Genomic DNA, 57,380 nt, shown 5'->3' on the forward strand with positions numbered 1-57,380 from the left:
AAATATCTCTAACTTGCTGGGGAGCGTATGTCTCTAAAGCGTCATGAAAAGTGCCTCTGAGCCTATCATGAGCGGCTTCCCAAGTGAGGTTTTCTTGCGGCCATACCCGCAACGCCATTGCATAGGTGGCTGATTCAGTTTCAAAAGCAGCGTCCCAGCATAAGTTACCTTCTGTGTAAGCGTGAAAGGGTACTTTATAGTAGTCGGGATAAATCACATGAGGGTTCGTCACCGCCGCCAGCAGTTTTTTTGCAGGTGATGCTTGGAGTGCTTCGTAGTTCTTACGCCAGGGAATACCGTTTTTCTCAGCCGTTTTGATGAGGACTTGTCTAGCCTGCTGTTTCATTACCCCGTAAATGGGTTTAGTTTGAATCAACAAATTCACGAAATTGGAGAGTAAACTTTCACCAGCCCAGTCTGGCTTGCTCTTGTTGTCCATCAGTTTGAATATAATGAGGCGATAATTGCAACTACATCTATTTTAAAGTTGAGGCGGCTGGCAGGAGAATTTCGTGCAGGAAAATTTATTGATCGAGCGTAAAATTCCATCCCCTTTTAGTTGACAATTGCTCAAGTTTTTACTTTTAAAGGGAAAGTTACCGTGAATGTAGAACCTACTCCTTCTTTTGAGACTAAGTAAATTTCGCCTTGCAATAGTTTCACTAATCTCACGACGATTGCTAACCCTAAGCCTGTACTCTCAGGAAGGTAGGGACGGTCTTTAGAACTAACGCGAAAATAAGGTTCAAATATCTTAGTTTGGTCTTTTTCGGCAATGCCAATTCCTGTATCAGAGACAGCGATCGCCCACTTTTGATCATCTACTGTTTCACAGACTATACTAATATTTCCTGACTCTGTATAGCGAACTGCATTACTCACAAGATTGGTAATAATCTGTTGTAATTGAAAACCATCTGTAATTATTTCACTAGGTGCTTGTACCCAATTAACTAAAATTGCTAAATTCTTCTCCGCCGCTAAAGGTTCCAGCATCTCACAAACATTGTTAATTAAGTCCCGAATATTAACTGGTGCTGATTGTAACTGAATTTTACCGGCTTCATACCGCGACAGTTCTAGAACATTATTAATTAGCCGCAATAAATGTCTACCATTACGCAATACGCGCTCAATATGTTCTATATTGACGGTGTTATCTCTTCTGGCAACTTCTCGCCTTTGCTGTCGTAAAAATAAATCTGAATAACCAATAATCGCCGTGAGTGGGTGTTTAAGTTCGTGGGCTAGCTGTGATAGTTTATCTTCATTGCTAGTGACTAAACGTGTTAATTCTTCATTATGAAGCGCCAATGAGGCTTGCAAATGTTCTAATTCCCGTAAGCGTTCCCCAACATAACTATGAAAACATCTGGCGATCGCTTCATCAATCACTGCATCAATTAAACGCATATAACGAATAATTTCAGCAGGTGTTCCCTGTAATAAATCGGCTTCTATAGTATCAAATATAACTTTTCTTAAAAGTCGATATTCACGGGCAATTTCTGACGGATCAAAACCCTGTTCAGCCCGTAGTAATCCGTGCTGCCAACTGGCCGTCACAATGGATTTGATATCACTCTCTTGGGATTGTGAAAGTACTGTGACCATTGCCTTAAAAACATCAGGAATATGGTTTTTAATGGCTGTGTATGATAAATCATCAGCGCTTTCTATCTGTCTATCCTCACGCACTGCCACAACCCATTGGGCGATGATGATGTTAGTATTGTCAGCCAGTACTTGACTAAATTCCATTATTTTAAATTCAGCTATGAGATAGAGGAATTAATTCTATATGAAATTAGTTTAACGAGGAGAGCGGACATTATCGCAATCAGAGAGAAAATTCACCTACCAAGTGATAGATATTATTGATAACTCAGTAAAAATTCTGATTAACTCCCAAGCATGATTGATTATTACCAGTTGCTAAAAATAAATAGGTATCCTCGTGCTTAACTGTGCTTGGTTATGATACTCATCAACTACGGTTATTGATTACGGAAAATTTTCATATTCAGTTACCTGTTTGTAATGATGTAAACAACATTCACAAATTGGGGATTGTTTTTCTGTAAAAAAGATGTTACCTTTACCTTTACTATTATCTATTCGAGTAAGTCAGCCTAATCCAACCCATCATAGTATTTAAAGTTGGAGCGGAGGAACCAATTTGTGGGGCGTATCTCACAGAGAGTGTCAACTAAAGAGTCAAGAGTTAAACATTAAATCTAGCTAAAATACTGAACTCAGCACTCATTACTCAGCACTCGCAAGAGAGGGGCATCTCTCAGCCCTAGCCCGTCAGCTAACTTCGTAGGCATTGAGAGGAGACTGAAGAGGCAGCATTTGATAAATGTTTTGCTCTCATCAGTGTCCGAGGCTGGTACTGCTCATTTTTTCGTACCTGCACTTAACTCTGTTGGGGTGGCGCAATGATATTTCAATTAAATTTAGCAGCGATCGCAGCTGTTGCAACTCAAGCTGCATGGAAAACAGCAAAACCAATTTTGCTTAGGGATGTAGTAATACTTCCCGCCTTAGGATTCTTAGGAATTATCTTGTTGTGGTGGGTTATTGCCCTGACAAATCATGAACTAATGCCCACTCCACCAGAAGCGTTAGTTGCCAACCTGGACTACATACTAAACCCCTTTTATCAGAGAGGCCCTGGTAACTTGGGGATTGGTTGGTTATTGATAGCCAGTTTACGACGAGTCTTGATTGGTTTTCTGTTAGGTGCAGTAGTCGCCATTCCCTTGGGATTTTTGATTGGGATGTCTAGACCTGCGATGTTAGCACTCAATCCGATTATTCAGATATTCAAACCCGTATCGCCCTTAGCTTGGCTACCCATTGCCTTAGCCATCTTCAACTTGGCAGATCCTTCAGCCATCTTCGTCATCTTTATCACCTCCCTCTGGCCGACTATTATCAATACCGCCTTAGGAGTAGCCAGCGTTCCCAAAGATTATTTAGACGTAGCACGAGTACTAGAAATGCCCCGTTGGCGGCGAATTACCAAAATTATTTGGCCAGCCAGCTTACCCTATATCTTTACAGGCTTACGCATCAGCTTAGGCATTGCTTGGCTAGTCATAGTTGCAGTAGAAATGCTGACAGGTGGTATTGGTATCGGCTTCTTTGTTTGGGACGAATGGAGTCGTTTAAACCTCAGTTCAGTATTTCTCGCCGTCTTCATCATTGGCTTAACGGGACTAATTCTAGACTTCGCCGTCGGTAAACTGCAAGAATTTGTCACCCATCGTCCCACAACAGCTAAATAACAAAAACTGATATTGCTGAATTAATCCCAGCCACAACATGAGCAATCATAACTGGACTAGAAGAGATTTTATCAAAGGCGTAGGAGCCACCACCGCCGGCATTACCCTATCTGCCTGTAACCCTTCAGGAGATAGATCCGCCACAGGCCTAACCCAAGAAGCCCTAGCCATCAAACCAGTAATCAAATCCAGCGATTTAGAAAAACCCGATTTGATTGTCGGATACGTTCCTGTAAATGATTGTGCGCCATTTGCGATCGCCTGGAAAAAAGGCTTTTTTCGCAAGTATGGCTTAAACGTCCAACTCAACCGCGAAGCCAGTTGGGCTACCTCCCGCGACGGCTTAATTTTTGGTCGTCTTGATGCTGCGCCTGTAGTATCTGGTGCAGTCACCAACGCCCGTATAGGTGCAGAAGGCGCACGCCACGCCCCCCTATGTGCAGCCATGACAATCCATCGCCACGGTAACGCCATGACCATGAACAAAGCCATGTGGGACTTTGGCTTGCGTCCTTGGTACGAATATCAAGAAAAATATGGCGATGGTGCATTAGAAGCCTTTGGACGGGATTTTCGCGGGTATTTTGCGAAACAACCACCAGAGAACAAAGTCTGGGCTGTAGTTTTAAGTTCGGCGATTTACGAATACTTCGTCCGTTATGTATCGGCTGCGGCTGGTGTTGACCCCCTCAAAGAATTTCGTGTGATTATTGTCCCACCGCCCCAGATGGTGACCAATGTGCGAATAGGGGCAATGCAAGCATACATGGTAGCAGAACCGTGGAATACCAGAGCAATCACAGGTAACGAAGGCATTGGTTTTACTTTTGCCCAAGGAAAAGAAGTCTGGCTAGGACATCCAGATAGATTATTGGGGGTGATGGAGTCTTTTATTAATCAATACCCCAAAACCTACCGTTCCTTGGTCAAAGCCATGATTGAAGCTTGCCAATATTGCAGTAAACCGGAAAATCGCCAAGAAGTCGCTGAACTAATTACAGACCGTTCCTTCACAGGTGCAAGACCGAAAAATAAAAATTTACCAATCACTAAATTGACCGCACCAGGAATTATCGGTTCGTACAACTATGGCGGATTTGATGGCAAAGACCGCACCATTCCCGCCGCAGACACAACAATTTTCTACGATATTCCCGACAACCTGCCCAAACAACCAGGGGAACATTCTACATTTTTATGGAGATCCAGAAGCCTTTGGTTAATGACTCAAGCCGCCCGTTGGGGACAAATCAAGGAATTTCCCAAAAATGCGGAACAACTAGCCGAAAAAGGCTGGAGAACAGATTTATATCGCCAGATAGCCACAGAAATGGGGATTCAATGTCCCCAGGATGATTACAAGGTTGAACCACCGGAAGTATTTATAGATAAGAAAGGTTTTGACCCCAGTGACCCTGTTGGCTATTTAAACAGTTTTGCAATTAGGGCGAACGCGCCTACTCGTTTTTTCCTATCTTGAACAGGGGATTGTGATTTTTATTAATACATAGTTAAAAAAATTTAGGAGCATTTGCTATGAAATATACACCACCAGTAGTAGATAATCATCAAAAAACTAAGTCCTGCTCTAATTTTTTAGAAATTGAGAATTTAGTTAAGTCTTATCCAACACCAGATAAAGGTAACTTTGTTGTTTTAGATGGGGTAAATTTAACCATTGGTGAAAACGAATTTATTTCTGTAATTGGGCATTCTGGATGCGGTAAATCCACTTTACTAAAAATTGTAGCGGGCTTAGAAAAAGGCACTTCTGGTTCAGTTAGGCTTGACGGTAAAGAAATTCACAAACCAGGTGCGGAAAGAATGATGGTATTTCAAAATTATTCCCTCCTACCTTGGTTAACAGTGAGAGAAAATATCCGTCTGGCAGTTGATGAAGTGTTAAAAAATGCTAATAGAGCCGAAAAAATTAGCATTGTGAACGAACACTTGGCAATGGTAAACTTAACCCCGGCAGCAGATAAATATCCTGATGAAATCTCTGGAGGTATGAAACAAAGAGTAGGGATTGCCAGAGCCTTAGCCATTCGTCCAAAAATGCTGTTAATGGATGAACCTTTTGGCGCATTAGATGCTTTAACCAGAGGTAAATTACAAAGACAAGTATTAGATATCTGGGAAAATAATCGCCAAGCAGTCATGATGATTACCCATGATGTCGATGAGGCAATTTATATGAGCGATCGCATCGTATTAATGACAAATGGCCCAGCCGCAAACATTGGAGAAATATTAGAAGTACCGTTTTCCCATCCACGGGACAGGTCTGCTATGCGTAACTCAAAAGAATACTTTGAACTTCGTAATCATGCCTTAAATTTTCTCGACAAATATTTTGCTCAAGAAGATTAAAGTAGTTTATTATCTCTTTAGTGGGTAGCCTAATTCAAATTAAGTTTGCAATCATTTGGAACGGAGGAACCATGTTATGGGGCGCATCTTGCAGAGAGTAGCTAACTAGAGTAAAAAGCGAAGAGTAACCAAGTATTCAACTCATTACTCATTACTCATTACTCAGCACTCTTAAAGAGAGACACCTTCCAGTCTTAGCCCGTCAGCTAACTCCGTCGGCAATGGAAGGAACCCCCAAGACTTTGGCTTTTATACCAGTTGTTATTGGGGTTTCCTTACGGATATAAATGTCCGTTTTACCCTGCTTCTCATTGATGTGTTCATTAAGTTTGGGAGAAGTTAAAGCTGTGAAAATTAAGCCAATGTTAGCACGCCTGCAAAGTGCTATGGGTCGTGATGATTTAATTGACCAAATGGTGTTATTACCAGAACCCCAAAAAAGTCAAACAACACAATCAATCAACTTAATCGTTGGTTATGATGCTTCTCCTAACAGCCATACAGCACTAGATATAGCTTGTTGGATTGCCCATCAAACAAGGTTAGCGACTAATCAACAAGTCACCGTGCAAGCTGTTTATGTAGTGGAAGATAGCAACACCACAAATTGTTCTAATATTTTAAGCTTTGCTAAACCCTTGCCGACAATAGAATTGCCGCTAGGTGAAACAAAAAAATCCAGCACCTCTGTAATTACTCAACCAAAACTGACAGGAATTAAATCATATCTTCAAACAGAAACATTAACACCTCTGCAAGAAGCAGATAGAATTATTTGGCAGGCAAGAAGTTTGGCTGAAGAATGGCAAGGTTCATTCAAATCTCATCTACGCTTCGGTTGTGTAAGTACAGAATTGAGAAAAGTTGCAGAATTTGAAGCTGCTGATATCTTATTTGTAGGTTGTAAATCTGTTTATCATCCTCTCATTGAAACCTTAGGTTATAATTTCCCCTGTGCTGTCTTAGGAATTCCTGAATGTATAGATGAATAATTCTGACTTTCAGAAGTTATTTATCTAAATGAAAATGCAGAGAAAAGTCACCTATTATAGGGTGACTTTTTTCGCTATTACAAAATAACATCAACTGCAAGAGGTCGGCGTGGAAAACTGGCAATCACTCCTAAGTGTCATCGTATTTATCAGCGTCATTTTTCTCATTATGACGGAATGGGTGCATTTGACTATTGCAGCCTTATTAGGAGCATTATTATTAGTATTTACTAATGTGATGACTTTACAAGAAGCTGTTGCTTACATCGGTAATAGTCATGGCACACTGGGATTATTTTTTGGGGTAATGGTTTTAGTTAGAGCATTTGAGCCTACTAAAATATTTGATTATTTAGCAACCCAAATAGTGATATTAGCTAAAGGCGATGGTAAGCGTCTCTTACTCGGCATTGTTGGCATTGTCACTCCCATTTGTGCAGTGTTACCAAATGCAACAACAGTTATGTTGTTAGCCCCACTAATTCCACCAATGGCACAGGAAATAGGGATAAATTTTGTACCTTTATTGATATTAATGGTCTTGATTGCCAATAGCGCTGGATTGCTGACATTAGTAGGCGACCCAGCGACATTTATTGTGGGTGATGCGGTCAATATCAGTTTTATAGATTATCTATGGAAACTTAGTTTAGGTGGTGTGATTGCAGTCGCTATGGTGACTCTTACTTTGCCAATTTTATTTCGTAAAATTTGGCAGACAAAATTAGAGAATCTAGAAGAATTACCACACCCAGAAATTAATCATCCACGAGTTTTGAGTGTGGGTGCAGTAATTGTCGCTTTTGTCCTGCTATTTTTTGTGATTGGAGAATCTTTGCCAATACCGATTTCTCCGGCGGCTGTGGCTTTGTTAGGCGCAGCTTTGGCTTTACTACTATCTCACCATAGCAAAATTGATACAGTCAACAATATTTTACGTGATGTAGACTGGAGTACATTAATATTCTTTATGAGTATTTTTGTACTGATTGGCGGGTTAGAAAAAACAGGTGTAATTGGTAGTTTATCAGGGATATTGGCGACTATTTTAGGAAAAAATATTCTCTTGGGTTCTCTGGTATTGTTGTTTCTTGTAGGAATACTATCGAGTGTCGTACCTAATATTCCCTTGGTAGTGGCGATGGTTCCCCTACTTAAGCAATACATTGTCACTGTAGGATTAGCACCCGCAGAAGTTTTAGCAAGAGACTTTCAAGGACAATTTCCTCCAGAAGTTTTACCACTGTTTTACGCCATGATGTTTGGTGCAACCTTAGGCGGAAATGGTACGTTAGTCGGTGCATCGTCTAACATCGTGGCAGCGGGAATTTCCGAACAGCACGGACGACGTATTTCTTTTAAAACTTTTCTTCACTATGGTATTCCAGTCACAATCTTACAACTAATGGCCTCAGCATTGTATGTGTTAATCCGCTTTCTGATTTAGCAGGATTTATTTATATTCAGTGAAAATTAGATGTGTTTATACTTGTCGAGAGTGTAATTACACACTCTTGCCTAGAATGCTATTATTTAGAATGATATGCAGGAATAAATCTTGTATATCTTTTTAGTATTAATCAGGATTTTTATCTATGAATCCAACCGAAGCCTCTACCGAGAATAATGCAAGATCATTAGAAAATGGTAGCACCAATTCAGCAATAAACAAACAGCAATTCCGTACTGGTGTTAGTGAAAGTAATAATTTAGACAAAATCAGAGAGATTCTCATTGGCAGCCAAATGCAGGAACTTGACAAGAGGTTTACTGGTTTGGAAGAACGGATAGTTAAAGAATTATCTCATGTACGAGATGAAACTAAAGAGCGCTTGGATGCTTTGGAGGTATATGTAAAAGCGGAAGTTGAAATTTTAAGCGAAAGTATAAAAAATGAGCAGATGGAAAGAGAATCTCATTTAAAAGCAATTACGGAAGAATATAAATTCCTCCATACATCATTAGAGAAGAAACTGGTTCAGTTTGCTGAACAAACTATTAGTAATCAACGTAATCTACGCGAACAAATTCTGATTCAATCGAAAAATTTACAGGATGAAATTAGACAAAAATATGAAGAAATAAATAGTTTGATAGAAAAAGAAACTCAGCAACTAAGTCATGATAAAGCTGACCGTACTCATCTGGCAGATTTATTCACAGAAATTGCTTTTCGGCTAAATAAATAACAGCATTATCCAAAATTTCATTATCTCAGCAGAACAGCATAAATATTTGCAGGTCGGATAAGGCAGCGATTGTAAGGGTAGTAAAGAGTTGTTTAGCCCAGTTTATTCATCTGTTCCCTGTTCCCTATTTCAAGCTTCAATCTAGCATACTTAGGTACTGAAGAATCAAAATTATTTAATTATAGAGTGTAGTTTGGGGGATTATATTAGTGGATAATGATGCAATAGATCCTAGCAGTCAAATATCCCCTGATAATGACTTATCCTTAATTAAGGAAATTACTAAAGTTGATGATGAACTCAGTAAACTTCGTAGTTTGTTGTTGGGAGTTGAGCCAGCTAAACTTAACCACTTTTATGAACTATTAGATAACCCACAAATCAGACCAGAAGATATTAGCCGCTTACTTCCAGAAGCTGTGATCTTAAGATCGCAGCAAGATAAACAACTAATTACAGCGATGATTTCCATTGTTGAAGAAGCGATTCAAGTTTCTGTTCAACAAGATGAAAATATACTTTCAGAAGCTTTTTTTCCAGTCATTATTCCTGCATCTCGGAAAGCGATCGCCTCATTGCTTGATGAAATGATGCAATCCCTCAACCAAACTCTAGAGCATAGTTTTTCCTGGGAAAGTTTGCAATGGCGACTAGAAGCGAAACGTACAGGGAAATCATTTGCAGAAATAGTTCTACTGCGGACATTAGTCTATCGAGTAGAACAGATATTTTTAATACATAAAAACACAGGATTATTGTTGCGACATCTTGTAGCCAATCAAGTCACCAGCCAAGACCCGGATTTAGTGGTTGCGATGTTGACTGCTATTCAAGATTTTATCAAAGACTCTTTTAGTGTTCAAAAAACAGATCAATTGCAAAGTTTGCATTTTGGAGAACTGCGAATCTGGATTACAGAAGGGCCACAAGCATTATTAGCAGCGACAATCCGGGGTAATCCTCCCCAAGAATTGAGATTAGGTCTGCAAACAGCAATTGAAAAAATTCATCTCAAGCTGAGTAGAGAGATGAAAGACTTTGCTGGGGATGCAGAACCATTTCAAGTATGTCAGCCTTATTTAGAATCTTGCCTAATTAGTCAGTATAAATCTGCGTCCAAAAAAAGTTACAAATATGCTTGGACTTTTTTAGGTATCGTGGCGATCGCCTGTGGGGTTTGGAGTTTTTTTGCTGTCAGAGAGCAACTACGTTGGCGTGCTTACTTGCAAGAACTCAATTCTCAACCAGGTATTGTGGTAACTGACACCAAACAGCAGTTCGGTAAATATTTTATCTCTGGATTACGTGATCCCCTAGCACCAGATCCCCATACCTTACTACAACAAACAAAACTCAATCCGCAAACAATTGTCAGTCATTGGCAAAGTTATTTATCTTTAGAACCCCAGTTGATGATAAAAAGGGTAAATAAATTACTCCAACCTCCACCTACTGCATCACTAAAAATTGACCAGAATGGTGTTCTCTATGCTGTTGGCTCTGCACCCCGTCAATGGATTTTAGCCACGCGTAAATCATGGTCTGTCATACCCGGATTAACCCAATTTCAAGATCAGGATCTTGTAGAAAGCGAATTAAAGGAATTGGCATTATACCAAAGTCAAATTGAGCGAGCTATTATCTTTTTTCCAGAAGGATCTCAAGAAATTATTCCTAGTGAATTATCTAAATTAAATAACTTAGCATTAGCAGTTAAAAAACTTTTAGCCGTTGCTAAATATCTAGAGAAAGATGTATTTATTCAAATAATAGGACATACTAATACAACTGGTACGGAATCAAGGAATGCTCAACTGAGCGAAGGACGCAGTCAAAGAGTTTTATCTTATCTATCTTCTCAAGGTATTAGCACCAGCCAGTTACAAGTATTAGGAGTAAGTTCTAGCCAACCTTTGCAGCCAGAATTGACAGATGAAGGTAAAAAATTTAATCGCCGAGTGTCCTTCAAGGTCATAATTATGAGGGTTGACCGCTCGAAATAAATCAAACTCAAGGGTATGATTCAAAGAAAGATTTGTATGGTGGGTGCATTTGCTACTGGTAAAACTAGTTTAGTAGCTAGATTTGTTTATAGTATTTTTTCGGAAAAATATCAAACTACTGTTGGAGTCAAAATTGATAAAAAAATTGTTAATCTCCCGGAAAATCCCGTTAATTTAATCATTTGGGATATTTACGGGGAAGATGAATTACAGAAATTACAAATGTCATATATGCGGGGTTGTTCTGGCTATTTATTAGTAGTAGATGGAACTCGCAAAAATACATTAGAAACAGCTTATCGTTTGCAGAATAGTTTAGAAGCTAACTTTGGTCGAATTCCTTTTGTTTTAGTGATGAATAAATGGGATATAACTGACGAATGGGAGGTAGATCCGGCTGAAATTAATTCTCTAATAAACAAAGGGTGGAATGTAGTAGAAACCAGTGCTAAAACTGGAATAGGAGTAGAGGAGGTTTTCCAAATTTTGGCTCAAAAAATTATGGAGACATAAATGCTAAATATACCTAATCCAGTAATTAACTATCTGCTGGATATGATTTTTATGGAGCGATCGCCTGCCTATTTTTTAGTAAAAAAAGATGGTAGCTTATCAACATGGGGTGGTGATATAGCTAAATATGGATTTACAAATCTCTGTCAGGGAGAAAAAATTAATGAGCAGGCCTTTTTTTTAGAAGGTTTATTACCACTTGATGATATTCCTTTGTTTTTACCCCATATCAAAACTAATAATGGAATTGCTCTAGACATTCATCTCTTTCCCTCAGATGAAGGGGATTGGGTACTATTATTAGGTAGTACTTGGGATGAGAAATATATATCGTCAATTCAGCAAAGATTTCATGATTTTAGTTTGTTTTACCAATTCTGTATGAAGACACGCCAAGCTAAGTCAAACTGATAGAGAATACTAATTCAAAATATTCTATGGGAAGCTTAAGCTACTAAGCATTTAACTATACTTAAAAATTATTCATAATGACGCACCCTAAATTTTGCTGAAGATTTAGTACGCTAGAGACGTTGTATGCAAAGTCTCTACATCATTTATTGGGCGCAACTTCATATAGAGTTGGTATCACTTATTCTTTCATGCTACAAAGTTTTGCGTTTTTAGGTACATCCGTCGAGTTCCAAGTTGGTATATTTTTTGCTTAATTGAATTTAAGAATAAGCAAAAAATGGCAAAAAACTGATAAAGTTCTGTATCAGCCTGGATTTGCGTCATTTCCCTAACTAACACCAAACTATGAAACGCCGAGAAGTTTTGAATACTGCTGCGATCGCCACAGCAACTACAGCTTTAGTTTCCTGTACCAAAACTAGTACATCTTCCGTGCAAGCAGGATTACCAAATGTGCGCTGGCGGATGACGACTAGCTGGCCTAAGTCTTTAGGGACTTTTATTGGTGCAGAAACCGTTGCCAAAAGAGTAGCAGAAATGACCAATGGGCGTTTCAAAATTACACCATTTGCGGCGGGGGAATTAGTACCAGGCTTGCAAGTTCTCGATGCTGTCCAAGCTGGAACTGTAGAATGTGGTCACACATCTAGTTACTATTACATCGGCAAAAGTCCAGCTTTAGCCTTCGCCACCTCTGTACCCTTCGGTTTAAATGCCCAACAACAGTATGCTTGGCTTTACCAAGGTGGTGGACTAGCAGCTATCCAAAAAATTTATGCTAATTTCAACGTTATTAATTTTCCGGCTGGTAGTACCGGCGCACAGATGGGGGGATGGTTCAAAAAAGAAATTAAATCTGTGTCTGATCTCAAAGGTTTGAAAATGCGGATTCCTGGTTTAGGCGGACAAGTCATGTCCCGTTTAGGTGTGAATGTGCAAGTATTACCAGGAGGCGAAATTTATTTAGCTTTAGACAGAGGTGCAATTGATGCAGCCGAGTGGGTAGGCCCCTATGATGACGAAAAACTGGGTCTGAATAAAGCTGCTCAATTTTACTATTATCCTGGTTGGTGGGAACCCGGCCCAACTTTGGATGTATTAGTTAACCTGAATGCTTGGAATCGTCTACCAAAGGAATATCAGGAAGTATTCAAAACGGCGACTGTAGAAGCTAACTTAACGATGCTCAATCAATATGATGCTTTAAACGGAGAAGCCCTTTCCAGGTTACTAGCAAGTGGGACAAAGCTCGTTCCCTACAGTCCAGAAATTATGCAGGCAGCTCAGAAAATTTCGTTTGATATTTTTGAAGAAAATGCTAGTAAGGATGCAGCTTTCAAACAAGTTTACGAGCAGTGGAAAGCCTTCCGTAAGCAGATTTTCGCCTGGAATCGGGTTAATGAATTGAGCTATGAAAATTTTGCTACATCTACATCTTGAATCTACTGTTTGATTTGTACCTGTTTATCTAGCTAATTGTAATTTGGCTACCATTTCAGCCCGTGCTGATACACTCAGTTTCTGAAAAATTCTCTTTAATGTCTGCTTGACGGTATTTTGACTAATCCAAAGTTCGGCAGCAATTTCTGCATTGGTTAAACCATTAGCGACTAAGCTTGCTATCTGTAATTCTCTCGGAGTTAAGCAAGTCGTCTTTTCCGAAAGAATCAAATCAGACTGCGATCGCAAAAATGCTAACTTTGTGGAAATATGAGCGCAAATGGCACTTAACTGCATTAAATTCCCCATATCAAAGGCGGGGGTTCCACTGGTTCGGGCAAAATGAACAGTACCAATTAGTTTTCCTTGCCCAACAATCGGCCCTGTCATGATATGTTCATGGTCATAAATTTTGCCACACCCGATCTGATATAGTTGGCTCTGCTTCCAATCTGATGGGCTAAAAATGATTTCTTCGTGGGCTGGTGCATGATTTTGGCTGACGTAATCCATGATTGGATCAATCGCTGCACCAATGGTTTGGTAGTAATCGATAAAACTATCGGGTAGTCCTTGAAGATCAATTGTGGGACTTTGTCCTTGGCTATCGGACAAATAAATCCCCCAGTGTTGACTATCAAATAAATCCCCCGCCATATCCATATAGTTTAAGCGTAGTTGGAGTTCATCTTTGGCGATCGCTATTTTGTGAATCAAAGTGTGAAAGCTATGGGACATAGCAAAATGTACTCAACTGGGTAATTGGCAGTTCAATTATTCAACTTTAGGATAACTGTATTCATGACAACCTTTTAACTTTCTCATATGAATGATGAGCCTAAATATACTATTGGTCTAGTTATCTATCCAGATATGACTCAACTGGATATCACTGGCCCACACCAAGTTTTTTCTTCCATACCTAACACTCGCGTCCTTCTATTGTGGAAATCCCTAGAACCTGTTATCAGTAACGGTGGGTTAACTATTTTACCTAATACCACTTTTGCCGAGTGTCCTCAACTTGACGTGTTATGTGTCCCTGGTGGAGGATTTGGCGCAGTGGAAATGATGGAAGACGCTGAATTACTCAACTTTCTCAAGGAACAGGAAAAAACTACTCGATACATAACTGCCGTTTGCACTGGTTCTCTGATCCTTGCAGCAGCAGGTTTACTACAGGGATATGAAGCTGCGACTCATTGGGCATTTCGAGAACAACTAGAATTGATGGGTGTAAAAGTCAGCACAGCCAGAGTAGTTGTAGACCGCAACCGAATTACTGGCGGTGGTGTGACAGCAGGAATTGATTTTGCTTTAAATATAGCTGCCATTCTCTGCGATGAAAATACGGCTAAGTTAATTGAGTTGATACTGGAGTATAATCCTTTACCTCTATTTGGATGTGGTTCCCCAGAAAACGCAGGCGCAGAATTAGTAAAAGCTGTCATGAATATCGGTCAACCATTGATAACTGCATCGTTGACAGCTAGCCAAAAAGCTGCATCTAAGTTGTTCTTGGTTTCCTAAACATTAACTTCCCAAAGAAGGTAAAAAACTAACAATTCCGGGGAAAATAATGATTAACAGCAACACTAAAAGTTGTAGCAAAATAAAGGGGATGACACCGCGATAAATGTCTGATGTGGTGACTTCTGGTGGTGCTACACCTCGTAAATAAAATAGGGCAAAGCCAAAGGGGGGTGTGAGAAAGGATGTTTGCAAATTTGCGCCTAAAACCACACCGTACCAAACTAAGTCAATGCCTAACTTTTGGGCGACTGGAACAAATAAGGGTATGACAATAAAGGCTATTTCAAAAAAGTCGATGAAAAAGCCCAAGATAAATACTACAGTCATACTGACCAGCAAAAAGCCAACCTTACCACCAGGGAGATTGGCTAGGACATCGAACATGAATTGATCGCCGTTCAATCCCCGGAAAACTAAACTAAATGCTGTAGAACCAATGAGGATAAAAACTACCATACTGGTGATGCGTAAGGTAGTATCGCAGACTTGGCGTAATGATTCTAAGGTGAATTGACCATTAGCAGCTGCAAGAGCGATCGCCCCAGCACAACCTACTGCACCCGCTTCTGTTGGTGTAGCAAAGCCAAAAAAGATACTCCCCAATACTAATAAAATCAGTATCAAAGGCGGTATCATCACCTGTATTACCCTTTTTCCCAAGGCTTTACCACCGATTTCTCTCACTTGGGCAGGTAAGGCTGGAGCTACATCCGGTCTGATGAAAGCCACAATTAATACATGAAGGGCAAAAGCACTTGCCATCATCAAACCGGGAATCACGGAACCAATGAACAAATCCCCTACCGATACGCCCAATTGATCGCCTAATACTACCAACACCACACTCGGCGGGATAATTTGTCCCAAGGTTCCCGATGCAGCAATCACACCAGTGGCTAATTCTTTGTTATACCCATAGCGCAGCATAATCGGTAGAGAAATCAAACCCATTGCTACCACCGTGGCTGCTACTACACCAGTGGTTGCGGCTAATAATGCGCCTACTAAGACAACAGCTAAAGCTAGTCCACCCCGTAAGCGTCCTAACAAAATACCCATCGTTTCTAGGAGTCTTTCCGCAATGCCCGATTTTTCTAACATTGCCCCCATGAAAATAAAATAGGGGATTGCTAACAGGGTATAGTTAGCCATAATGCCAAAAATGCGCTGTGGCATGGCTGTCAGAAATATAGGGTCGAAGACACCTAAACCAATTCCCAACAATCCAAATAAAATCGCCACCCCACCTAAAGAAAAAGCTACTGGGTAGCCTGAAGATAAGAGAACTAAAGCACCAGCAAACATGACTGGCCCCAACCATTCATAAGCCAGTGTCATGATTTTCCTCCTGGGGTTCTAGTCTGCCTTGGATAATTGCCAAGTTTTTAATTGCTTGGGAAATTCCTTGAATAATTAACAACACAAAGCCAACGATAATCATGGCTTTAATGGGGTAGCGGGGCAACCCACCAGGATCGGGCGATAATTCACCAATCTGCCATGATGCGACGATGGTGTCCCAAGAAACAAAAATCACTATGATGCTGAAGGGAATGAGAAAAAATATGGTTCCGAGAAAGTCTGCGATCGCTTTACGCCGACGTTGCCAATTACTATAAAAAATATCAACGCGGACGTGTTCGTTATGCTTCAGGGTATAAGCTGCCCCTAAGAAAAAAATTACATCGAAAATATACCACTGAGCTTCTATATAAGCGTTGGATGTGAGGTTGTTACCGCTAATGCGCCCTAAATATCGCCCGACAACATTCCACACGCCTACTATGACCATGACTAATACCAACCAACTGGTATATCGACCTACGCGTTCTGTAAAGGCATCAATTATTCTCGATATTTTTAACAGTTTTTCCAAGGCTGCTTTTACCTATATAAACTCCTGTAAAAGTAGTTTACAGCGCAATCACGGAGGTAAATCTGCTAATTTTGTGAGAATTTGCCATGTAGACAGATGAGCAGAGATGAGAAAAAATTATCATTGCTTCCTACTCCGTGGAAGTAGTAAAAGAACGGGTAGCCATCGACTGTAATCGCATTACAGGCAAAGATTTAGAGAGGCGATCGCTCAAGACATTCAACTACAAATCAAATACAATCCCCAACCTCCCGTTAATAGTAGGTATTTCTCCTCCAAGCACTCCTGCGGATGTTTTGGTGTGTGTCCAAGCCGCTAGTCAAAATTTACCGGAAACCAGACGACAAATTGTCCAAGTAATTAACCAAAAGTGAAACATGGCTCAAGAAACTTGATATCCTGACATTAGAACATGAGATCACACAACTCCTTGTCCCAGCAGTAATCTCTCAACTATAAAATTTCTGTATGAATGCCAATGAAATATTTTTGAGACCTGCTGAAAAACAAGATGCGTGGGTACTGAGTGCAGTTCATATTGCTGCTATCAAGGCTCTACCTGCAACTTTTTACACCCGCCAAGAATTGTTAGCTTGGCGTAATCATCTGTCTAAACCAGACGGTTCTCATATTCTCAAAAGGATGAAATCAGAAACATTCTGGGTTGCAGTTGAGGGCAATAATATTGTCGGATTTACTAGTTATATTGTTGATGAATTAATTGCCTTATATGTACATCCTCATTATCAAGGTAGAGGAAATGGCAGAGCCTTAGTAGAGCATTTTTTCCATCAAGCTACTCAGCAAAAAGTTGATAAAGTTATCACAACTGCTAGTCTTTATGCTGAAGGATTTTATTTACGTTTAGGATTCCGTGCTATAGAAAAATCTCCTCACCAATTGAGTAAAGGAGTAATAGTTCCTGTTATCAAAATGAGTAAAGAATTAATTAAAATTACATAAATTGGTAGTCCAATCTACCTTACCATGATTGTAGTAGGCAATGCTTATCTTAATTCTTTCTGCATCAGTGCAGGCTACACCAACAACATTAAATTATATTACCAATTACCACGAATATTATATGAATACATCACAAAACATCCAACAATTAACAGCAGAGTGGATAACATCAGAAAATTTTCAACGTTATGGACAAGTAATTTTTCCTAGTTCAGATGGTAAAGCTTTTGATACCGAAGATGCACAATTAAATTTGCAGAATGGTACACCCCGCTTTTATATTATGCAACTGCAAAAACGGGGTCGGAAGTTTCATAAAATTACTCGCCATCTCCAATGCACTCAATGTTTAGGTTCTCTAGAAGGTAAGGACTGGTTAATTGCGGTTTGTCCTCCTGACAATGATGTAGATATACCGAGGTTAGAAGAGATTGCGGCTTTCCGCATACCAGGAAATTGTTTTATTAAATTAAATCAGGGTACTTGGCACGCCGGGCCATATTTTGACCATGAGGTTGTAGATTTTTATAATTTAGAACTTGCTGATACTAATGTGGTTGATCATTTCACCCATGATTTTCTTAAAAGTCATCAATTAGAGTTTGAGATGACTTAGGTAAATTCTGGATATTTGCTGAGGTTAGATAGCACTCCACTAGGCTACTATTCTGCATAAGTATTGATTCGCTGAGTGCCGAAAATTTCTTAAATTTACTCGGCGATCGCAACCCAAAATTATTTATGCTGGATAGTATGTTTAAGAAACTGCCTTTTGCCTTAGTTGCAGCTACTATTTTTGTGGTATCGATAGACCATCCCAGCACCACATTAGCCGGAACTTGTGCTTCTAAATGTGGCTCACGACCACTACAGTTTACACCAGGGCAACGAATTCGCTTAGAAATTATCAATAAGACATCAAATTTAGTCGAGCTAGAAAGAGTCCAAGGTGCGCCTCCCATTCGCCTACAACCTCAACAAAAACTGCAATTTCCACAACAGGACGATTCCCAACCGAATCTTTCGCTGGTTTTTTGGGATGAAACGGGTGCGCCATTACAAGCTGTCGTTTCTCGACCAAACTTTGGCACTCTACGTGTAGAATTTCACCCTACTTGGCGTTACCCAGGTAATGGCCTCCGACCGACCGAAGGTCATCGCTCTCTCTATATACTGAATGATGGACGGATAAACGTATTTTGAAACCGACATGATGATTTTGGAAGTAGCGATGCTCAATATCAAAAGTGGCGCAGAGCAGCAACACTCACCATTGAAGCAACCGCAACTTCCAACAGGAACGTCTGATGACACGCCGCTTTGCGTCTACGCGCTCCGTCAAATCCATCAGTGTAAACCCACCAATAATCAATTTCTACCTTGTCTGTACTGATATAAGTAAAAACTAGAGTAGAGTTAATCCCACAGTTTGCTAATCTTGACGTTTTTTATGGTTGGGTTAAGAATCTACTTTGCCGTTGCTATCTTGTGAGGCGTGCGCTTGAGCAAGTAACCTGAGCGAATCACTGACACCGCGAGGCTTTGGTACTTCGCTTTTCCCAGATGGCCAACCTTCACGCTGACGGGAGCGGTTTCCATCTGTCTCTTCGGTTTGGTCGTGAAATAAAATTTGTTGTGTTGGGAAGGGTAAATCAATGCCGTTAGCAACAAGCGTTTTCTTAATTGCAGAGATTACCTTATCCCGTGAAGATAAATCATCTGCCCTCCGTGGTGGTTTGATCCACCAACGCACACGAATGTTGACCGTACTTTCGGCAAGTTCCATCGCCAGTACATCAGGAGCAGGATCTTTTAAAACTTCATCTATACTGTGCAGCGCATCTAACATCAACTGCTTGGCTAGGTCAATATCATCGCCGTAGCCAATACCAACATCGTACTCTAGTCGGCGGTGATCAAAAGCAGTGTTGACAGTTACCGAATTAGTAAATAACTCAGAGTTAGGAATAACAATTCGCCGACCGTCATAAGTTCTAATTGTCGTTGCCCGTGTTTCGATATTCTCTACAGTCCCCTCAAAGCCTTTAAATACAATTTGGTCATCAATTTGAAAAGGTTCAGTTAGCAGAATTAAAATCCCAGAGAGGAAGTTTTGCAGAATATCGCGGAAGGCAAAACCAATGGCAACACCACTAATTCCCAAAAGTTGCACTAAATCACCTGCTCTAAATGTGGGAATCACAATGGAAAGAGCAATAAACAACCCAATCAAAATTGTTACACCTTGCGCTAACCTTCCTAATACTAATCCCAGATTTCGTGCAGAATGACGATTGCGAGTTAATCGCTTGACTAGTGCCTTAATTCTACTAGCAACAAACAAAAATATCAGAAAGACAATCAACGCTAAGACAATATTGGGTAGCAAAGCCATAAAACCGTTGATCATGCTTTGAACCGTATCCCACGCTGCGGAGATTTCTGCATTCATGAACTTTCCTCATTCAATTTTGGTTTTTAGATCAGTACTTATACAAAGAGACTTTTTGCTGTGAGAGGGTGTAAACGAATAGTGCTAGCTACACAAAACCAAACATCAGCAGTAGCGTTTCAATAGGGCTACGTTCTTCGACATCTACAACTTGCTGTGGTGGTTCTGATGCTGGCGGTTGCAGAGCCATCAGAGCAGTTGGGATGAGCGTGATATATACTTTGGGTAAGTTTTGCAATTCCTCTATAACTTTCCCTACTTCTCGATTAGAAACGTGAACCATCACTATATCGATCGGTTCGTCTGCATTCCCTTCAAATCGTGCCAAATTTGAGCCGTTATGGGATTTGGCAATGTCAATCGCTGCTTTTCCGTTGCCTCTTGGGACTTGGATCATAAGTTGACGCATTTTCACCTCCTGCCGCTAACGATCTTGCTTTTTCAGGTGATAACTCTACTACCCAAAGAAGTATTTTCTGAAAAAGAACATTTGATTATCGCCAGAAGATGAAATGAAAAAGTACAGTTTATTAGATGAAAAGTAGCAATTTGAAACAATATTTGTAATTACTTTATTGTTTTATTTACTAATAAAATATAAAGAGTTTTTAAATGGAATTAGGAGTTATCCTTGCCTGAAAAAATAAATTATTTTCACACCATCTATAGTAACTCTGGTGTGAAAGCTGACCGGAACAGCGAATTATGTGAACAAGGGCGATCGCTCAAATAGTATATGTAGGGATTGGTAATAAATAATAGTAAAAAACAATTACCCATTACCAAGCAAAGTAACCATATCGTTAATAATTAGCTGAACACGAAGAAAGCTTTTTAATTCAATTGCCTTCCCGTATTTCATCGTACTTAGCGCGTACTGCTCGTATATCTTGCCACATTAACCATTTAGGGCTACCTTGCTCCTTAGAAGGGTTACGCAATAAATAAGAAGGGTGGAAAATGGGCATACATAAATGCCCTTCCCACTCTATCCACTGGCCGCGAATCTTGGTAATGCCGCGTTTATCACCAGTAAGACCTTTGACGGCGGTTGCACCTGTGAGCAAAATGATTTTGGGGTTAACAAGGCGTATTTGTTCTAATAAATATGGTAGACAAGCAGCCATTTCATTAGGGGTAGGAACTCGATTATCAGGTGGTCGGCACTTATTAATGTTAGCAATATAAACATCATGCTCAGTAGTCAATTCCACTGAGGCTAAAATTTTATCTAGCAACTGCCCTGATCTACCCACAAAAGGCAGGCCTGTTTCGTCTTCATTTTGACCAGGTGCTTCTCCAACGACCATAATAGGTGCTTTGAGGTTGCCTCTGCCGACCACAGCATGGGTACGGGTGCTACCCAATTCACAACGCTGGCACTGATTACAATGCTGTGCCAACTCGGTCATATTGGTATACGTTCCGGGTGGAATGGGAATTTTGGCATCCGTGGGAATCAAATCTTGTTGGTTAAAGTTTGATTCTTCGTTAAAGAGGCTGAGTTGGATTTCGCTACTCATGAAAATCTGGATAATTGGCCTAGTGACAGCTAATTTGTGTAAATTTAATGGGCTATAACTTTCGTCAGATATCTCTCAGACAGGTACTGTTACTGAACACTGAATATTGACTAGATTCTTATTGTATCAGTGAATTCTAGGGATGATGCAGCTAAATGAATCGTATGTAGTTTAGGTACTGGTAGATGTTCCTCGTTCATATTGCATGGCTTTGGCATAATCCCCTAAGGCATAACAAGCTATTTTCAGACTGGCAAGAGCTTGTTCTTCAATGCGTTGATCTTTGATGCTTCTGGCTAACAATAGGCGTGCTTCATAGTATGTAATGGCTCTGCTATGGTCACCTAAAGCTTCACAGGCAACACCTAAACTACCAAGAGACTGTTCTTCACTACGCTTATCTTTGAGTTCTCTAGCTAATTGCCAGCGTTTTTCATAGTATTTAATGGCTTTAGCATAATCACCGATCGCATAGCAAGCATTACCCAAGTTTTTCAATACCTGAGCAGCACTACGAGGATTATTTAAGGAGAGTGCTATTTTGACGCATTTTTCGTAGTAGGCGATCGCTTTTGGGTAATTATCCAAAGCATACCAAGTATTGCCTAGATTTTTCAGTACTTGTTCTATGCCCCAGCTATCTTTGAGTTCTTCAACAATGATGAGGCTTTGTTCTTGATAAGCAATTGCTTGATTAAAATTACCAGAAGCTTTATATACTAATCCTAAATTATTTAAGGCTGCAACTTGACTCCGTTTGTCTTGCAACGTTTGAGTTAGTTGCAAACACGCTTCGAGAAACTCAATGGCTTTGTTATAGTCGTTCAAATGACGATAAGCATTACCCAAATGAGACAGTATTTGCATCCTTACTGATAAATCTGGGGTGTCTGTCAAGGATAAACATTTTTGACAGTAACAAATAACATTTCTATAATCTCCTGAGGTGTAAGCGATTAATGCCAGCAACGACAGGACTTGTTCTTGTTGTTTGACATCCCTGGCTAGCTGAAACATCTCTAGGGATTGTTGTAAAGACTTGATGGCTGCTATTAAGTCTCCAGCCTGCTGTTGTTGAATTCCTTGCCGCAGTAACTTGGATGCTTCTGATGAGTGATTGTCGTTTTCTGGAGGAACCAATGATTCTTTCGGTTCACCTTGGTCAAATTCGTGAGTAATCGTGTTGCGCCTTACTTGTTTGGGGTATTTGGCAACTTGCACAGGAACCTTATTGTTGATGCTGTTGTTCCCTTCACCGTTTGACATTGACCAATTCCTGATAACTGGGGTGACGTATTTAGTATTCCCAAAAATTAGCCGCTTCTTTCATGCAAAAGACTGATAACTGTTTTCATCTCGGTAGAATAACTAGTTCAATTCCCCATCCATAGCCTCAGTGTCCCTATTTCTTGCTAGTTTTTACTTATATAAATAGAGGTATTAGCAATGCAGAGACAACTAGAACCAGAAGTGATGGATAGTTGGGAGGAAGCTAGTGAATATGATGCAATGGATTTTACTGAGGTAAATAATGCTTTTGCTGAAGAGGCCGTGGCTTGTGGTTCATCAGAAGATGGTTTAGTCTTGGATGCGGGTACTGGTACTGCACGGATTCCGGTTTTAATCTGTCAGAAACGTCCTCGGTGGCAGTTAGTGGCGATTGATATGGCTGAAAATATGCTACAGATTGCTACACAGCACGTCCAGCAGTCTGGGTTACAAGAACATATTCGTTTGGAACTGGTGGATGCAAAACGTTTACCTTATGAGGATGGGGTATTTGATTTGGTCGTTTCTAACAGTCTAGTTCACCATCTGCCTGACCCTCTACCTTTTTTTGCCGAAATCAAGCGCGTTTGCAAACCTCAAGGCGGTATTTTTATCCGTGATTTATTTCGTCCTGAGGATGAAGCAACAATGAATGCTGTAGTGGCAAGTATTGGGAATGAATACGATGACTATCAGAAAAAATTATTTCGTGATTCGCTCCATGCCGCATTGACATTGGATGAGGTTAATCAACTGATTATAACAGCAGGGTTAACGGGAGTGGAGATTTATCAGTCAAGCGATCGCCACTGGACGGCTAAACGCAGTTGGACTAATTAGAAATATCATGCTGTTCGGCTTCCGCTAGCCAGCTTAGTCTATTGATTGGTGTTTTTGTCTGCCAAATTTGTTCAAACTCGGCTCTTGTAATACCAAACTCTAATAAATCTGCTTTACTGAGGGGTTTGTCACACAACATTCCATAATTATCGGCAAAATGGTTGTCATCATAAAACAAGACATTACCGTTTTCGTAGACTTCTATTTGTCTTGTAGCGCATAAATCGTTACCTACTTGTATTACTTCTATAAAGTAGGTACTAGTACCCCAAGTATCAAACTCTCCTCCAAGGGTTTCATCCCAGAACCATTTACAGTATTTCTTTTCCTTGGTTGATAAAGACATCATTTTTTTGCTCCTGTTATAGAGGCTAATATCTTCAAGGTACTCTAAAAGAATATGCTTGTGTGTCTGAGTCAGGATATCGAGAGAAAGTAAATGCCGACCAATGCACAAACACTATCAAAATGAGGAGGGCAAAACAAAATTTTACAAGGCATTCTAGAGTTAAACCTAGAAACTATTTTGAAGGGAAAAGACGATGACAATCTCTTTAAATCACACTATAGTTCCTGCTCATAATAAAGAAGCATCAGCACAGTTTTTTGCTCAAATTTTTGGTTTAAACGTCGAATCTGTTGGTCATTTTGCGGCTGTGCGAGTTAATGACACACTTACGCTTGATTTTGATGACAGAGGAACATTCGAGTCTCACCATTATGCTTTTCATGTCAGTGATGCAGAATTTGATACTATCTTTGCCAGAATCAAACAAGCTGGTTTGGAATATAGTAGCGACCCCATGCACCACAACAAGGGAGAAATCAACCATAGAAAAGGGGGGCGTGGTTTTTATTTCTACGACCCAAATGGTCACAATTTAGAACTATTAACCCGTAGCTGATAGTTACCGAGCATCATTTCCTACTCAGGTTAAGTCATCACATCTTGAGATTGCAATTATTTTCTACTCTTTTTTTAGATGAATTAGTTCTGTCTTTATCTGAGGGGCGGTAGAATAAACCTAATTTTCGTAGCTTCAACAGAATAACTATGGCTATGTCTTCTACACTACAACGGGCATTTACCAACGGCCGTGTACTGAAAGTAATTAGTGGTTTGAACAACTTTGACGCTGATAGCGTTGCAGCTATTATTAAAGCTGCTGAACTTGGTGGTGCGACTTTTGTAGATATTGCCGCCGATGCTGGATTGGTTCAGTTAGCTAAAAGATTGATTAATTTACCAGTTTGTGTATCAGCAGTAGATCCAGAAAAATTTGTCACAGCAGTAGAAGCTGGTGCAGATTTGATTGAAATCGGTAATTTTGATTCTTTTTACGCTCAAGGACGCAGATTTGAGGCTGCGGAAGTATTGGCGCTGACTAAACAAACCCGCGCTCTCTTACCCGAAATTACCTTATCTGTGACTGTTCCTCATATCCTAGAACTAGATCAACAGGTACAGCTAGCCGAAGAATTGGTAAAAGCTGGAGCAGATATCATTCAAACCGAAGGTGGTACAAGCAGCCAGCCTACTCACTCTGGAAGCCTGGGATTAATTGAAAAAGCTGCTCCCACTTTGGCAGCAGCTTATGAAATTTCTCGTGCTGTATCAGTACCAGTATTATGTGCTTCCGGCATTTCTAATGTGACTGCACCTCTGGCGATCGCCTCCGGTGCGGCTGGTGTTGGTGTCGGTTCTGCTATCAACCAACTCAACAGCGAAGTAGCGATGATTGCGGCTGTACGCGGCTTGGTTGAAGCTTTGGGAACTGTTGATCGTGTAATCGTCTAGTTAGGAATCAGGGACATGGGGGAGATGAGGGAGGAACACCTGAAAAATCTTCCCCAATCCCCAATCCCCAATCCCCAATACCTACAAAAGAATATCCTTCAGCGCATAAATCACTTGATCTTGCTGTTCGGTTGTTAATTCAGGAAACATGGGTAAGGATAAAACTTCATTGCAAGCTTGTTCTGCAACTGGTAATTGTCCTGGCTGATAACCGAGATATTGATAAACTGGTTGCAAATGTAAAGGGTAGGGATAGTAAACCATCGAGCCTACTTGCTTTTCTTGCAAGCTATTTTTTACCGCCTCCCGGTGTGTGGCGCTATTACCATTCCTTCCTGCGGTGATGACGCGAATAGTATATTGATTCCACACGCTCACTCCACCAGCTAGTTCTTGCGGGGGGATGATACCGGGAATTTGACTGAGATATTTTTGGTAATAGGCGGCGATCGCTTGTCTTTGGCGATTCCAAGTATCAAGATAAGGTAGTTTAATCTGTAAAATTATTGCTTGAATCGCATCTAAGCGGCTATTAACACCTATTTCTTCATATTGATAACGATGTCTCTGTCCATGTTCCTTGATGATCCGCACCTTGGCCGCAATTTCTGGATCGTTGGTTGTAATCGCGCCACCATCACCGCACGCACCTAGATTTTTGGTGGGGTAGAAGCTAAAACAGCCAATATGTCCAATACTACCGACCTTTTTGCCGCCCCAAGTCGCGCCTGTAGCTTGAGCGCAATCTTCAATTACTGCGATATTGTGAGCTTGAGCGATCGCCATTAGCGTTGTCATATCCACCGGCTGTCCAAATAAATGCACTGGGATAATCGCTTTGGTTCGGGGTGTAATCGCCGCCGCTACTTGCTGTAAATCTAGGTTAAAACTTGTCTCATCGATGTCAACAAATACCGGCTTTGCACCTACGGCGCTGATCACTTCAGCCGTAGCAACAAAGGTGAATGGTGTAGTAATTACTTCATCGCCTGCACCGATTCCTAAGGCGCGTAAAGCTAGAAATAGAGCGTCCGTACCAGAATTACAAGCGACACAATCAGTAACGCCATGATAAGCAGCAAATTGTTGCTCAAAACTTGCGACTGGAGGGCCACCAATATAACGCCCAGAAGCCAGTGCTTCTACAACGGCTCTGCTGACTTCGGCTTCTATGGAAGCATATTGCTGCTTGATATCAAAGGCGGGAATCGAACTTAGGCTTTGGATCATGAGTTTTCATTTTGTCTGAAGATACAAAGAATACATTCCGACTGTCAATTTTGACTGGGGAAATTTTTCTTTAAAGAAATTTAAAAGGACTGTCGCTCTAGATACGCATTAAACAAGAATTATTACTGAAGTAATTTTATGGGTAAGACTTAGAACAGTGGTAAGTTATGAGTGCCTGTTCGACAACTGACATAGTGGAATAGTCATTGGTCATTAGTCCATAGTCCATAGTCAATAGTCCATAGTCCAAAACCTTCATTTTTAGTGTTTAACTATTGACTATTGACTGTTGACTGATTAGGAAGTGGAGAAGGGATGCAGGGTTTGATTAGTTTGGATTTAGTTGATTTAGTGATGGCGGTGGGATTGATGGCGATCGCTATTGGGTTGTCTGCTTGGGAAGGATTGGGGCTAGAGTTGAATTTAGCGATCGCTACTGGCAGAACTATCCTACAGTTGTTGGTTTTGGGGTATGTTTTAGACTTCATCTTTGCTCTAGACAATCCTGGGGCAGTTTTGGCGATTTTGGGGGTGATACTGACGATTACGGCGATTGTCGCACGAAATCGCATCAGTCAGAAAATTCCTTATGTATTGCCTCTCGTATGGGGAGCAATTTTTATCAGTACTGCCCTGACAGTTTTTTACACCACCTTCTTAATCATTCAACCAGATAGATGGTACGAGCCGCGCTATGTAATTCCCCTGACGGGGATGGTGTTGGGTAATGCGATGAATGCGGCGGCGATCGCTGGGGAACGGCTTGTCAGTTCGATGAACTCTTTTTCCACGGAAATTGAAACCCATTTGAGCTTGGGTGCAACTCCAGCACAAGCTGTCAGCCAGTACCGTAAGGAAGCAATCAGAGCCGCATTACTCCCCACTTTGAATCAAATGATGCTTGTCGGGATGGTAGCTATCCCCGGAATCACCACCGGACAGTTACTCGCTGGGATTAATGCCCTGGATGCGGTATCTTATGAGATTGTGATTATCTTTATGGTTGCGATCGCCAACCTACTCACAACTGTTTTACTAACCAAAGGATTGTGTCGGCAGTTTTTTAATTCTGCGGCGCAGTTAGTCAGGTGAGTAGAATAAGTGGTGTAGCCTAAAATTAAAATTAACGTGACGTTCTCTATTAGCTAAAGTGACAGAATCTTTGCCATTGCGCGATCGCTATCTTGCTCTCATTGATGAAATTGTCCAGATGACTCTCCAGGGCAAAATTAGCTCTGTGGAGATGGTCTATCAGATGCTGCAAAAAGGTATACTGGCTGGGACGGGGGAAGTGTTTGAGTTGGTTTTAAGCGATCGCCTCAATACTAGCCAAGCTCAGGTGGATAGTGAACAAGATGAGTTGAAGAAAGCTAAGGCTAACCGGAGTTTACGGGCGATTAAGACGATTCAAAGTCAATGGCAAAGATACGCCCAGCAGAATAAAGCCACGGAAGCGATCGCCTCAGCCGTGCAGGAAATCACTACAGCCTCAGCAAGCGATCGTTTGGCTACATTTTTACGTATTATTGACCCTAACTTAAAAAATCCCCTCAATCTGTCGCAACTCCAGCAATTAGGCAAATCATTACAGCAATTCGCCCAGTTTGATCCTGATATCCAGCAAATATCACAAGGAATCACCCGTGGTGTAGCCGCTTGGCAAAGGTTACAAGATCACCTAGTTAGCTGGATGTATGAGTCAAATCAAGCCCTGGGGTTTGGTGGTGTACCCGGAGAAACTGGCCCTTGGGCGACTTGGGCAAAAAAAGTTAATAGCGAATTACCCCAGGCTTTATTTCGCAGCCTAGCTGTAGAACAATCTGCCATCCCATTTGTAGAGCAGCATAGCAGTATTACTCTCGCTGATTGGGTGGAAATCGCCTTAATTTTTCAGTATTTGCAACGAGGGTTAGTTAACTGGTTCGACCAGCAAGCATACAATATTCAAGCAGGGTCGAAGTTGTCGATTTCTACTTTCCTGACCTTTGCAGTGCTTTGGAGTCAGTTAGCAAGCGGTTTTCAAGGTAAAGCCGAATACAGCAATGGCTGTTCGCAAATCATGTTGCAAACTCTACGAACCTTTGCCCAGCGTCCCTATTTTCCTCTTTACGGTGGGATTTTTGCATCATTTTCGGGTAGTTATTTGCGGGATGCTTTAGATTATTTAGACGAACCCTTACGCAAAGTTGAGCGAACCCAAGAGAAAGCGCGAATTTTGACGTTGTTAGGCTATTCTCAACGTGCTTTAGGGCAATATCAGCGTTCTATCAAGTTTCACGAGCAAGCATTAGAAATTGCCAGGAACGCAGGCGATCGCCCTTGTGAAATCGCCAATCTTAATCACCTCAGCCGCACCTATGTACAAGAACAAGATTATGCTGAAGCCATTAATAATAGTCAGAGAGCATTAATGTTAAGTAGGCAAGCAGGAGACAAGACAGGTGAGACTAATGCACTGGTAAATCTAGGTTACAGCGAAGTGATGCAGGCGCAAAAGTTGGAGCAAGTAGAGCCAGAAACCTATGAAAGAGCAATTAGTTATTTAGAACAAGGGTTAAAGTTATCAGAAAAATCTGGTGATATTCAAAGTAAGGCTTTGTGTGTCAGTAGTTTAGGTATTGCATATTTAGTGATTGGTCAACCACAAGATGCTATTAAATATTTAGAAGATGGTTTTAAAACAGCACAAATTTCTGGTGATTTGTATCTCCAAGGTAGAAATTTAGCTTATCTGGCCGAAGCTTGTTATCAATTACAAAACTTGGAAAAATCTATTTATACTGGTTGTCTGGGAATGTATTTATTAGAGCAAATTGCCTCTCTAGAATGGCGACAAGCAGCCGGATTATTGACTATTTTACAAGGACAAATTGGGTTAGAAGCTTTTCAAAATTTACTACAGCAAAGCCGCAGTAAAATCATATCAATTATTGGGGTGGACGGCTATGATTACATTCCGAAATTGTTAGCACAGTATCAGGAAGATATATAACTTCACAGCCCATGAGACTGCCTCCCCTTATGTGTTTGGCTGTATTTAATTTTGAATTTTGTACTCCTGCGGAGAACCCGTAGGCTATTTTGAATTTTGAATTGATTCACTCTATTTCTTCACAGCGAATTAGTAGCTTTTCCATCGCTTCTGCTAAAGAAATTAAATCATTCCATGAGGAACCACTAACTAAACTCTGGGCGTGGGCTAATCGGTTGCGTAATTGTTCAGCAGACTTTAAAAAGCGTTCACCAGCGCGTTTTGATTTTAATTCTAGTTGTTCCAGCAGTTCTGGTTGATGTAAGACTAACTCTCGCTTGTCACAAAATTGCAGGTAATCTAGTAAATCTGTGGCTTCGTTTCTTTCTTGACTTTCGCGCCATAACCTCCGTGCAACTTCTAGGCGATCGGGTTTGAGAACTTTCTGCCAAGTATCTTGGGGATAGTAAAGTCTTACCAACCTCAGCAGATTCATTTCCAGCAAAGTAACTAAACCAAAGAGCAACATTCTCACGGGTGCTTTCTGCAAGTCACCACAGGTAACAATCCCACTCACCTGATTACAGTCGAGGACAAACAAACGCGGGTTCTGTTGCAAGATGGGTAGTAACTTCATCAGTGGGGTAGAAATCGCAATCAGTTCTTTGGGATGAAACACTCGCTGATAGTCACTGCACTTACCAGATTTAACTTGCACCAAGCTAGCGCGTTCAATATAGCCAGTGATTGTATCACCCGTTTCCACACCAACAACATCAAAATCTTGCGATCGCATCCACCCCAACACCTCTACTACCTCCGCCTCTGCTGGTATGGCTTTCAAGGCTTCAGCTACATATTCAATTGTGATATTGTTCTCAAACAAGCTCCGCAAGTCTTGGGAACGGGATTTTAAGTGTTTCATCTACCCTTAGCCACAGACGTAATTCGTAATTCGTAATTTAACCTGAATAGATGATTGTCGCGGCTACTTAAACAACACTCTCGCGCTCTGGGTGGAAATTTCCCAACCCTCTTCAAACTTCAAGCGCCCAGACTAGACAGCCTGAGCGCTTGAATATTAGGTTGCAGGGAAAATCTGCTAAGTTATGGAATTAAGCAGGCATCATTTGCATGGATCTGCAAGCTTCTGCACATTTGCGACAAGCCATTGCACAGTCCATCATCATTTGATCATCTCTCATTTGTTCGCAGGCCATAGCAGTGCGATCGCACATTTCTGCACACAGCATACAAGTGCGTCCCATAAATTCGGAACCACCCATCATCATATTCACGCACATCATGCACATTTCTGAGCAGTCGCGCATCATCCCCATCATGCTCATATCCATCTGCATACCGCCCTTGCTCATGCAGTAAGTCATGGTTTCCATGCACATTTTATGACAATCCATACAAGCTTTCATACAGGCTTGCATTTCGGTAGTCATAGATTCAGTCATCATCATCATCATCATAGGAAATACCTCGTGAATCTTTGATGTACAAATAGCCTTTTACAAGGACTACTCATAACAGTAACCATATCTTTTTAAGGAATCAATAGTACTTTCAACATAGAAATTTATAAGCCTACTTTCCCGATAGAATTACTGGTATTTTAGCCTTGAACCACAAGGATTCTGGGTGCTGCTTACGGAAGTTCTTACCAATCAAGCCTCGCAAACACCTGTAACCTATTAGGATTGGTTAAGACTCGCCAAAATTTTCACCCAGAATCAAACATTGAAGTTAAAAATTACTCCATTTAAAGTCATATTTTTTTGACAAAAACCTTGAAAAAGATTTATTAATTTATATGAAGACATATTTTATTGAGTTACATCATCCCCAAGCTAGATGTTAAAAACTATAAAAATCATATTTGAATATTGAACAAACGTCAGTATTTGTAGGGTGAGCATTGCCCACCATATCCGGGTTTTGGTGGGCAATGCCTACGTATAATTCACAAATCAAATAATAGTCCCATATAAATTGTAAAAAGTTAATTACAAAATCCAAAATGTAAAATCTTTTTAAATAGTGATAAATATGATTTTTAGATATCACATCATCATATAATAAATTATTGTTAATAATTACAAATTACTGCACTTGCTTAATTATGAATAAATCCCAAAACAGTGGAATACTGGAACAGCTTGTCAACACAATAATGGGTGTAAAAACTGGTAATCAACAACAATCACCAAATACATCAATAGCCGCTACACAAGAACTAGATATCAAAGCAGTTGTAGTTTATAAACTAGGAACTATCCTCCAAATAGGAGCTATGATTCTTGCGTTGCTGGGAATGGAAAAATTAATCATCTTGATAGATAACAATTCTTCTTTACCCAATTGGTTTAGCACTTTATTAACGGCATTATTTTTCACCTTATTAAGTCTCCGTTCCCGAATTTTTTCTCTCTTAGATAATACCCGTTCTCGTCAAACATACGACCAAGTAATCAGACCAAGATGGTCTCCTCCACCCTTAGCATTTCCCATAGTTTGGATGATCATTGCGGTTTTGCGGGTAATTTCTTCAGTATTAGTTTGGCAGCAAATGAATCACCAATTTTTAGTAATTCCTTTCATTCTATTTGTAGTACATCTGGCTTTGGGAGATACTTGGAATACAATTTTTACTGTAGAACGCAGACTAGGTGCGGCTGTACCTGTAGTGATTTTAGGCCCCTGGTTATCTGCGGTAGTGGTGACAGCAATTTATTGGCAAACTAGTCCTGTAGCGGGAATGATTTTATCTTTTTCTTGTGTATGGCTAACCGTAGCGGCCGCATTGGTATTAAGAATTTGGCAGCTAAACGGATCTGAGCCATTGTATCCTGTAAAACTCACACCAGTGGAGGAATAAGTCTATTGTTTCCAGTTGTGTGTTATCTCTCTGACTAGTAAATTTTGGTGTTTCTATCAATTAACAGTAATTGCCGTCTTGTGTTGATCTTAGCTTATCAAAATATCGCGTGCGATCGCACTACTCCACTAACAACGATACTTACAACGGGTTTATACTGCTGCCAATTTAGTGCTTGTGTGTGATTATCAAATGATTTATTAGAAATACTCGACTACCGCAGCAATAGCCATAGCAATATCTTCCATGAGTTCAGGCGAACAAACTCCAATTTTACGGATGAATCTTTGCACATCCATACCGCGCAGTTGTAAAACATCAACAGCAGAAGTTTTAGTTAAATTATTGCTTGCGTCTGGTTCAAGTTTGACGTGCCAGATATTACCAGTGTAGTATTCTTTCCAGTCTGTGATAGGAGCAATTAATTTAATTGGTAATTTACCAACACCATCAGAACTTACTACCACAGCAGGTCTGATTTTTTTGATTTCTGCTCCTAGTGTAGGGTCAAAATTAGCAAGCCAAATATCGCCCCGTCTAGCGGTAGGAGAGCTAGTAGTCAAGCAAGTCTCCTGTCTCTAATTCTTGCCACTCTTTATCTTGTTGGTAATGTAGTAACATTTGCTCGGCTTGTTCTGCCAGTATGCGCCGCCTTTCTTCTAATGGCAATTTCATAAACTCGCGTCGGTTTATGCTTTGAGGTTTTACGGCGATGTCTATTGTTTCTAGTTGTGTGTTATCTCTCTGAGTAGTAAATTTTGATGTTTCCATAAATTAACAGTAATTGCCGACTTGTGTTGATCGTAGCTTATCAAATATTACCTTGTTCAAAGGCATAATTGCAGGCTATATAAAATAGGTAAGCTGCGGCTTGCTCATAAATTTTAGGATGTAAATACTCACCGTCAAAAGTTAGTTGAGGTTGGGAAAGAGCAGATTCTAAAATTCAACCCCAGCTACCACTATTGAGACTCTGGATGATTTGAGGATGCCAGGATTTGAATTAATCTTGAAAGAAATTCATAAGCTAACGATGTCAATAAATTAGTTTGTGCTTCAATTTCGCTTGGTGGAAATACAAATGAGACATTTTTCATGGCTGATTCAGCCTGGTTATCAAATGTTTGACTATCAAGCACTGCCTCAATGCTAAAATTGCCTGACTGGACAAGCATAGAACCGTATTCAAGAAATACATTACTTAGATTTTGGTATGTATCTATTGCTCTTAAAGTGACTCTAATATAACGCAGAGGATAAATACTACTTGAAGGCTCAGTCAGTTCAACTTCATAACTAAAAACTTGTGATTCTTGATATTTGTCACTAGAAACCAGTAAGTTCCAGGTATTTAAATTAGGTATTGACTGCTGAACATCACTAGCAGCTTGTCTAATTTTGTTTTCGTCTAACATACATTTTCTATTTGTACTATTTGTAAATGTAAATATGTGGTAAAAACAAATACGGTTCAGTTAATGCTAAAATTTGGAGTCTGTGAGTAAGAAAAAGTTCGTAGTAAGGACTGAAGTTCTTAGATGAGGACTAAAGTCGTCACTACAAACTATTTTCTTAACTGAACTATATTGTGGTAAAAACTTACAAAGTCTTTGTTCTTAGTACAAACCAAAACGATACATTCTTGTTAAAAGACTGACTCAATCTTTTTTCTTAAATCAGCTAAACTAAGAGCAACATAACCATTTCGAGCAAGTTTATATTGTTCTAGTAGTAATTTAGATATCTCGTTTTGGTACTTAGTCAAACCATAACTCCTAATATCTGATAGTAAAGACTTAATTCCACAATACAAATTAAATTCCGTGAAAGAAGGGTAAAACTTACGGTGTCCTGAAGCATCCTGACTTACGTAACAGTCAAACATTCGTATAAATTGCTCTGGGGTCATTCGCTTATCTTGCTCAGGGGTTGCTTGATCAGCCATACTCATACTGTCTCTCTAGACTTGCTATATAAATACTCTAGCCATAACCGACAACAAGACAAAAGCGGTAGAGGAATCTACCCTCTACCGCTTGCTAATTTTTATTTGAGTTGAGACTCAATCCCAAACTTTAACTATGACTCAACACCTTGGGGTAATAATTCCCGGCGCTGTTGAGAAGTAACTTGTACATTGCCGTTGTCGTCGATATCAATGAGGGCGACATCACCATCTTTGATGCGACCTGACAGAATTTCTTCTGCTAGGCTATCTTCCAACAGGCGCATAATTGCTCGGCGTAACGGTCTTGCACCGTAGCTGGGGCTGTAACCTTCTTCGATGAGGCGGCCTTTGAAGCGATCGCTTACTTCTAAAGTTATACCTTTTTCGGTGAGGCGACCAAATACTTCCTTGAGCATAATGTCCGCAATTTCGGTAACTTCGGCTTTGCTCAACTGACGGAAGACGATAATCTCATCTAGACGGTTGAGGAATTCAGGACGGAAGTATTGCTTCAGTTCTTCGTTCACCAAGGAGCGAATGCGGTTGTATTGTGTTTCGGTTTGGTCTTCGGAGAACTCGAAGCCGATACCGCCACCACCTTTTTCGATTACCTTGGAACCGATGTTGGATGTCAAAATCAGCAAGGTGTTTTTGAAGTCAACGGTGCGTCCTTTGGCATCTGTTAACCGACCATCTTCTAAAATTTGCAGCAGCATATTGAAGACATCGGGGTGGGCTTTTTCGATTTCGTCGAACAGCACCACCGTGTAAGGACGACGGCGTACAGCTTCGGTTAATTGACCACCTTCGTTATAACCAACATAACCTGGAGGTGAACCAATCAACTTGCTGACGGTGTGGCGTTCCATGTACTCGGACATATCCAAGCGGATCATTGCTTCTTCGGAACCGAAGAAGTAGGAAGCCAAGGATTTCGCTAATTCAGTTTTACCTACACCAGTCGGCCCAGAGAAGACAAAGCTAGCAATGGGTCGGTTGGGATTCTTCAAACCGACACGAGCGCGACGGATAGCCCGTGAAACTGCTTTCACCGCATCTTCTTGTCCGATTAAGCGCTGGTGCAAGGTGTCTTCCATGTGCAGCAGCTTTTCGGATTCGGATTCGGTGAGCTTGTTGACGGGAACGCCTGTCCACGAAGCCACGATGTGAGCAATGTCTTCTTCTGTCACTACAGGTTCTTGACCTTCGCTACCAGAAGCATTGGTTTTGCTTTGGGCGATCGCGCGGATTTCGGCTTTGATTTCCATTTCCCGATCGCGCAGTTCCCCGGCTCTGTCAAAGTCTTGGGAACGGACTGCATCATCTTTTTCTTTTAAGATTTGGCGCAGTTCTTTATCTAACTCTTTGGCTGCGGGGGGCAGCTGAGAGTTCATCAACCGCACGCGCGAACCAGCTTCATCAACCAAGTCGATGGCTTTGTCTGGCAGATAGCGATCGCTAATATAACGATCAGATAATTTTGCTGCCGCAACTAAGGCTTCATCGGAGATTTTCAGCTTGTGGTGTTGCTCGTAGCGATCGCGCAAACCATATAAAATTTCTATTGTTTCATCGACGGAGGGTTCACCGACCATCACTGGCTGGAAGCGGCGTTCTAGCGCTGCGTCCCGTTCGATGTGCTTGCGGTATTCATCTAAGGTTGTCGCACCGATACATTGCAATTCACCTCTTGCCAAGGCTGGCTTGAGGATATTTGCCGCATCGATTGCGCCTTCGGCCGCACCTGCACCGATGAGGGTGTGTACTTCGTCTATTACAAGTATTACATTACCCGCTTGACGAATCTCATCCATGATTTTCTTCAAGCGTTCTTCAAATTCACCCCGGTACTTGGTTCCCGCTACGAGTAAACCGATATCTAGTGTCACAACACGCTTATCTTCAAGGATGTCGGGGACATCTTTGTTAGCGATGCGTGATGCTAGACCTTCGGCGATCGCGGTTTTACCAACCCCAGGTTCACCAATCAATACGGGGTTATTTTTTGTCCGGCGACCCAAAATCTGAATCACACGCTCGATTTCCTTGGCGCGTCCCACCACAGGATCAAGCTTGTTATCAGTTGCCATTTGGGTCAGGTTCGATCCGAATTCATCCAAAGTAGGTGTTTTGGTGCGTCCCGATTGCCCGGTCGCCGAAACCTCTGCTGTTTCTCCCAGCATTCGGATGACTTGGGTTCTAACTTTAGATAGATCCACCCCCAGGTTTTCTAGCACCCTGGCTGCCACACCTTCCCCTTCCCGGATCAGGCCCAACAGCAGATGCTCGGTGCCAATGTAGTTATGGCCTAATTGGCGCGCTTCTTCTAGGGATAGTTCCAGAACCCGCTTTGCCCGTGGCGTAAACGGAATTTCCACGGCCACAAAGCCTGAACCCCGGCCTATGATTTTTTCTACCTCAATGCGGGCATCTTTGAGATTGACACCCATCGATTTCAGCACCTTGGCCGCAACTCCCGTACCTTCCCCGATCAGACCCAGGAGGATCTGTTCGGTTCCGACGAAGTTGTGACCTAAACGGCGGGCCTCTTCTTGGGCCAGCATGATTACCTTAATGGCTTTTTCTGTGAAGCGTTCAAACATGGCATTTTTCCCATCACCTGCGTCGTGCCGGTACGCTGATTTTAGCACAGGCTAAGAGTTTGGATGTCTGTATCCAAAGATAATCAGCATCCAACAGCTATCACACAAGTTGATGGCTTGATTATTATTTGTTTATTACTGCCGCCCTGCCAACTTTACTGAGGAGTTTGAGTTTATCAGCATTTTTGGGCTTGAATAAAATACAAACGAATATTAAATTTGTGATTTTATTAAACGATCACAAATATCCATTATTAGCACAAACAGGGTACTCTAATCAAGAGTATCTCTAATTAAATTAGTTATTTAAAACCAATAATATTCTTTTATTAAATATTCTGATAGATGAATTTCAGCAAAAATAGATATTTTCTCATTAACTTAGTTGTTTTCCATATCGACAACTAAGCCAGGGTATGTGTTGGGAGGGGAAGAAGCAGGGGGAGCAGGGGATGCAAGAGGAGCAAAGAAGAATAACTATGGACTATTGACTATGGACTATTGACTATTGACTATCGACCAAGAATATTTTTGCAAGCCATCTTGAATAATAGTTGCCCAGTGCGCCAATGTCTCCTGAAACTGGGGATATTGTAAGTCTGGAAGCCAGAGTATGAGGGCATCTTCACCATTATCTTGGTAATAAGCACGCCGCCTTCCTGCTGTTTGGAACCCAAATTTCTGGTATAAAGATATTGCGGCTTTGTTAGAGGCTCGGACTTCGAGGGTGGCTCGTTCTAGGCCGCGATCGCTAGCTGTTCTCAATAGGAAATATAATAAAGCCTGTCCTAAACCTTGATGGTGATATTGGGGATGAACAGCCAAAATTGTAATATGGGCTTCTCCGACAATTGACCAAAAACACCCCATACCCAAAAGTTTGATAGAGGAAGTGGGGGAAAATAGACCGAGTAAATCACTGTTGGGACTATCCAACTCTCTTTGGTAGCCCTCCATAGTCCAAAGTCCACCAAAACAGGCTTGATCTAGTTCGAGGATTGCACTTAAATCCTTTGAGGTGAGTGATTGAAGTTTTAATTTTGATGAGATCACTTTTATTTGGATAAGATTACAAACCCTTTGTAAACTGGGATCGGGACAGTTAATTCACGCCCGTAATTTGAACAAGGACAATTTATATAGTTATGGTATCGACTCACCCGGCTGGGGTTCAAGATGCTGGTACTCAGTATCTACCTCAAAGGCGCAACACAAATACAAATATTTCGCCCAATCAGGAACTTTTACCTCTAACTGCTAAAGCTAACAGTCAAGGAAACCTGGAAATTGGTGGGTGTGATGTCACAACTCTAGTTGAGCAGTTTGGTTCACCTCTATATATATTAGATGAAGAAACCCTGCGGACAGCTTGTCGGCAATACCGGGATGGCTTCCAAAAGTATTATCCTGGAGAATCTCAGGTATTGTATGCCTCTAAAGCATGGAATTGTTTAGCTGTTTGCGCGATCGCAGGCTCAGAAGGTTTAGGAATTGACGTAGTTTCAGGAGGCGAACTATACACCGCCCTAGCTGCTGGTGTAAGTCCTGCGAAAATTTACCTCCACGGCAATAATAAATCTCGTGAGGAACTGATCTTAGCAATTGAATCTGGTGTCACCATCGTTGCAGATAATTGGTATGAATTACACACCCTGGTGGATATCGTAGAGACGTTGCACGCAACGTCTCCATCAAAAATCCGCGTTATGTTGCGGCTGACCCCAGGTATAGAATGCCATACCCACGAATACATTCGTACAGGACACCTGGATAGTAAATTTGGTTTTGATCCCAACGATTTGGCTGAGGTTTTTGAATTTGTCAGCCAGCAACCAAATCTTAACTGCGTAGGATTACACGCTCATATTGGTTCGCAAATTTTTGAGCGCCAACCCCATCGGGATTTAGCGGCTGTTATGGTGCAGTGGTTGCGGGATGCGAATAAATATGGTTTGAATGTCACCGAATTAAATGTTGGTGGTGGTTTGGGAATTAAATATGTAGAATCAGACGATCCACCAAGCATTGATGAATGGGTAAAGGCGATTTGCGAAGTGGTGCAATCTGCTTGTGCAGCCGAAAACTTACCTTTACCAAAGCTATTATCGGAACCAGGGCGATCGCTCATTGCTACCAGCTGCGTCACCGCATACACTGTTGGCTCATCTAAAACAATACCGGAAATCCGTACCTACGTCTCTATAGATGGGGGTATGTCTGATAATCCACGCCCAATTACTTACCAATCAGTTTATCGAGCAGTAATTGCCAATAAATTATCTGCTTCCCACACAGAAACAGTTACTATTGCGGGTAAGCATTGCGAATCAGGGGATATTCTGATTAAAAATGCCCAACTGCCCAAAACTGAACCAGGGGATATTCTCGTAGTTATGGCAACTGGTGCGTACAATTACAGTATGGCCTCTAACTATAACCGTCTACCCCGACCGGCAGCAGTTGTAGTGGCAAACGGCGAAGCAAACTTAATTTTGCAACGCGAAACTTATCAAGACTTGATTCGACAAGATTGTTTACCAGAAAGACTTAAATAGTCAGTGGTCAATAGTCAGTAGTCAGTAGCTAAACAAGACTGACCACTGGCAACTGACCACTGACAAATGACAAATGACAAATGACTATTAGAATCCAGATGTCATGAGAGATTTAGGGAAGCAATGGCTGGCAAACCTGGGATGGTCACAGTCCTTGCTGCTTGGGACTCTGGATATTGTGTTGGTGCTGGTGTTGACCTACATGATACTAGTGATCATTAGTGAGCGCCGGACACTGTGGATGGTGCGAGGATTCATCGTGTTAATGTTGGCTTCAGCACTTAGTGGCAGATTTGGTTTGCCACTGTTAAATTTTGTGCTGGAAAAATTAGTGATTGGCTGTGCTGTAGCAATGGCTGTTGCTCTCCAGTCAGAATTTCGGCGATTTTTAGAACAACTAGGGCGTGGTGAATTCCGACAATTATTGCAACCCGCCAATCTAACCATTCCCAAGTCTGATAGTGTAATTGATGAAATCGTGGAAGCGGTAAAGGAACTCTCGAAAAACCGAATTGGAGCTTTGCTAATTTTGGAAACCACTGGTCCCATCGACGAACGAGATTTTTCTGTGCCTGGAGTCAAACTCAATGCGGACGTTTCCAAGGAACTTATACAGACAATTTTTCAGCCAAAAACCCTATTACATGATGGAGCAACATTAATTCGTGGCTCAAGGATCGTATCTTCGGGTATAATTTTACCGCTTTCGGGACGCACAGCCTCACGCCAGTTGGGAACACGCCATCGGGCAGCAATGGGAATTACTGAGCGAGTCGAAAACTGTATCTGTGTCGTTGTATCAGAAGAGACGGGTTCTATTTCCTTAGCGGAAAGGGGAACTCTAAATAGACCCCTGACAATTAGGAAGCTCAAAGAGTCATTAGAGGCTCAATTATCCCCGATAGTAGATCGGGAAGCCGTTGCTCCTGGCTTGTTCAGTTTGGGTCGTCAGATTAGTGAAAAGACACTAGCACTGGTTTCACGTTTACCCGGTTTACCACGTCTTCGACGTGCCACGCGTAGTTTACTTCCCCGTAGGGATAAGACCGCTTCTCAAGATAAAAAATGACAATACAACAAACTGAACTGCAAGAATTGCCCCTGGATTTAAAACGAGAACTACTGCCCAAACACGTTGCAGTAATTATGGATGGCAATGGTCGATGGGCTAAACGTCAAGGTCTACCCCGAATTATGGGTCATAAACGAGGAGTAGATGCCCTCAAGGATTTGCTACGTTGCTGTAGAGACTGGGGGATTCAGGCGCTGACTGCTTATGCTTTTTCCACAGAAAATTGGAAAAGACCACAGGAAGAAGTAGAGTTTCTGATGACTCTGTTTCAAAGAGTTTTACGTCAAGAACTGCGGGAAATGGTCGAAGAGAATGTGCAGATTCAGTTTGTGGGTAATTTAGCAGCTTTGCCGCGATCGCTGCAAGCGGAAATTTCCCGTTCTATGGAAGCAACTAAAAATAATCGCGGTATTCGGTTTTCTGTCGCCACCAATTATGGAGGACGACAGGAGATTTTACAAGCTTGCCGGGCGATCGCTCAAAAAGTCCAGCAAGGTCTCATACAACCAGATGAAATAGATGAAGAAGTATTTGAACGCCACTTATACACAGCCGGAATTTCCGACCCAGACTTATTAATTCGTACCAGTGGCGAAATGCGCCTCTCAAACTTCTTACTATGGCAAATGGCTTATGGGGAAATCTATATCACTGATACTCTCTGGCCAGATTTTGACCGTACAGAGTTTCACCGCGCTTTATGTGCATATCAGCAAAGAGAAAGACGGTTTGGGAAGGTTTAGGGATTGGGGATTGGGGATTGGGGACTAGGGATTGGGAATTTCTCCCCCTGCTCCCTGCTCCCTGCTCCCTGCCCCCTGCCCCCTGCTCCCTGCTCCCTGCTCCCTGCCCCCTGCTCCCTCCACTTCCCCTGCTCCCCCATCTCTCTCTCACGGGCCGGAAAATACTGCTTGTTCAATATCTTCTCGACTGAGGGAATATTTAAACGCACGTTGAATATCTTGGCCATTTTCCCCAGCTTGGACGTAGCGGACTACAATTTGCTCAACATCAAGCCAAAGTTCAGCTTGCCAACTGGGACGCTGTACACGCCAGCAGTGTAATTGTGTGTCATCTTGTTGACAACCTTGCTCTTTTAACCATTGTTCAATTTGTGGTAGAGGATGGCTGTATAAGGGAGTGTTAGCAGGGATAAGAGACATAATTATTCAAAATTCCAAATTCACAATAAACTACAAATTTGTGACAAATAAGTAATTGATTGTTGTAGTGTAGCTGTTGATTGTTGTAGGGGTGTTGGGAAAAGTGCATCACCACGAATAAAGGCGATGGTAATTGCTAACAGTAGACACCCAACTAACGTTAAACCCAAAATAAATAAAGCAAAGATTTCGCCGGAAGACAGGGGGCGATCGCTTGCATCCAGGTAAGCTGATTTTGAGTAATCGTAAGTATAAGAGGCAGGACGATTCAAGTCGGCCGGTGCTTGAATTACCCCAAAACGAGAATAGCCTATTTTTAAGTCGTAATTTAAACGCCTGTCTGGGTTACTCAGAGTGGCGTAGGCTTCATTAATTTGCTGAAATTGTCTAGTAGCAAGACCAGCAGGCAATTCTGTAGTATCAGGATGATAACGCTTGCTCAGTTCCCGATAAGCACGGCGGATATCGATTACCGATGCTGAGGGATGCAGTCCTAGCAGAGAATAATATGTAGGTTCACTGCTTCTTGGCATTGCACCGTTCTGATTCACGGCTGTTTGATTCACTTTGCAATCAAGTTTTTTCTAATATTGTAAACCTGCCACTAGCAATAAATGTCATGGAATTTCCGACAGACAAGCATCTTTAAGTTACGATAAGTTTCATTGCTTAAGTATATTTTTTTGCTTCATGACCAAAGCCGCAGACATCAGTACTAAAAAATTAATCAGCCTAGCACCCAACAATTGGGTAAGATGGGTAACACAGATGTCTGATGTCGTAGCCGGAGAAATTCTTAGTTCTGACTTTCAATGGATTAGCCGAGAAAGTGATGTTTTAATTCGTGTCACCAGTCCTGAATACGGTGAATTTTTAGTCCTCAACGAATTACAGTTACGCTATCAACCCCAAATGCCAAGACGGATGAGGGCTTATGCAGCACTGGCAGAAGAAAAATATAATCTACCCACCTACCCTGTCTTAATCAATATTCTCAAAACTAATAGCGAAAAAGTACCTACAAGCTTTACATCCAATCTTGCTGGACTACGAGCGATACAAGATTATCGAGTCATTAACCTTTGGGAAGTAGATGTGAATATTGCTTTCCAACAACCCTTACCTTCCCTACTTCCCTTTGTACCCCTTCTTAAAGGTGGTGAGAATGAGTTAATAATTCGAGAAGCGTTGCAAATGCTGCGTGCGGACGAACAACTCAATCAGTTAGAAACAGTCCTAGCTTTTTTTGCTACGTTTGTGTTAGAGAGTGCCTTAGTTCAAGAAATTATGAGGTGGGATATGGCTGTTTTACGTGAGTCGCCTTGGTATCAAGAAATTTTGCGAGAAGGAGAGATACGTGGTGAAGCACGCGGTGAAGCGCGCGGTCAACTGCTGGGATTGATGTCCGGCATTGAAACTAATTTAGAAGCAAAGTTTGGCCAAGACGGTTTAGAATTATTGCCACAAATTAGCCAAGTTGAAGATTTAGCCTCCTTAAAGGAAATCTTACGCAAGACCGTTGCTGCCCAAACAATTGAAGAATTGCGGCAGATGCTGTAGTGTTATTGCTCACATATATTAAATTAAATCAGCGCGGGGTTTAAATGTTTCAATTTGCCGGAGTTTTTCGTAAAGTTCTCGTTCTTCTTGACTGATAGTTTTTGGGGTCAGTATTTGAATTTCCACTAATTGATCACCGCGTTTACCGTTATCGCTGGGGTAGCCTTTATTGGCCAAGCGGAATCTTTGACCAGATCTAACTCCTGGGGGAATGGTCATTTTCACGGGGCCGTCTAGGGTTGGTGCTTCTACCTGTCCTCCTAAGACAGCTTCGCTGGGAGTGACTGGTACTTGGCAGAATATATTAGTACCTTCCAGTTTAAATAGTGGGTGAGGTTCGACGGTAATTTTTAGATAGAGGTCGCCGCCGCTTATGCCTTGATTACGTAGGCGGATGGTTTGACCTGTTACCATCCCTGGGGGCATTGTCACTTCTAGCGATCGCCCATCTTCTAAACGAATACGTTCATTACCCCCAGAATAAGCTTTTTCAAAGGGTAAGGTCAATCTTGCTTCAATATCCCGACGGGCTGGACGAGAGGGATTTTTAGGAACTGTATATTCAACTCGGCTTTTTGGTGAACGAAACGGATCGGTGGTCGTGTTGGTACTTGCACCATTTTTGCTATCTCTACGACTGCCAACACCGATAACTTGATTGAGAAAGTCTTCAAAATTGGTAAACTGGCTGGGATCTACATTTTCATTACCGTTGCGTTCTCCATTACGACTATCTCCCCAAGCTTTGGATTTAGGAGTTTGTTTAGGAAAGCCTTTCTGTTTCCAATAACGGCTAAACTGGTCATATTGTGCGCGTTTAGTGGCATCGGAAAGCATTTCATAAGCCTCACCGATGATTTTAAACTTTTCTTCTGCGTCTTTATTCCCTGGATTGAGATCAGGGTGATACTGTCTTGCTAACCGTCGATAATTCTTTTTAATATCTTCATTAGTAGCATCTTTCGTTACCCCCAAAATCTCGTAATAATCACGAAAATTCTGCAAATTCTGCATATTCATTTATTTAACTTTTAAATTTTAGATTCTAGATAATTGTTACTAATTACCAATTACCAATTATCAATTACCAAATCCGCATTCAGGCAGAAGAGGAGATGGGAATCAATTCCTTAATTTTGTTGGCGTAGCCTTCTCTAGGAGATGCTACGCGATACCGTAGGCTATTTTGAATTGATTCCTCCCTATTCCTCATCTATAGCCAATCATCATCATCGTCCCAATTATCTTGATAGCTGGGACGGGGCGATTTACGAGGAGGGCGGTTGCTGTCATAGGAAGGACGGCTGTCTCGTCCGTAATCTCTGCCATAGTCTCTGCCATAATCTCTGTTATTGTAAGAATCGCGTTCTCGATAGCTATCTCTGGGAAGGTCGCGTTCCTTGTCTTTATCGCCGACAAAGATGTCTTTGATTGTGGCAAATAAATCGTCGTCTTCGTCCTCAGCATAATACTGACGAACTTCTCGATTTAGCTCATATAGAGCATCTTGCAGGTCGGCGTAAGCTTGGTCAATCCCGCGATCGTCATTTTCTTTGAGACTTTCCTTCAGTTCCCGGCTAATATTATCGATGCGTTGGCGACGGTTACGGGCAAACTGCATCCCAAATTCTAAAGCGACTTCTCTGAGTTGGCGTTCCCCTTGGAGAATCAAGGCTTCAGAACGAGTACGTTTTTCTACTCTCTCTTTGCGTTCCCGGTCAACGTCAGCATATTTTTGGGCTTCCTGAATCATCCGGTTAACTTCTGATTCACTTAAGGTAGAAGCACCTTGAATGGTGATACTCTGTTCCCTGCCAGTGGTTCTGTCTAAAGCTGTTACCTGTAAAATCCCGTTGGCATCGATATCAAATGCTACCTGGATTTGGGGAATACCTCGTGGCGCTGGGGGAATGCCGTAGAGTTTGAAACGTCCCAGGGATTTGTTATCACCTGCCATTTCCCGTTCACCTTGGACTACGTGAATTTCCACGGAGTTTTGGTTATTTTCGGAGGTAGAGAAAATATCAGAACGGCGAACGGGGATGGTGGTATTACGGGGGATGAGTTTTTTCATCACGCCACCGATCGCTTCTAATCCCAAAGATAAGGGTGTAACATCTAGCAGCAGCACATCTTTGAATTCTCCTGCCAGAATCCCCGCTTGAATGGCTGCACCCATCGCCACCACTTCATCAGGGTTGACATTTTCGCTGGGTTCAATGCCAATTAAGTCCCGCACCAGTTGTTTCACCATTGGCATTCTTGTCGAACCACCAACTAGTACGACTTCTTCGATATCATCAGGTCTGAGTCCGGCATCTTTTAGCGCCCGTTTCACTGGGTTGCGGACACGGCCTAATAAGTCAGCACATAAACCTTCAAATTGGGAACGTGTCAGCCTAGTTTCCAAATGTTTGGGGCCGTCTTCCGTGGCGGTGATGAAGGGTAAGTTGATATCGGTGATACTGACGGCAGAAAGTTCGATTTTAGCTTTTTCTGCGGCTTCCATCAAACGTTGCAAAGCTTGGCGATCGCGTCTTAAGTCTACACCTTCTGTCTCTAAAAATTGCTCTGCTAACCAATCGACAATTTTTTTATCAAAGTCATTCCCCCCCAGTTGGGTATCGCCACTAGTAGCTTTAACTTCAAATACTCCATCTCCTACTTCCAGAATCGATACGTCAAATGTACCGCCACCCAAGTCAAAAACTAAGATGGTTTCCGTATCGCCTCTGTCTAACCCGTAAGCTAACGATGCGGCTGTTGGTTCATTGAGAATCCGCAACACTTCTAAACCGGCTATTCTGCCAGCATCGCGGGTTGCTTGTCTTTGGGAGTCGTTAAAATAAGCGGGTACCGTGATGACTGCGCCTGTGACTGCTGATCCTAAATAAGCGCTAGCGTCATCTGCTAATTTTTTCAGCACCATTGCCGAAATCTCTTCGGCTGCAAATTCCTTATTCAGACGAGGACAGGCGACTTTAATATTGCCAACATCATCTTTGCGAATTGTATAAGGTACACGCTTTGATTCTGGGCTAAGTTCGTTATACCTGCGCCCAATGTAGCGTTTCACGGCAAAAAATGTATTTTGAGGGTTAAGGACTGTTTGTCGCCGTGCCATTTGCCCAACTACCCGTTCACCATCTTTGCTGAAGCCAACGACCGAGGGGGTTGTTCGCATTCCTTCTGCATTGGCAATCACCACCGGCTTGCCACCCTCCATCACGGCGACTACTGAGTTGGTTGTACCCAAGTCGATGCCGACTACCTTGCCCATGCCTTACTCTTCTCCTACTGTGTCTTACTATATATATTATGATTGGGCAGAACTACCTCTAGCTTTGTGCTACAGGGTAAACTTGCCTCAATGGTATAACAGTCATCATTAAGGCAAAAAGTGGAAGAATTATAGCTTGAGGATTTAGTTGCAAGACTAGGATAACATTGACAATGCTTAGTATGTTCTAGCCGTTGTAAATGTTGTAGCCTCATCTGTGAACTTCTTTACATCTTCAAGTTGGGAAACCCACCCTTATCTTAATTGCTATGTGTGTCATTTGTTTTTGAATCAGGTTCAATACAATAACCCAAGAGTATGTTGACTTAGTATATGAAAGCCAGGGACTACTGACCACTGACCACTGACAAAATAGATATTACAATTGTTCTAAACACTTGAATTTAAAAGCCAGATTACACAATCATTTAATACAGGTAGCACGAGAACGTGATCCTTATCTAGCAACGGCAGGACATTTCTTTGTCCAAGAATACATTCGCCAAGAATTTGCCCAGTGGGGAAGTGTGGAAATCCACACCTTTCAAGTAGGCAATAAATCTTTTAACAATCTCATACTCAATTTGCCGTCCCAATCTCTAGGGAAAAAACAGGGGCTACCACCTATTTTAATTGGCGCACACTATGATGGTGTACCAGGAACGTCAGGAGCTGATGATAATGCTACAGGGGTAGTAGTTTTATTAGAATTGGCGAGAAAGTTTGCGGCTGCACCAGCTAAATATCCTCTGCGATTGGTGGCCTTTGATATGGAAGAATATGGCTTGCTGGGTAGTACTGATTATACAGGCTTATTACGTCAACAACAGCAGCCGTTACGCTTGATGATGTCTTTAGAAATGCTGGGATATCGGGACTCTACGCCCGGTTCACAGAGATATCCTGCACCATTAGATAAGTTTTACCCCAATACGGGTGATTTTATTGCTTTAATTGGTAATTTACGCACTATCCCCGACTTAATTGGTATGAGTCGCCATATTCGTAAAGCTGGTATATCCAGTCAGTGGCTACCAGTACCAAATCGAGGCTTGATTGTTCCCCAAACCAGATTAAGTGATCATGCACCATTTTGGGATGCGGGTTACCCAGCAATTATGGTGACAGATACAGCCTTTTTGCGGAATCCTCATTATCATAAAGCCAGTGATGCGATCGCCACTCTCGATTTAGATTTTCTCACAGGCGTGTGCGAAGGCTTAGAAATCAGTATCCGGCGGCTGTGAACAATGGTGTGCCAATTTTCTAGATTGTCACATTTGACGTTTCACCCAGATCATGAGAACGCACGTTGGGAGATAAACTAGTTAAATCGTCAATATTTCGCTTCATTGTGTTACAGATAGCATCTAATGGTAAATCGTTAGGATCATAACCAAAAGGATTTTCAATCTCTAAACCAATCGCTTCAATGCCAAATAAAGTAAAACTCACTAACCCCACAACTAAACCTGTCCACCAACCCAAACTCTCTACCATTTGAAAAGGTAAGAGAAAACAATATAATAATAATAATTGCTTGAGATGTATAGAATAAGCTAAAGGCATCGGTGTTCTGAGAATCCGTTCACAAGACCCTAGATTATCAACCAAATTGTTTAATAATTCTTGTATAGATGTTAATTGATAAGTGTTTAAGCACTTGCGAGTATATTGCTGTTGTAAATAATCTCCAATCCAGAAGGCTACTTCTAGCGGCGGATTATTCATACTCTTAAGTTTGAAATATCGAGAAGTGGAGATTAAGTCTTCAAGTTCACTATTTATAGGTTCTCCACGCAAATGCAATTTAGTAGCCACAGCAAAAGCAACTAATAAGTTTAAAACTGATATTTTAGCTTCTCTATCCTTTGGTGAAATTTCATCCACAGATACCCAAATTTGTCTAGCCAAATTACGCGTATTGTTGACTATAGACCCCCATGCTTTCCTACCTTCCCAAAAACGATCATAAGCAGTATTTGTCCGAAACACTAGTAATAAACCTAAAACAATACTAGGAATAACACTACCTAAAATCGGTTGGGATACAGGAATTTTTAGTTGATAAAGTAAAGTAACTAATACCCCAAATAAAGCGCAGCAAATAACGCGTTTGTAAATTGCGCCAATAACTGAGCCTCTAAGTTGAAAAGCTATTTGAAACCAGCGTTTTCTCTCAACAGTCATCTCATTAACCTAAAAAATACTGGGCGAACTCATCCAGCAAATGTCTGAATAACTTAAAAATCATAACTCCATAAGTAGCACAATTGGCATTGCGGAATTTACTATGATCGGCAAGATATCCGACTTTTTCAAAAAGTCGGGTATCTGAATCCTGTTTCACAGAAACTCATCGCATACGTAAGCTTCCCGCCCGACAATCTCGTAACCAAGTTTTGACACCTTGAGCAATACTACCGTTACTACTATCTCGTGGTGGCGATGGTGGTTGTTGTTGGGGATAAGCACCAGTCTGAGTAAACATCATGACAAAACGCCAGTCGCTAGAAGTTTTCGTCAGTAATAACCAATGAAATTCTTGTAATTCCACTGCTTTTTTATCTATGTACTGCCGTTCTAAGGTAGTAAAGAAAACTTGCTCAACATCTGACACAGATTTCTTTTGCCTATCTGTATTGGAACCCTCAACATTTAAAGGTAAGGGCTGAAACTCAGGTCTACCAGCTATCAACATATAACTATAAATATCACTACTGCGGCGGAGGCGACGACCGCGTTGAGTGGCACGATTGGCATAACTCGGTAAATCACGCAATAGCTGAGTAGTTAAAGTCTCTAAACTTTGCTGATGACAAACAAACTTTTTCTGAGGCTGTACAGAGGTTTGGGGAGAGAGGTTTTGTGAAAATGCCGTTTTCTGGGAACTATTGGAAACAATCAGCCAAAAACCCAAAGTCAGCAGCCAAAAACCATAACTTGTCTTTTTAACAAAGTTGAGTGCTGTTAGCGTTATCAGGGGTAGAGTAGCCTGCTGAGTCATCAATCCTTCCCCTGCTTCCCCTGCTCCTCTGCTCCCCCTGCTCCTTTGCCCTCCCATGTCTACTTTCATGCCACTGTAGTTAACTCTTGAGCAATTCGTTTCCAGGCTAACTCAGGTTCAGCAGCAGCAGTAATGGGACGACCAATTACTAAATAATCAGCCCCGGCTTGAATAGCTTGGGAGGGGGTGAGCGATCGCTTTTGGTCTTTTGCTTCTGCCCATGTTGGGCGTACCCCCGGACAAACCAGCACAAAATCATCACCGCAAATTTGCCGCAACTGCGTTACTTCCTGGGGTGAACACACAGCCCCATCTAATCCCTCTTCTTGCGCCATCAACGCCATATCTAAGGCATATTCTGGCAACTCTACAGGAATTTTCAAATCTAACGCCAACTGTCTAGCAGAAATACTGGTTAGCACCGTCACAGCAATTAACTTAGAAGGTTTCACCCCAGCTTGTGCAGCCCCCTCCTCTACTGCCTCTTTCGCCGCTCTGAGGGCATCTCTGCCAGAGGTAGCATGAATTGTCATCAAATCTACCCCGTAACTAGCCGCCGCACGGCAAGCCCCAGCCACGGTATTGGGGATGTCGTGAAATTTTAAATCGAGAAAGATACGCTTTTGTCTAGATTTCAGTACTTCTAGAATTTTCGGGCCGGAACTAGTAAACAATTCCAACCCAACCTTCCAGAAAGTCACCGACTCTAACTTATCAATGAGAGCGATCGCACTCTCCGTATCCGGCACATCCAAAGCCACAATTATTTTGTTATTTGTCATTTGTCATTTGTCATTTGTCAGTTGTCGGTTGTCAGAGACGCGATTAATCGCGTCTGTACAGTTGTCTGCCCCCTTGCTCCCTTCTCCCTGCCCCCTGCCTCTTTTACGGTACTAAACGCACAAACTTATTTTTACCTACTTGTAACACTCGCCCTTGGAGTTCATCTGGCTGCTGGAAGGTGGTATCGGCATCAGAAATGCGATCGCCATCTAAGCGTACTCCACCTTCTTGGATTTTCCGTTTACCTTCCCCTGTGCTTTTGCATAAGCCAGTAGCACCGAGTAAATAAGCCAACTTAACAGGGAATTGGGGTACACCAGCCAAAGAAAATTCTGGGACAGCGCCTTCTTTACCGCCACTTTGGGCAGCTTCTTTGGCTTCTTGTGCTGCTTGTTCGCCGTGGTATTGTTTGACGATTTCCCAAGCTAGGAGCATTTGGCGATCGCGGGGATTTGCTGGTAACTTGTCTATGGGTAAATCTGTCAATAGTTCAAAATACTGTTCCAGCATTTGATCGGGAACACCTTGTAACTTTTGGTATTTTTGTCCTGGGTGTTCAGACAAACTCACGTAATTACCTAAAGACTTGGACATTTTCTGCACACCATCAGTGCCAATCAAAATAGGCAAAAGTACTCCAAACTGGGGCTTTTGACCAAAATGGCGCTGTAAATCACGACCAACAGCAATGTTAAACTTCTGGTCTGTGCCGCCTAATTCCACATCTGCCTCAATAGCCACCGAATCATACCCCTGCATCAAAGGATAAAGGAACTCATGCAGGAAAATTGGGTTCTCTTTCTTATAGCGATCGGCAAAGCCTTCCTTGGCTAACATTTGCCCCACGGTCATGGTAGCAAGTAACTCAGTAATTTTCCCTAAATCAAGCCGGGAAAGCCATTCTGAGTTATAACGTACCTCTAATCTGCCTGGTGTGTCAAAATCCAAAATAGGACGCACTTGGTCGAGGTAGGTTTGAGCATTTTGCTTCACATCTTCCTCTGTTAGTTGACGACGCATCTCAGACTTACCTGTTGGGTCGCCAATACGTGCCGTAAAATCACCAATAATTAACACTGCCGTATGACCAGCATCTTGAAACCCTCGCAGTTTACGCATTGGTATGCTATGACCAAGATGAATATCGGCTCCTGTCGGGTCAATACCATATTTAACCCGTAGAGGTCGATCCGTAGTTGCTAGGCGTTTCTCTAGACTCTCGATGTCGCTTTCAGCATCAGTAGGTTGTGGGAAAACTTCCGCTATCCCACGATGTAGCCAAGAAAAATTTTCCGCCATACTTTAAGAGATTCGCTATTAACTACGTTTTTTACTAGAGAAATTGGGTTGGTTATGTTCACGAGACAAATTGTCCGTTATTTCATCTGCCAAACTAATATAATTGCAAAAAATTAACCACCCTGCTTCAAAGAATGAATTACAGTAATATTTACAAGTGAGGAAGTGAAATCGCCGTGTCGTCTAGGACTTTTGAACAAAAGCAACCGCAACGTCGTACTTCGTCGGGATTTGAGTTTTTTAAAGGAGTAGGCCAGATAGCTGGCGGCACTCTTTTATCACTGACGATGTTGACAAGCTCCATTGTAGCTGGAGGGCTTGTTGGTTTAGCGATCAGTTTCCGCAATTTACCAGATGTCAGACAGCTACGTAATTTCTTCCCATCGGAAACAACTTACATCTACGACATTAAAGGCAAACTACTAGCTAGTGTCCACGGGGAAGCCAACCGCGAAGTTGTACCGTTAGATCGAATTTCCCCCAATCTGAAACGGGCTGTACTCGCCAGTGAAGATAGTCATTTCTATTATCACCACGGTATTAACCCCACTGGTGTAGGGCGTGCTGTCGTCACTAACTTGGTGGCGGGTGGTGTAAAAGAAGGTGGTTCTACCATCACCATGCAGTTGGTGAAGAACCTCTTTTTGACTCGTAAACGCGCTTTTACTAGGAAGTTAGCGGAAGGAGTGCTGGCAATCCGCTTAGAACAAATTCTTACTAAAGACCAAATTTTAGAAATGTACCTCAATCAAGTGTATTGGGGTCACAATAATTATGGTGTGCAAACAGCATCACGTAGTTACTTTAACAAGTCAGCCGAGAACTTAACGATCGCTGAATCGGCAATGATGGCGGGTTTAATCCAAGCACCAGAAGAATTTAGCCCCTTTGCCAGTAAAAAATTGGCAAAACAAAAACAAAAAGAAGTACTGGGGCGGATGCTGGAATTGAACTGGATTACCCAGAAAGAATATGATGACGCTCTCAAGGAAGAACTCACATTCGGCAGAATTAGGTCATTTCAAGGTAGTGCGTTGCCATATATAACCAACACTGTGTCCCAGGAATTAGCGAAAAAGTTTGGTCGTGAAACCTTGTTGAAGGGTGGTATGCGGGTACAAACTACTGTCGATGCTAATTTCCAAACAATGGCAGAAGACACTGTGAAGAAATGGCATAAAACTCTACTTGGTGAAGGATTAAGTAGAAATCAAATTGCCCTGGTAGCTATTGACCCCAGGACTCATTTTGTCAAAGCCCTAGTCGGTGGCGTAGACTCTAGAGCTAGTGAGTTTAACCGGGCTACACAAGCTCTACGTCAACCGGGATCTTCCTTTAAACCGTTTGTTTACTATGCTGCTTTTGCTACTGGTAAATTTGCACCTGATAGCACGGTGATAGATGCCCCAGTGAGATATCGTGATGGTGATAATTGGTATAGTCCTAGAAACTATGATGGTGGCTTTAGCGGTGCCATGTCCATTCGCACTGCCCTGGCACAATCACGTAACATTCCCGTGATTAAACTGGGTAAAACCATCGGTATGAATAAAGTTGTGGAAACTTGCCGCATTTTAGGAATCATGAGTCCGATGGAACCTGTGACCTCTCTGCCGCTAGGGGCGATTGGTGTCACACCACTGGAAATGGCTAGTGCTTATGCGACTTTTGCCAATTATGGTTGGCAATCACCACCGACAGTGATTGCGCGGATTACTGATAGTAGTGGCAATGTGTTGTTAGATAATACTCCTAAACCCCAGTTAGTGTTAGATCCTTGGGCATCGGCAGCGATTATCGATGTGATGCGATCGGTTGTTACCGATGGTACTGGTAAAGGTGCGGCTATTGATCGCCCGGCTGCGGGGAAAACAGGTACAACCTCATCTGAAAAAGATATTTGGTTTGTGGGTACTGTACCGCAGTTAACAACTGCTGTCTGGATAGGCAGGGATGACAACCGGCAGCTAGCCAGTGGCGCAACTGGTGGTGGTAAGGTTGCTCCTATCTGGCGTGATTTTATGACTAAGGCACTCAAGGGCGTACCAGTGCAGAACTTCAAGCCGCCTTCTCAATTTCCGCGTCCTAAGGCGAATTAAGGGAGTGGGGATTGGGGATTGAGCAAGCATTTTTGAGTCAGTTATCCCCTCTACTCCCTTTGCCCTATCTTGCTCCTAGTCCCCACTTTCTTGTCAAGTCTGTTTCTCCAGTTCAGATTTCATCCTCTCTAGAGTCAGATTCATCTGGTCGAACATCTGTTGAGGAGTGATGCCAAACTGATTTAGTTGAGTCTTGAGCTGCTCTACAGTCATTTGTGCCATAAAGTCTTCTGAAAGCTCGAATCGCTTCATAAAGACGCGATAGCGATCCATCATGGCTTCCATTTGCTCAATAAATAACTTTTTACCTTCACGGTCAAACTTACCGTAGTTGTTGCCTAGTTTAATCAGTGCTTGATAATCTTCAAACAACTGTTTTGCTTCTTGCTGAACTATCTCAGAGTCAAAGAATCCCATGTGCCTCTACTGGGCTGAGTAATATCACTCAGCAGCTTATAGTTTTGCCTCTATTTTTATTCTAGTCTAGGGGATTCATCTTATAAATAAACTTCGGTCTCAGTACGGTTTTTTACCGAGATTTCAACACTTGACTGAGATTAGCTTCTAATTTGGTAACAAATTTGCTCAATATAGCAGCAATGCCTATAGCTTTAGCCAGTGATGGTGGATCAAGATTATCCATACAGTCGATTTTTAAATATTTGGCATATTTTAAAGCTAGTTCTTGCTGCGGATTTAGTTTTAATGCTTGGCGCATATAAACTTTCGCCATCCCCAGAAAACTCTGTCGTAGATAAACGAAGCCTAATAAGGCATAATAATCGCTGTTACTTGGTTCTAGCTTAATCGCATCCCGTAGTTCCTGCACTGCAATAGCCCATTGACCTTGTTTTGTATACTGAAGGCCACGCTGGTAGTGACGCGGGGCATAATTTATAACTGCGGGATGGACACTAGCTTTCTCGCCTGATGTGATCTCTCTTTCCTGGGGTTCTACTGGTTGAGGGTTTCCCTTGGGCTTTACAGGTGGATTTACTTCCAAAATTAAAGGTTCGGACTTTTGCAAGGATAAGTAAGCTAGATTAAGGGTAATTATTTGTTTAGTTACTTGATGGCACTTGCGCGGAGATTTATACTGGGCTTCAGCATAGGTGGCGATCGCCTGTTGATAAAACGAATCTGCCTGTTGTGCAGACATTGCCATCATTTGCTTGGCTACGGCACTTTGCAGATATAGGGACTTTTTTTTCCAGGCGATCGCTTCTGACCGCAGCGATTCTAAAATGTCCTGACGCTTGTGCTTATTCTTCAATTGCTCGTAAGCAGGGTTAACTAAACAGGTAAAGATTGCTGTGCCTAATTCTTTCTCTAGACTATCGTTGTTAGTGTAGCGGTCAGGATGTAATAGTTTTGCTAAAACGTGATAGCGGGCGAGAATTTTTTTCTCATCAGCAGTCACAGGAATCCCTAACACAGCATAGGGGTCGGAGAGTTGTTTCAGCCATTCTGTGGGGAGAAAAGTCTGTGACATTTGATTAGGATTTGCAGATGAAAACTTTAAGATAGCATCGAGGAGTGGGGATTGGATGCTGGGGAATGGGGTTAGGGATTAATATTTACGTGGGGTTTAAATGAATAAAATATATTTATATTTTGCAGGTGAAATGAAATTTTGTAAGGCCGCATTTATTTAGGTGTTTTGCGACGATCGCACTCTGATTGACAAAACTGTGGTAATGATAGATTAATAGGGGATATGTTAACTAAGCGTAAAAGTCGAAGCATTGCCGCTATTTTAGCTTTTGCTGGGACAGTGAGCATCTCTGGATTACATAAGTTCTATCTAGGACAGCCACTTTGGGGGTTGTTGTATGTTTTACTTTCTTGGACACCTATTCCTAAGGTAGCTAGTGCTATTGAAGGGGTTTGGTATTTAGCCCAAGATGAAGAAGCTTTTGACAGGAATTTTAATTTGGGTAAACCCGCAGTCAAGCAATCCCCATATGTAGTCAATCAGGTGGGGGCGATCGCTGATGCCTTACGTGAATTAGATAACCTACGTCAAGATGGCTTGATTTCTGAGTACGAATTTGAACAAAAGCGCCGTCAGTTGCTAGATCAGATTTCTTGATGGGGATTGGAGATTGGGGAGCAGGGGAAGCGGGGGGTGCAAAGAATAATAACTAATGACTAATGACTAATGACTAATGACTAAATGGCTTCCTTGGAATTCTAAGTTACAAAAACTTCGTGCCAAGCTGCTCAATGACCCATACTATCGACTACAGTCTGGGGAAGAGATTCAGATTGCAGCAGAATTGGGAATTCGTATTGATACTAATCAAGCAACTGTTGATGATTGGTTGCGGCTACCGGGTTTGTCTATTCACCAAGCGCGATCGCTTGTGGAGCTTTCCCATTCCGGTGTTAAATTTTACTGTATTGAAGATATTGCTGCGGCTTTGGGGCTACCAGCACCAAGACTGGAACCGTTAAAGCCTTTATTGATTTTTAGTTATTATGATCATGAATCAATAGTTGGTTTTACGCAATTAGTTAATCCCAATACCGCCTCAGTTGAACAGTTAGTCCAAATACCATATATGGATGTGTCTTTAGCCCAGGCTGTGGTAGAAAATCGAGTTTCGGCGGGAGCTTATCGGAATTTAGCTGATTTCCAACGAAGATTACAACTGCCTGGTGAGGCGATCGCCCAGTTAATGTATTTTCTAAGGTTTTAATTCTTTAGGACTTACGCACCCGGATTTTCTGTTGAGTCCGGGTGTAAGGGTGCAAGGGTATAGGAGTGTAAGGGTTTCAAACATTTATACCCCTATACCCATACACCCCTTTCCAAACCCTTGATTTTTTGTTTTCATGGGTAAGTCCTATTTAAATTATTCCTAAACGATCCAGGGGCCAAAAGCGAAATACTGCCCTACCAATAATATTCTCCTTGGGTAAAAAGCCCCAGTAGCGGGAGTCATTACTGTTGTTGCGGTTGTCTCCCATAACGAAGAACTGGTTATCTGGGACTTTGACTGGTGGAAATGGTTGATTGGGTGGTTCTGCAATGTAGTCTTCTGGTAATGCTTTTCCATTTAAATAGACTTTGCCATTGTTAACGCTGATGATTTCTCCTGGTGTAGCAATCACACGTTTGATAAAGGCTTGATCTTTGGGGTATCCCCGGCGTTGTAGTTCTGCGGGTGGCTGAAAAACGACAATATCCCCAGTTGTTGGTTGTTGAAAATTGTAAGAGACTTTTTCCACTACTAGGCGATCGCCTTCATATAAAGTAGGAACCATTGATTCTGAAGGTATGTAGCGGGGTTCGGCGATGAAAGTGCGAATTAATAGGGCTAAACACAAAGCGATCGCTATCAGCGTTAAATTTTCTTGCCAACCTCGCCATGCTTTCGATGGTGTAGAGGCTTGTTTCGTATCACTTTCCTGAGGATTCATAGAAGTTTTTGGCCAGTTGAATTAGG

General features: G+C 41.8%; 60 protein-coding genes and 2 riboswitches (1 of these 62 only partly in view). Of the genes, 29 read left to right on the forward strand and 31 right to left on the reverse strand.

All coding sequences use genetic code 11. The features are described from left to right. Positions 1-439, reverse strand: partial view of a class I SAM-dependent methyltransferase gene (locus ACM5QX_RS13995; protein WP_414754063.1) — the beginning only. The gene continues 512 nt to the left of window position 1, outside the view; only the first 439 of its 951 coding nucleotides appear in the window; its start codon is at positions 437-439; the stop codon falls past the left edge of the window. Between the two features lie 131 nt (positions 440-570). Beyond that, positions 571-1,761: a sensor histidine kinase gene (locus tag ACM5QX_RS14000; protein ID WP_414754064.1), complete on the reverse strand. Its 1,191-nt coding sequence runs from the start codon at positions 1,759-1,761 to the stop codon at positions 571-573. A 358-nt stretch (positions 1,762-2,119) separates the two neighbouring features. Continuing rightward, a riboswitch (cyclic di-AMP (ydaO/yuaA leader) is annotated at positions 2,120-2,344 on the forward strand. Between the two features lie 97 nt (positions 2,345-2,441). On the opposite strand from ACM5QX_RS14000, the gene ntrB reads away from it, so the two are divergent. The 10 genes from ntrB to ACM5QX_RS14050 all read left to right on the forward strand — a co-directional run bounded on the left by ntrB (position 2,442) and on the right by ACM5QX_RS14050 (position 13,217). Next, positions 2,442-3,293 (forward strand): nitrate ABC transporter permease, encoded by an 852-nt coding sequence (ntrB, locus tag ACM5QX_RS14005; protein WP_011317728.1) that lies wholly within the window; start codon positions 2,442-2,444, stop codon positions 3,291-3,293. 37 nt (positions 3,294-3,330) lie between these two features. Next, entirely contained in the window at positions 3,331-4,773 is a 1,443-nt protein-coding gene (locus ACM5QX_RS14010) for an ABC transporter substrate-binding protein (protein ID WP_414754065.1), read from the forward strand. Between the two features lie 56 nt (positions 4,774-4,829). After that, positions 4,830-5,666 carry an ABC transporter ATP-binding protein gene (locus ACM5QX_RS14015; RefSeq protein WP_414754066.1) on the forward strand — a complete coding sequence of 279 codons (837 nt, stop codon included), beginning with the start codon at positions 4,830-4,832 and terminating at the stop codon, positions 5,664-5,666. Positions 5,667-5,682: 16 nt separating this feature from the next. Next, a riboswitch (cyclic di-AMP (ydaO/yuaA leader) is annotated at positions 5,683-5,899 on the forward strand. Between the two features lie 129 nt (positions 5,900-6,028). After that, positions 6,029-6,658, forward strand: a complete 630-nt coding sequence (locus tag ACM5QX_RS14020; protein WP_414754131.1) for a universal stress protein — start codon at positions 6,029-6,031, stop codon at positions 6,656-6,658. Between the two features lie 109 nt (positions 6,659-6,767). Continuing rightward, on the forward strand, positions 6,768-8,105 hold the full coding sequence (locus tag ACM5QX_RS14025; RefSeq protein ID WP_414754067.1) for an SLC13 family permease: 1,338 nt from the start codon (positions 6,768-6,770) through the stop codon (positions 8,103-8,105). A gap of 148 nt (positions 8,106-8,253) precedes the next feature. Next, on the forward strand, positions 8,254-8,847 hold the full coding sequence (locus ACM5QX_RS14030) for a hypothetical protein (RefSeq protein ID WP_414754068.1): 594 nt from the start codon (positions 8,254-8,256) through the stop codon (positions 8,845-8,847). Positions 8,848-9,056: 209 nt separating this feature from the next. Beyond that, entirely contained in the window at positions 9,057-10,850 is a 1,794-nt protein-coding gene (locus ACM5QX_RS14035; protein WP_414754070.1) for an OmpA family protein, read from the forward strand. Positions 10,851-10,865: 15 nt separating this feature from the next. Then, entirely contained in the window at positions 10,866-11,363 is a 498-nt protein-coding gene (locus ACM5QX_RS14040) for a Rab family GTPase (RefSeq protein ID WP_011317735.1), read from the forward strand. Next, the gene (locus ACM5QX_RS14045; protein ID WP_414754071.1) at positions 11,364-11,774 is read left to right on the forward strand and encodes a hypothetical protein; all 411 of its coding nucleotides are present in this window, start codon (positions 11,364-11,366) and stop codon (positions 11,772-11,774) included. 348 nt (positions 11,775-12,122) lie between these two features. After that, entirely contained in the window at positions 12,123-13,217 is a 1,095-nt protein-coding gene (locus tag ACM5QX_RS14050) for a TRAP transporter substrate-binding protein (protein WP_414754072.1), read from the forward strand. 24 nt (positions 13,218-13,241) lie between these two features. Here ACM5QX_RS14050 and ACM5QX_RS14055 read toward each other — a convergent pair whose 3' ends face one another. Next, complete coding sequence (locus tag ACM5QX_RS14055) at positions 13,242-13,955, reverse strand: LuxR C-terminal-related transcriptional regulator (RefSeq protein ID WP_414754073.1); 714 nt, start codon at positions 13,953-13,955, stop codon at positions 13,242-13,244. Between the two features lie 87 nt (positions 13,956-14,042). Between ACM5QX_RS14055 and ACM5QX_RS14060 the strand changes: the two genes are divergently transcribed. Then, entirely contained in the window at positions 14,043-14,747 is a 705-nt protein-coding gene (locus ACM5QX_RS14060; protein WP_414754074.1) for a DJ-1/PfpI family protein, read from the forward strand. Positions 14,748-14,750: 3 nt separating this feature from the next. Here the strand turns inward: ACM5QX_RS14060 and ACM5QX_RS14065 are convergent, their stop codons facing one another. Beyond that, the gene (locus tag ACM5QX_RS14065) at positions 14,751-16,088 is read right to left on the reverse strand and encodes a TRAP transporter large permease (RefSeq protein WP_414754075.1); all 1,338 of its coding nucleotides are present in this window, start codon (positions 16,086-16,088) and stop codon (positions 14,751-14,753) included. Further along, positions 16,072-16,626, reverse strand: coding sequence for a TRAP transporter small permease subunit (locus ACM5QX_RS14070; RefSeq protein WP_414754076.1), 555 nt, complete (start codon positions 16,624-16,626; stop codon positions 16,072-16,074). Before ACM5QX_RS14070 ends, ACM5QX_RS14065 begins: the two co-directional genes overlap by 17 nt. A gap of 137 nt (positions 16,627-16,763) precedes the next feature. On the opposite strand from ACM5QX_RS14070, the gene ACM5QX_RS14075 reads away from it, so the two are divergent. The 4 genes from ACM5QX_RS14075 (at position 16,764) to ACM5QX_RS14090 (ending at position 18,792) form a co-directional block, all read left to right on the forward strand. Next, positions 16,764-17,000, forward strand: coding sequence for a hypothetical protein (locus tag ACM5QX_RS14075; RefSeq protein WP_414754078.1), 237 nt, complete (start codon positions 16,764-16,766; stop codon positions 16,998-17,000). 94 nt (positions 17,001-17,094) lie between these two features. Beyond that, the gene (locus ACM5QX_RS14080) at positions 17,095-17,589 is read left to right on the forward strand and encodes a GNAT family N-acetyltransferase (protein WP_414754079.1); all 495 of its coding nucleotides are present in this window, start codon (positions 17,095-17,097) and stop codon (positions 17,587-17,589) included. Positions 17,590-17,710: 121 nt separating this feature from the next. After that, positions 17,711-18,205 carry an ureidoglycolate lyase gene (locus ACM5QX_RS14085; RefSeq protein WP_414754081.1) on the forward strand — a complete coding sequence of 165 codons (495 nt, stop codon included), beginning with the start codon at positions 17,711-17,713 and terminating at the stop codon, positions 18,203-18,205. A gap of 137 nt (positions 18,206-18,342) precedes the next feature. Continuing rightward, positions 18,343-18,792, forward strand: a complete 450-nt coding sequence (locus ACM5QX_RS14090; RefSeq protein WP_011317743.1) for a hypothetical protein — start codon at positions 18,343-18,345, stop codon at positions 18,790-18,792. A 256-nt stretch (positions 18,793-19,048) separates the two neighbouring features. Here the strand turns inward: ACM5QX_RS14090 and ACM5QX_RS14095 are convergent, their stop codons facing one another. The 4 genes from ACM5QX_RS14095 to ACM5QX_RS14110 form a co-directional block, all read right to left on the reverse strand. Then, positions 19,049-20,041 (reverse strand): mechanosensitive ion channel family protein, encoded by a 993-nt coding sequence (locus ACM5QX_RS14095; protein WP_414754082.1) that lies wholly within the window; start codon positions 20,039-20,041, stop codon positions 19,049-19,051. 88 nt (positions 20,042-20,129) lie between these two features. Beyond that, positions 20,130-20,450, reverse strand: a complete 321-nt coding sequence (locus ACM5QX_RS14100; protein WP_414754083.1) for a hypothetical protein — start codon at positions 20,448-20,450, stop codon at positions 20,130-20,132. A gap of 430 nt (positions 20,451-20,880) precedes the next feature. Next, on the reverse strand, positions 20,881-21,564 hold the full coding sequence (locus ACM5QX_RS14105) for a uracil-DNA glycosylase (protein WP_414754084.1): 684 nt from the start codon (positions 21,562-21,564) through the stop codon (positions 20,881-20,883). Positions 21,565-21,735: 171 nt separating this feature from the next. Further along, a complete protein-coding gene (locus ACM5QX_RS14110) occupies positions 21,736-22,830 on the reverse strand; it encodes a tetratricopeptide repeat protein (RefSeq protein ID WP_011317748.1) in 1,095 nt (364 codons plus the stop codon). 180 nt (positions 22,831-23,010) lie between these two features. Here ACM5QX_RS14110 and ACM5QX_RS14115 point away from each other — a divergent pair, with 180 nt between their 5' ends. Then, positions 23,011-23,673 carry a class I SAM-dependent methyltransferase gene (locus tag ACM5QX_RS14115; RefSeq protein WP_414754085.1) on the forward strand — a complete coding sequence of 221 codons (663 nt, stop codon included), beginning with the start codon at positions 23,011-23,013 and terminating at the stop codon, positions 23,671-23,673. On the opposite strand, the gene ACM5QX_RS14120 is transcribed toward ACM5QX_RS14115, so the two are convergent. After that, complete coding sequence (locus tag ACM5QX_RS14120; protein ID WP_011317750.1) at positions 23,666-24,019, reverse strand: hypothetical protein; 354 nt, start codon at positions 24,017-24,019, stop codon at positions 23,666-23,668. The two genes, ACM5QX_RS14115 and ACM5QX_RS14120, sit on opposite strands and share 8 nt — an antisense overlap. A gap of 196 nt (positions 24,020-24,215) precedes the next feature. On the opposite strand from ACM5QX_RS14120, the gene ACM5QX_RS14125 reads away from it, so the two are divergent. Together ACM5QX_RS14125 and ACM5QX_RS14130 are read left to right on the forward strand one after the other, a co-directional pair. After that, a complete protein-coding gene (locus tag ACM5QX_RS14125; RefSeq protein ID WP_414754086.1) occupies positions 24,216-24,578 on the forward strand; it encodes a VOC family protein in 363 nt (120 codons plus the stop codon). Positions 24,579-24,727: 149 nt separating this feature from the next. Continuing rightward, positions 24,728-25,471 (forward strand): DUF561 domain-containing protein, encoded by a 744-nt coding sequence (locus tag ACM5QX_RS14130; protein WP_414754087.1) that lies wholly within the window; start codon positions 24,728-24,730, stop codon positions 25,469-25,471. A gap of 81 nt (positions 25,472-25,552) precedes the next feature. Here the strand turns inward: ACM5QX_RS14130 and ACM5QX_RS14135 are convergent, their stop codons facing one another. Then, positions 25,553-26,701 carry a DegT/DnrJ/EryC1/StrS family aminotransferase gene (locus tag ACM5QX_RS14135; RefSeq protein WP_414754088.1) on the reverse strand — a complete coding sequence of 383 codons (1,149 nt, stop codon included), beginning with the start codon at positions 26,699-26,701 and terminating at the stop codon, positions 25,553-25,555. 315 nt (positions 26,702-27,016) lie between these two features. Here ACM5QX_RS14135 and ACM5QX_RS14140 point away from each other — a divergent pair, with 315 nt between their 5' ends. Together ACM5QX_RS14140 and ACM5QX_RS14145 are read left to right on the forward strand one after the other, a co-directional pair. Beyond that, positions 27,017-27,793: an ABC transporter permease gene (locus tag ACM5QX_RS14140; RefSeq protein WP_414754090.1), complete on the forward strand. Its 777-nt coding sequence runs from the start codon at positions 27,017-27,019 to the stop codon at positions 27,791-27,793. A 58-nt stretch (positions 27,794-27,851) separates the two neighbouring features. Beyond that, complete coding sequence (locus ACM5QX_RS14145) at positions 27,852-29,693, forward strand: tetratricopeptide repeat protein (RefSeq protein WP_414754092.1); 1,842 nt, start codon at positions 27,852-27,854, stop codon at positions 29,691-29,693. A gap of 106 nt (positions 29,694-29,799) precedes the next feature. Here ACM5QX_RS14145 and ACM5QX_RS14150 read toward each other — a convergent pair whose 3' ends face one another. After that, positions 29,800-30,597 (reverse strand): hypothetical protein, encoded by a 798-nt coding sequence (locus tag ACM5QX_RS14150; RefSeq protein ID WP_414754093.1) that lies wholly within the window; start codon positions 30,595-30,597, stop codon positions 29,800-29,802. Positions 30,598-30,787: 190 nt separating this feature from the next. Further along, positions 30,788-31,150, reverse strand: coding sequence for a four-helix bundle copper-binding protein (locus ACM5QX_RS14155; protein WP_414754094.1), 363 nt, complete (start codon positions 31,148-31,150; stop codon positions 30,788-30,790). A 653-nt stretch (positions 31,151-31,803) separates the two neighbouring features. Here ACM5QX_RS14155 and ACM5QX_RS14160 point away from each other — a divergent pair. Continuing rightward, positions 31,804-32,559 (forward strand): TspO/MBR family protein, encoded by a 756-nt coding sequence (locus ACM5QX_RS14160; RefSeq protein WP_414754096.1) that lies wholly within the window; start codon positions 31,804-31,806, stop codon positions 32,557-32,559. Positions 32,560-32,759: 200 nt separating this feature from the next. On the opposite strand, the gene ACM5QX_RS14165 is transcribed toward ACM5QX_RS14160, so the two are convergent. From ACM5QX_RS14165 to rimI, 7 genes are all read right to left on the reverse strand, one after another. Further along, a complete protein-coding gene (locus tag ACM5QX_RS14165; RefSeq protein WP_414754097.1) occupies positions 32,760-33,122 on the reverse strand; it encodes a type II toxin-antitoxin system PemK/MazF family toxin in 363 nt (120 codons plus the stop codon). After that, complete coding sequence (locus ACM5QX_RS14170) at positions 33,112-33,330, reverse strand: hypothetical protein (protein WP_010997156.1); 219 nt, start codon at positions 33,328-33,330, stop codon at positions 33,112-33,114. Before ACM5QX_RS14170 ends, ACM5QX_RS14165 begins: the two co-directional genes overlap by 11 nt. A 40-nt stretch (positions 33,331-33,370) precedes the next feature. Further along, entirely contained in the window at positions 33,371-33,505 is a 135-nt protein-coding gene (locus ACM5QX_RS14175; RefSeq protein WP_414754132.1) for a Fic family protein, read from the reverse strand. Positions 33,506-33,521: 16 nt separating this feature from the next. After that, complete coding sequence (locus ACM5QX_RS14180) at positions 33,522-33,974, reverse strand: hypothetical protein (protein ID WP_414754099.1); 453 nt, start codon at positions 33,972-33,974, stop codon at positions 33,522-33,524. A 230-nt stretch (positions 33,975-34,204) separates the two neighbouring features. Next, positions 34,205-34,504 (reverse strand): hypothetical protein, encoded by a 300-nt coding sequence (locus ACM5QX_RS14185; RefSeq protein WP_414754100.1) that lies wholly within the window; start codon positions 34,502-34,504, stop codon positions 34,205-34,207. A gap of 134 nt (positions 34,505-34,638) precedes the next feature. Continuing rightward, positions 34,639-37,110: an ATP-dependent Clp protease ATP-binding subunit gene (locus tag ACM5QX_RS14190; RefSeq protein WP_414754133.1), complete on the reverse strand. Its 2,472-nt coding sequence runs from the start codon at positions 37,108-37,110 to the stop codon at positions 34,639-34,641. 498 nt (positions 37,111-37,608) lie between these two features. After that, the gene (rimI, locus tag ACM5QX_RS14195) at positions 37,609-38,163 is read right to left on the reverse strand and encodes a ribosomal protein S18-alanine N-acetyltransferase (protein ID WP_414754101.1); all 555 of its coding nucleotides are present in this window, start codon (positions 38,161-38,163) and stop codon (positions 37,609-37,611) included. 92 nt (positions 38,164-38,255) lie between these two features. Here rimI and lysA point away from each other — a divergent pair, with 92 nt between their 5' ends. From lysA to ACM5QX_RS14210, 3 genes are all read left to right on the forward strand, one after another. Continuing rightward, positions 38,256-39,665: a diaminopimelate decarboxylase gene (gene lysA, locus ACM5QX_RS14200; protein WP_414754103.1), complete on the forward strand. Its 1,410-nt coding sequence runs from the start codon at positions 38,256-38,258 to the stop codon at positions 39,663-39,665. Between the two features lie 103 nt (positions 39,666-39,768). Next, a complete protein-coding gene (gene cdaA, locus ACM5QX_RS14205) occupies positions 39,769-40,734 on the forward strand; it encodes a diadenylate cyclase CdaA (protein ID WP_414754105.1) in 966 nt (321 codons plus the stop codon). Next, positions 40,731-41,480, forward strand: a complete 750-nt coding sequence (locus tag ACM5QX_RS14210) for an isoprenyl transferase (protein WP_414754106.1) — start codon at positions 40,731-40,733, stop codon at positions 41,478-41,480. The genes cdaA and ACM5QX_RS14210 overlap by 4 nt, the downstream gene beginning before the upstream one ends. Positions 41,481-41,627: 147 nt before the next feature. On the opposite strand, the gene ACM5QX_RS14215 is transcribed toward ACM5QX_RS14210, so the two are convergent. After that, positions 41,628-41,900: a DUF3143 domain-containing protein gene (locus ACM5QX_RS14215; protein ID WP_414754107.1), complete on the reverse strand. Its 273-nt coding sequence runs from the start codon at positions 41,898-41,900 to the stop codon at positions 41,628-41,630. A 20-nt stretch (positions 41,901-41,920) separates the two neighbouring features. Next, on the reverse strand, positions 41,921-42,433 hold the full coding sequence (locus tag ACM5QX_RS14220; protein ID WP_414754134.1) for a J domain-containing protein: 513 nt from the start codon (positions 42,431-42,433) through the stop codon (positions 41,921-41,923). A 157-nt stretch (positions 42,434-42,590) separates the two neighbouring features. On the opposite strand from ACM5QX_RS14220, the gene ACM5QX_RS14225 reads away from it, so the two are divergent. After that, positions 42,591-43,460, forward strand: a complete 870-nt coding sequence (locus ACM5QX_RS14225; protein WP_414754108.1) for an Rpn family recombination-promoting nuclease/putative transposase — start codon at positions 42,591-42,593, stop codon at positions 43,458-43,460. Positions 43,461-43,478: 18 nt separating this feature from the next. Here ACM5QX_RS14225 and ACM5QX_RS14230 read toward each other — a convergent pair whose 3' ends face one another. Together ACM5QX_RS14230 and dnaK are read right to left on the reverse strand one after the other, a co-directional pair. Continuing rightward, positions 43,479-44,474, reverse strand: a complete 996-nt coding sequence (locus tag ACM5QX_RS14230) for a DnaJ C-terminal domain-containing protein (RefSeq protein ID WP_414754135.1) — start codon at positions 44,472-44,474, stop codon at positions 43,479-43,481. 199 nt (positions 44,475-44,673) lie between these two features. Beyond that, complete coding sequence (dnaK, locus tag ACM5QX_RS14235; protein ID WP_414754110.1) at positions 44,674-46,740, reverse strand: molecular chaperone DnaK; 2,067 nt, start codon at positions 46,738-46,740, stop codon at positions 44,674-44,676. Positions 46,741-47,138: 398 nt separating this feature from the next. Here dnaK and ACM5QX_RS14240 point away from each other — a divergent pair, with 398 nt between their 5' ends. After that, positions 47,139-47,987, forward strand: a complete 849-nt coding sequence (locus ACM5QX_RS14240) for a M28 family peptidase (protein WP_414754111.1) — start codon at positions 47,139-47,141, stop codon at positions 47,985-47,987. 19 nt (positions 47,988-48,006) lie between these two features. Here the strand turns inward: ACM5QX_RS14240 and ACM5QX_RS14245 are convergent, their stop codons facing one another. The 4 genes from ACM5QX_RS14245 to tyrS form a co-directional block, all read right to left on the reverse strand. Next, positions 48,007-48,930, reverse strand: a complete 924-nt coding sequence (locus ACM5QX_RS14245) for a bestrophin family protein (RefSeq protein ID WP_414754113.1) — start codon at positions 48,928-48,930, stop codon at positions 48,007-48,009. Positions 48,931-49,096: 166 nt separating this feature from the next. Then, positions 49,097-49,747 (reverse strand): hypothetical protein, encoded by a 651-nt coding sequence (locus ACM5QX_RS14250; RefSeq protein ID WP_414754136.1) that lies wholly within the window; start codon positions 49,745-49,747, stop codon positions 49,097-49,099. A gap of 65 nt (positions 49,748-49,812) precedes the next feature. Further along, entirely contained in the window at positions 49,813-50,529 is a 717-nt protein-coding gene (gene pyrF, locus ACM5QX_RS14255) for an orotidine-5'-phosphate decarboxylase (protein ID WP_414754114.1), read from the reverse strand. A 103-nt stretch (positions 50,530-50,632) separates the two neighbouring features. Beyond that, positions 50,633-51,829, reverse strand: coding sequence for a tyrosine--tRNA ligase (gene tyrS, locus ACM5QX_RS14260; RefSeq protein WP_414754115.1), 1,197 nt, complete (start codon positions 51,827-51,829; stop codon positions 50,633-50,635). Between the two features lie 176 nt (positions 51,830-52,005). Here tyrS and ACM5QX_RS14265 point away from each other — a divergent pair, with 176 nt between their 5' ends. After that, positions 52,006-53,928 carry a transglycosylase domain-containing protein gene (locus ACM5QX_RS14265; protein ID WP_011317780.1) on the forward strand — a complete coding sequence of 641 codons (1,923 nt, stop codon included), beginning with the start codon at positions 52,006-52,008 and terminating at the stop codon, positions 53,926-53,928. Between the two features lie 93 nt (positions 53,929-54,021). On the opposite strand, the gene ACM5QX_RS14270 is transcribed toward ACM5QX_RS14265, so the two are convergent. Together ACM5QX_RS14270 and ACM5QX_RS14275 are read right to left on the reverse strand one after the other, a co-directional pair. Next, on the reverse strand, positions 54,022-54,345 hold the full coding sequence (locus tag ACM5QX_RS14270) for a DUF1825 family protein (protein WP_011317781.1): 324 nt from the start codon (positions 54,343-54,345) through the stop codon (positions 54,022-54,024). A gap of 112 nt (positions 54,346-54,457) precedes the next feature. After that, entirely contained in the window at positions 54,458-55,420 is a 963-nt protein-coding gene (locus tag ACM5QX_RS14275) for a J domain-containing protein (protein ID WP_414754116.1), read from the reverse strand. A 225-nt stretch (positions 55,421-55,645) separates the two neighbouring features. Here ACM5QX_RS14275 and ACM5QX_RS14280 point away from each other — a divergent pair, with 225 nt between their 5' ends. Together ACM5QX_RS14280 and ACM5QX_RS14285 are read left to right on the forward strand one after the other, a co-directional pair. Next, positions 55,646-56,020 carry an SHOCT domain-containing protein gene (locus tag ACM5QX_RS14280; RefSeq protein ID WP_011317783.1) on the forward strand — a complete coding sequence of 125 codons (375 nt, stop codon included), beginning with the start codon at positions 55,646-55,648 and terminating at the stop codon, positions 56,018-56,020. Between the two features lie 76 nt (positions 56,021-56,096). Further along, positions 56,097-56,630 carry a helix-hairpin-helix domain-containing protein gene (locus ACM5QX_RS14285; protein ID WP_414754117.1) on the forward strand — a complete coding sequence of 178 codons (534 nt, stop codon included), beginning with the start codon at positions 56,097-56,099 and terminating at the stop codon, positions 56,628-56,630. Positions 56,631-56,781: 151 nt separating this feature from the next. Here ACM5QX_RS14285 and lepB read toward each other — a convergent pair whose 3' ends face one another. Continuing rightward, positions 56,782-57,354, reverse strand: a complete 573-nt coding sequence (gene lepB, locus ACM5QX_RS14290; protein ID WP_011317785.1) for a signal peptidase I — start codon at positions 57,352-57,354, stop codon at positions 56,782-56,784. Positions 57,355-57,380: the final 26 nt, after the last annotated feature.

Source organism: Anabaena sp. CCY 9910 (assembly GCF_963920875.1).
GTDB classification, from domain to species: domain Bacteria; phylum Cyanobacteriota; class Cyanobacteriia; order Cyanobacteriales; family Nostocaceae; genus Trichormus; species Trichormus variabilis.

Coding starts and splice junctions, on each gene's coding strand:
- ACM5QX_RS14060 (WP_414754074.1), top strand. CDS start 14,043: ATGAATGATGAGCCTAAATATACTATTGGTCTAGTTATCTATCCAGAT.
- ACM5QX_RS14130 (WP_414754087.1), top strand. CDS start 24,728: ATGGCTATGTCTTCTACACTACAACGGGCATTTACCAACGGCCGTGTA.
- ACM5QX_RS14245 (WP_414754113.1), bottom strand. CDS start 48,930: ATGACTGTTGAGAGAAAACGCTGGTTTCAAATAGCTTTTCAACTTAGA.
- ntrB (WP_011317728.1), top strand. CDS start 2,442: ATGATATTTCAATTAAATTTAGCAGCGATCGCAGCTGTTGCAACTCAA.
- ACM5QX_RS14160 (WP_414754096.1), top strand. CDS start 31,804: ATGAATAAATCCCAAAACAGTGGAATACTGGAACAGCTTGTCAACACA.
- tyrS (WP_414754115.1), bottom strand. CDS start 51,829: ATGGCGGAAAATTTTTCTTGGCTACATCGTGGGATAGCGGAAGTTTTC.
- lysA (WP_414754103.1), top strand. CDS start 38,256: ATGGTATCGACTCACCCGGCTGGGGTTCAAGATGCTGGTACTCAGTAT.
- ACM5QX_RS14030 (WP_414754068.1), top strand. CDS start 8,254: ATGAATCCAACCGAAGCCTCTACCGAGAATAATGCAAGATCATTAGAA.
- cdaA (WP_414754105.1), top strand. CDS start 39,769: ATGAGAGATTTAGGGAAGCAATGGCTGGCAAACCTGGGATGGTCACAG.
- ACM5QX_RS14275 (WP_414754116.1), bottom strand. CDS start 55,420: ATGTCACAGACTTTTCTCCCCACAGAATGGCTGAAACAACTCTCCGAC.
- ACM5QX_RS14090 (WP_011317743.1), top strand. CDS start 18,343: ATGTTTAAGAAACTGCCTTTTGCCTTAGTTGCAGCTACTATTTTTGTG.
- ACM5QX_RS14065 (WP_414754075.1), bottom strand. CDS start 16,088: ATGACACTGGCTTATGAATGGTTGGGGCCAGTCATGTTTGCTGGTGCT.
- ACM5QX_RS14170 (WP_010997156.1), bottom strand. CDS start 33,330: ATGGAAACATCAAAATTTACTACTCAGAGAGATAACACACAACTAGAA.
- ACM5QX_RS14045 (WP_414754071.1), top strand. CDS start 11,364: ATGCTAAATATACCTAATCCAGTAATTAACTATCTGCTGGATATGATT.
- ACM5QX_RS14135 (WP_414754088.1), bottom strand. CDS start 26,701: ATGATCCAAAGCCTAAGTTCGATTCCCGCCTTTGATATCAAGCAGCAA.
- ACM5QX_RS14085 (WP_414754081.1), top strand. CDS start 17,711: ATGAATACATCACAAAACATCCAACAATTAACAGCAGAGTGGATAACA.
- ACM5QX_RS14185 (WP_414754100.1), bottom strand. CDS start 34,504: ATGGCTGATCAAGCAACCCCTGAGCAAGATAAGCGAATGACCCCAGAG.
- ACM5QX_RS14155 (WP_414754094.1), bottom strand. CDS start 31,150: ATGATGATGATGATGACTGAATCTATGACTACCGAAATGCAAGCCTGT.
- ACM5QX_RS14215 (WP_414754107.1), bottom strand. CDS start 41,900: ATGTCTCTTATCCCTGCTAACACTCCCTTATACAGCCATCCTCTACCA.
- ACM5QX_RS14220 (WP_414754134.1), bottom strand. CDS start 42,433: ATGCCAAGAAGCAGTGAACCTACATATTATTCTCTGCTAGGACTGCAT.
- ACM5QX_RS14040 (WP_011317735.1), top strand. CDS start 10,866: ATGATTCAAAGAAAGATTTGTATGGTGGGTGCATTTGCTACTGGTAAA.
- ACM5QX_RS14015 (WP_414754066.1), top strand. CDS start 4,830: ATGAAATATACACCACCAGTAGTAGATAATCATCAAAAAACTAAGTCC.
- lepB (WP_011317785.1), bottom strand. CDS start 57,354: ATGAATCCTCAGGAAAGTGATACGAAACAAGCCTCTACACCATCGAAA.
- ACM5QX_RS14270 (WP_011317781.1), bottom strand. CDS start 54,345: ATGGGATTCTTTGACTCTGAGATAGTTCAGCAAGAAGCAAAACAGTTG.
- ACM5QX_RS14140 (WP_414754090.1), top strand. CDS start 27,017: ATGCAGGGTTTGATTAGTTTGGATTTAGTTGATTTAGTGATGGCGGTG.
- ACM5QX_RS14050 (WP_414754072.1), top strand. CDS start 12,123: ATGAAACGCCGAGAAGTTTTGAATACTGCTGCGATCGCCACAGCAACT.
- ACM5QX_RS14150 (WP_414754093.1), bottom strand. CDS start 30,597: ATGAAACACTTAAAATCCCGTTCCCAAGACTTGCGGAGCTTGTTTGAG.
- ACM5QX_RS14115 (WP_414754085.1), top strand. CDS start 23,011: ATGCAGAGACAACTAGAACCAGAAGTGATGGATAGTTGGGAGGAAGCT.
- ACM5QX_RS14180 (WP_414754099.1), bottom strand. CDS start 33,974: ATGTTAGACGAAAACAAAATTAGACAAGCTGCTAGTGATGTTCAGCAG.
- ACM5QX_RS14225 (WP_414754108.1), top strand. CDS start 42,591: ATGACCAAAGCCGCAGACATCAGTACTAAAAAATTAATCAGCCTAGCA.
- ACM5QX_RS14120 (WP_011317750.1), bottom strand. CDS start 24,019: ATGTCTTTATCAACCAAGGAAAAGAAATACTGTAAATGGTTCTGGGAT.
- ACM5QX_RS14125 (WP_414754086.1), top strand. CDS start 24,216: ATGACAATCTCTTTAAATCACACTATAGTTCCTGCTCATAATAAAGAA.
- ACM5QX_RS14010 (WP_414754065.1), top strand. CDS start 3,331: ATGAGCAATCATAACTGGACTAGAAGAGATTTTATCAAAGGCGTAGGA.
- ACM5QX_RS14055 (WP_414754073.1), bottom strand. CDS start 13,955: ATGTCCCATAGCTTTCACACTTTGATTCACAAAATAGCGATCGCCAAA.
- ACM5QX_RS14250 (WP_414754136.1), bottom strand. CDS start 49,747: ATGACTCAGCAGGCTACTCTACCCCTGATAACGCTAACAGCACTCAAC.
- ACM5QX_RS14210 (WP_414754106.1), top strand. CDS start 40,731: ATGACAATACAACAAACTGAACTGCAAGAATTGCCCCTGGATTTAAAA.
- ACM5QX_RS14190 (WP_414754133.1), bottom strand. CDS start 37,110: ATGTTTGAACGCTTCACAGAAAAAGCCATTAAGGTAATCATGCTGGCC.
- ACM5QX_RS14100 (WP_414754083.1), bottom strand. CDS start 20,450: ATGCGTCAACTTATGATCCAAGTCCCAAGAGGCAACGGAAAAGCAGCG.
- ACM5QX_RS14285 (WP_414754117.1), top strand. CDS start 56,097: ATGACTAAATGGCTTCCTTGGAATTCTAAGTTACAAAAACTTCGTGCC.
- ACM5QX_RS14095 (WP_414754082.1), bottom strand. CDS start 20,041: ATGAATGCAGAAATCTCCGCAGCGTGGGATACGGTTCAAAGCATGATC.
- pyrF (WP_414754114.1), bottom strand. CDS start 50,529: ATGACAAATAACAAAATAATTGTGGCTTTGGATGTGCCGGATACGGAG.
- ACM5QX_RS14230 (WP_414754135.1), bottom strand. CDS start 44,474: ATGCAGAATTTGCAGAATTTTCGTGATTATTACGAGATTTTGGGGGTA.
- ACM5QX_RS14110 (WP_011317748.1), bottom strand. CDS start 22,830: ATGTCAAACGGTGAAGGGAACAACAGCATCAACAATAAGGTTCCTGTG.
- ACM5QX_RS14000 (WP_414754064.1), bottom strand. CDS start 1,761: ATGGAATTTAGTCAAGTACTGGCTGACAATACTAACATCATCATCGCC.
- ACM5QX_RS14080 (WP_414754079.1), top strand. CDS start 17,095: ATGAATGCCAATGAAATATTTTTGAGACCTGCTGAAAAACAAGATGCG.
- ACM5QX_RS14280 (WP_011317783.1), top strand. CDS start 55,646: ATGTTAACTAAGCGTAAAAGTCGAAGCATTGCCGCTATTTTAGCTTTT.
- ACM5QX_RS14105 (WP_414754084.1), bottom strand. CDS start 21,564: ATGAGTAGCGAAATCCAACTCAGCCTCTTTAACGAAGAATCAAACTTT.
- ACM5QX_RS14020 (WP_414754131.1), top strand. CDS start 6,029: ATGTTAGCACGCCTGCAAAGTGCTATGGGTCGTGATGATTTAATTGAC.
- dnaK (WP_414754110.1), bottom strand. CDS start 46,740: ATGGGCAAGGTAGTCGGCATCGACTTGGGTACAACCAACTCAGTAGTC.